This is a genomic window from Agromyces capsici (genome assembly GCF_058349965.1).
In genome coordinates this window covers 274,615-329,872 of record NZ_JBYRET010000001.1, presented here as the reverse complement: position 1 = coordinate 329,872, position 55,258 = coordinate 274,615, and the positions used below count along the sequence as shown (strand labels likewise).

Below are 55,258 nucleotides of genomic sequence, written 5' to 3'. Positions count from 1 at the left end.
CCATCTCGTCTCGCTCGCCGAGACCCGCCGGGCGGGGCTGTGAGCGCGACCCAGCCGCCGCCGCAGTCGCAGCCGGTCCCGCCGCCCGCGACTCGCGACCTCGCCGACGGTGAGTGGCACCGACTGCACCCCGCGAGCCCGCTGCTGCGCGGCGGCCTCGTGTTCCTCGCGGTACTCGGCTTCGTGCTCGCGAACCTGCGCGAGCGACTCGTCGAGGTGTTCCTGCTCCTGTTCGCGCCGAGCGAGTTCGAGCGCGACTTCGCGCCGTCCGACTGGGAGGGCGACTGGGCCGAGGACCCCATCACCGGGATCGTCGCGAACGGCCTCATCGGGTGGGCGCTCATCGGCCTCGCGGTCGTCATCGTGCTCGTCGTGCTCGGCTTCTGGCTCGCGTGGCGCATGCACACGTTCCGCGTGACGCACGAGGCGCTCGAGGTGCGCAGCGGCATCCTGTTCCGTTCGCACCGCAGCGCCCGGCTCGATCGCATCCAGGGCATCAACCTGGCCCGGCCGGTGTTCGCCCGGCTGTTCGGCACCGCGAAGCTCGACGTCTCCGTCGCCGGCCAGTCCGGCAACGTCGACCTCTCGTACCTCGGGTCGGCGCAGGCCGACCGCCTTCGCGCCGACCTGCTGCGGCTCGCGTCGGGTGCGCGACGGGCCGCGGCCGGGCCCGGCGAGCCCGCCGCCGCCGACGCTGGGGCGGGTGCCGGGGCCGTGATCCCGGATGGCACGGCGTCGCCGACCCTCGCCGCCCGCGCCGGCGGCCTCGTGAACCGGCGCGTCGACGAGTTCCTCGCACCCGAGCTCGACCCGTCGCTCGCCCCGCCCGAGTCGGTCGTGCGCCTGCCGCTGCCGCGCGTGATCGCGTCGTCGCTGCTCGGCGGTTCCATGGTCTGGTTCGTCGTGCTCGTCGTGGTGATCACGATCGGCATCACGACCGGGGCGACGTGGCTGCTGTTCACGTTCGTGCCCGCCGCGATCGGCCTGATCAGCTACCTGTGGTCGCGCATCACCAAGTCGCTGCGGTACTCGATCGCGGGCACGCCCGACGGCGTCCGCATCGGGTCGGGCCTGCTGTCCACCTCGAACCAGACGATCCCGCCCGGGCGCGTGCACGCGATCGAGGCGTCGCAGTGGCTCCTGTGGCGGCCGTTCGGCTGGTGGACGGTGCGGGTGAACATCGCCGGGCAGTCCGTCGTCGGCAACGGCGACGCGACCCAGCGCACGCTCGTGCTGCCCGTCGGCACCGCCGACGACGTCGAGCGCGTCATCGGCCTGCTCGCGCCCGAGGCGGCCGCAGAGATCGCGTCGGTGATCGACGCCGGGCTCACCGGCCGGGGCAGCAGCGCCGGCTACACCGCCGCCCCGCGTCGCGCCGCGTGGATCCGCCCGACCTCGTGGCGACGCGTCGGGCTCGCGATCGCCGGCGGCGTGGTGCTGCTCCGCCGCGGCTGGCTCCTGCGCAGCCTCGTGCTCGTGCCGCTCGCGCGCCTGCAGTCCGTCGCGCTCGCGCGCGGTCCGATCCGCCGCGGGCTCGGGCTCGCGTCGCTGCGCATCCACACGGTGGCCGGGCCGATCACGCCCGAGGTCCCCGCGCTCGACCGGGCCGATGCCGATGCCGCGTTCGAGGCGATCGCGGCCGAGGCGGTGGCACGCGCCATCCGGGACCGCAGCGACCATTGGGGGGTGGAGGCCGATGCGCGCTGATCAGCGAGCCGGACGCCTCGGCGTCGGCACGATCGGCGCCGGCCACGTCGGCGCGGTGCTCGCCTCGGCGCTCGGCGGCGCCGGCCACGCGCTCACGGGCATCGCCGCCGTCTCCGAGTCCAGCCTCGAGCGTGCGGCCGCGATGCTGCCCGGGGTTCCCGTGCTGCCGATCCCCGACGTCGTCGAGCGCAGCGAGCTCGTGCTGCTCGCCGTGCCCGCAGACGAGCTGCCCTCGCTCGTCGACGGCCTCGCCGCCGCCGGCGCCTGGCGGCCAGGGCAGCTCGTGGTGCACACCGCCGCCCGCTACGGCGTCTCGGTGCTCGAACCCGCCCTCCGCGCGGGCGCCATCCCGCTCGCCATCCACCCCGCGATGAGCTTCACCGGCACGAGCATCGACCTCGGTCGGCTCGCGGGCACCTGGTTCGCGGTCACCGCGCCGGCCCCCGTGCTGCCGATCGCGCAGGCCCTCGTGGTCGAGATGGGCGGCGAGCCGCTCGTGGTCGCCGAGGGCGATCGGGGCGCGTACGCCGAGGCGGTCGACACCGCGGTGTCGTTCTCGACCGCGATCGTCGACCAGGCCACCGGCATCCTCGAGCGGATCGGCGTCGACCGCGCCGGCTCGGTGCTCGCGCCGCTCGTGCGGAGCGCGGTCGAGAACGCGCTCGCGCGCCACGACCCCGGCCCGAGCATCGACGGGGCGGCTACGATCGACGGGGCCGACGACGGTTGGCCGTCGGGAGGTGCGGTGTGACGGAGCTGGTCGACACGATCGCGGGCATCCGCGCCGCGGTGCGCGCGCACCGCGCCGCCGGGCGCACGATCGCACTGGTTCCGACCATGGGCGCGCTGCACGAGGGTCACCTCGCGCTCGTGCGTCGCGCGCGCGAGGCCGCCGACGTCGTCGTGGTGTCGATCTTCGTGAACCCTCTGCAATTCGGGGCGGGGGAGGACCTCGACCGCTACCCGCGCACCCTCGAGACCGACCTCGCCGCCCTCGAGCGGGAGGGCGTCGAACTCGCGTTCGCGCCGACCGTCGCCGAGATGTACCCGTCGGGCGAGGTCGAGACCAGGGTCACCGCGGGGCACGTCGGCACGCTCTACGAGGGCGCGTCCCGCCCTGGCCACTTCGACGGCATGCTCACCGTCGTCGCCAAGCTCTTCCACATCGTCCTGCCCGACCGTGCGGTGTTCGGGCAGAAGGACGCCCAGCAGGTCTTCCTCGTGCAGCGGATGGTGCGTGAGCTCGACGCCCCGCTCGAGATCGAGGTCGTGCCGACGGTGCGCGAGCCCGACGGTCTCGCCATGTCGAGCCGCAACCGATTCCTCGACGCCGAGCAGCGGCGCATCGCGCTCGCGCTCTCCGAGTCGTTGGTCGCCGCCGACTCCGCGGCGTCCGAGGGCCTCGACGAGGTGCTGGCCGAGGCCGCCGGCGCATTCGGCGACCACGACGGCATCGAACTCGACTACCTCGTCGTGGTCGATCCCGCCACGTTCCTGCCCGTGATCGAGGGCGCGACCGGTCCCGCGACCGTGCTCGTCGCCGCACGCGTGGGCACGACGCGGCTCATCGACAACGCCGGCATCACGCTCGGCTGACGGCCCGCGGCATCCGGCTGCCCGTCAGGATCGCCGCGACGCGGCGGGCTACGCTGGTCCATGGCGTCCGAACGGATGCCGCGAATACGCACGCCCGCCGACCGATCCGGAGACCCCATGGCCGACGAGACCACGCACGAGCCGACCCCCGAGGAGATCTCGGAGCAGAAGGCCGTGCGGCTCGCCAAGCGCGAGCGGCTCATCGAGGCCGCCGACGACCTCGGTGCGGGCGCCTACCCGGTCTCGGTGCCGATCACCTCGACGATCCCCGAGGTGCGCTCGCGCTTCGTCGGGCTCGGCGTCGACGAGCGCAGCGGCGAGGCCGTCTCGCTCGCCGGCCGCATCGTGCACCTCCGCAACACCGGCAAGCTCTGCTTCGCGGCGCTGCAGTCGGGCGACGGCAGCCGCATCCAGGCGATGGTCTCGCTCGGCGAGGTCGGCGAGGAGTCGCTCGCGGCCTGGAAGGAACTCGTCGACCTCGGCGACCACGTCGCGGTCACGGGCGAGGTCATCACGAGCCGTCGCGGCGAGCTGTCGATCATGGCGACCGAGTGGCGCATGGCTTCGAAGGCGATCAATCCGCTGCCGAACCTGCACAACGAGCTCTCGGAAGAGACGCGCGTGCGCAGCCGCTACCTCGACCTCATCGCGCGCGACCAGGCCCGGCGCAACGTCGTCGACCGTGCGAAGGTCAATGCGAGCCTGCGTTCGACGTTCACGAGCCTCGGCTTCATCGAGGTCGAGACGCCGATGCTGCAGGTCATGCACGGCGGTGCCTCGGCGCGCCCGTTCGTGACGCGCTCGAACGCGTTCGACACCGAGCTCTTCCTGCGCATCGCGCCCGAGCTCTACCTGAAGCGCGCCGTCGTCGGCGGCATCGAGCGCGTCTTCGAGATCAACCGCAACTTCCGCAACGAGGGCGCGGACTCCACGCACAGTCCCGAGTTCGCGATGCTCGAGGCCTACCAGGCCTACACCGACTACCACGGCATCGCCGACCTCACGCAGCAGCTGGTGCAGGATGCGGCGTTCGCCGTCGCAGGCTCGCACGTCGTGACCTGGGCCGACGGCACCGAGTACGACCTCGGCGGCGACTGGGCGCGGCTGTCGATGTACGACTCGCTCTCCGAGGCGGTGGGCGAGCAGGTCACGCCCGAGACCCCCATGTCGCGGCTGAAGGAGCTCGCCGACGCGGTCGAGATCGAGGTCGACCACCCGCTTCCCGGCAAGTACGTCGAGGAGCTGTGGGAGCACCACGTGAAGCCGGGCCTCGAGCACCCGACGTTCGTCATGGACTTCCCGCTCGACACGTCGCCCCTGGTGCGCCACCACCGCAGCGTCCCGGGCGTCGTCGAGAAGTGGGACCTCTACGTCCGCGGCTTCGAGCTCGCGACGGGGTACTCCGAGCTCGTCGACCCGGTCGTGCAGCGCGAGCGGTTCGTCGAGCAGGCACGCCTGGCGGCGGGTGGCGACCCCGAGGCCATGCGCCTCGACGAGGAATTCCTGCGCGCGCTCGAATTCGGCATGCCGCCGACCGGCGGCATGGGCATGGGCATCGACCGGCTGCTCATGGCCATCACGGGCCTCGGCATCCGCGAGACCATCCTCTTCCCGCTCGTGAAGTGAAACGGACGACACGATGAACGACTACCTGCCCAAGAAGGAGCTCGAACCCGAGCGCGACCCGCGGAAGCCGTCGATGACGCGCCTCGCGATCTGGATCGTCGTCGGCGCGATCGGGCTCTACCTGCTGGGCTCCGGCATCTGGGGCATCGTCACCGCCGGCTGACCCGCCTGTGCGGGTTGAGGAGGCCCGCCAGGGCCGTCTCGAAACCCACCCCCGAACCGGGGCGGACCGCGCCCAGCGAACCCGAGGAAACCCCCGTACTCTGGAGGGGATATGGACGACTTCTGGCTCAACGCGATCTGGTCGGTCGCGCCGACCGTGCTGATCGGTCTCACGTTCTGGTTCGTGATGCGCGCGATCCTCCGCGCCGACCGCACCGAGCGCGACGCGTACAGCAAGATCGAGGCCGAGGAGCGAGCCAAGCACGCCGCCGAACGCCGGGCCGCGTAGCCCGGCATGACGGAGGCGCAGGCGACGGCGGTCTTCGCCGCCATCCTGGTGGCCATCGATCTCGCCGTGCGCATCGTCGCGATCATCGTGGTGCCGCGCAACCGCCGCCCGACCGCGGGCATGGCGTGGCTGCTCGCGATCTTCTTCATCCCCTACATCGGGATCCTGTTCTTCCTGCTCATCGGCAATCCCAAGCTGCCGAAGGCCCGGCGCGAGAAGCAGGAGGAGGTCGACCGATTCATCCGCGAGTCGACCCACGGCGTCGAGCGCACGAGCGACAGCACCGACTGGCCCAGCTGGTTCGACGGCGTCGTCCGGCTGAACCGCAACCTCGGCGCGATGCCGCTGATCGGCTCCAACAGCGCGCGCCTCATCGGCGACTACCAGGCCTCGATCGACGCGATGGCCGACGCGATCTCGCGAGCCGAGCGGTACGTCCACGCCGAGTTCTACATCTTCGCGTACGACTCGACGACGGCCCGCTTCGTCGACGCCCTCGGCGAGGCGGTGCAGCGCGGTGTCGAGGTGAAGGTGCTCCTCGACCACATCGCCTCCCGACGCGTGAAGGGGTACAGGCGCACCATCCGGCACCTCACCGAGATGGGCGTCGAGTGGCAGCTCATGCTCCCGGTGATGCCGCTCAAGGGCAAGTACCAACGGCCCGACCTGCGCAACCACCGCAAGATCCTCGTCGTCGACGGCGAGGTCGGCTACATGGGGTCGCAGAACATCGTCGACCGCAGCTACCACAAGCGCTCCAACATCCGTCGCGGCCTCAAGTGGCAGGAGCTCGTCGCCGAGGTCGAGGGCCCCATCGTGTCGGGCCTCGACGCGATCTTCGCGACCGACTGGTACCTCGAGACGGGTGAGGCGCCGTCGCGCGACGAGCTGATCCCGTTCACTCAGGAGCCGGCGCCGCAGGACCTGGACTGCCAGGTCGTGCCGAGCGGGCCGGGCTACGTGAACGAGAACAATCTCAAGCTCTTCCTCGCGCTGCTCTACGCGGCCGAGCGGCGCATCATCATCACCAGTCCCTACTTCGTGCCCGACGAGGCGATGCTCCGCGCCATCAGCGGCGCGACCCAGCGCGGCGTGCACGTCGAGCTCTTCGTCTCCGAGATCGGCGACCAGGCCCTCGTCTACCACGCGCAGCGTTCCTACTACGAGGCGCTGCTGCGCGCCGGCGTGCGCATCTACATGTACCGCGCGCCGTTCATCCTGCACTCGAAGCACTTCACGATCGACGACGACGTCGCCGTGATCGGCTCGAGCAACATGGACATCCGCTCGTTCGAGCTCAACATGGAGGTCTCGCTCCTCGTGCGCGGCGAATCGTTCGTGCGCGAGATGCGCGCGGTCGAAGACGGCTACCGCCGCGACAGCCGCGAACTGACCCTCGACGAGTGGTTGACGCAGCCGCTCCGGTCGACGGTCCTCGACAACCTCGCGCGGCTCACCTCGGCGCTGCAGTAGCGGGGGCGGATGGCGCGCCGCGCCGCCTCGCTCGGTCGACCATCGACTCACGCGAAAGCGCCCTAATCGGGGCCGATACGCGTGAGTCGCGTCCGCCGAGTGGGCCGGGTCATCTCCGACTCACGCGAAACAGCCCTCAATGGGGCAGTTTCGCGTGAGTCGGGAGTAGGGGAGCGGGAGGGCGGTGAGGACGCGACATCCGTTTGTGTGGGAATTTCTGCGGATTGCTTGCTTTGTGTGGGATTGGCGAGCTAAACTCACACAAACGCAGGTTGCAGTTCGACCCGGCAAGGAGGCCGCATGTACGCGATGGAGCGACACGAGCACATCCTCGACGCCCTTGCCCGCACGGGCCGCGTCTCGGTCGCCGACCTCGCCGCCGAGCTCGACGTCACGCCCGAGACCATCCGCCGCGACCTCGACGCGCTCGAGAAGGCCGGCCACGTGCGCCGCGTCCACGGCGGAGCGGTCAGCGCCTCCCGCGCGAGCCTCGCTGAGACCACGGTCCTCGAACGCGCCGAGCGCCGCACCGACGCCAAGCGCGCCATCGCCCAGGCCGCGCTCGCGCTCGTGCCGCCGACCTTCACCGGCTCGATCCTGCTCGACGCGGGCACCACGACGGGCGCCTTCGCCGACGTGCTCGCCGGGTGGCAGCCCGAGCCCGGCATCGCGCCGCTGACCGTCTACACGAACTCCGTGCCGATCGCGGCCCTGCTGCACGGCAACGCGAACCTCATCGTCCGCATCATCGGCGGCACCGTCCGCGGCGTCACGAGCGCCGCCGTCGGGCCGACCGCCGTCGCACAGCTCGCCGACATCCGCCCCGACATCGCGTTCCTCGGCACCAACGGCGTGAGCGCCGAGTTCGGCCTCTCGACGCCCGACGAGCTCGAGGCCCAGGTCAAGCGCACGATGGTCGACCGGTCGCGGCTCGCAGTCGTGCTCGTCGACGCGTCCAAGCACGACGACGAGGCGCTGCACCGGTTCGCGTGCCTCGACGAGGTCGACGTGCTCATCACCGACGCGCCGCCGGGGCCCGCCCTCGCCGACGCGCTCGACGAGGCCGAGGTGGAGGTGCGGGTCGCATGATCGTCACGTTGACCGTCAACCCGTCGCTCGACCGCACCGTCGAGCTCGAGCGCGAGCTGCAGCGCGGCGAGGTGCAGCGCGTGGCCCGCAGCGTCGAGGAGCCGGGGGGCAAGGGCGTCAACGTCACGCGCGCGCTCACCGCGTCGAGCGCCGCGTCGGTCGCGGTGCTCCCGGGCCGCGGCGACGACCCGCTCGTGGTCGCGCTCGCCTCGGCCGGCGTGCCGGTCGTCACGGTGCCGATCGGCGCGCGCCTGCGGTCGAACATCACGATCACCGAGCCCGACGGCGTCACGACCAAGCTCAACGAGCTCGGTCCCGTGCTCACCGAGTCCGAGCAGCAGGCGCTCGTCGCGGCCGTGGTCGCGCAGTCGGCGGATGCCTCGTGGCTCGTGCTCGCCGGATCGCTCCCGCCGTCGCTGCCCGCCGACTTCTACGTGCGGGTCGTGCGCGAGGTGCGCGCCGCGGGCGTCGCCGCCCGCATCGCGGTCGACACGTCCGGCGCGCCGCTGGAGGCGCTCGTCGCCGCGGGGGAGCCCGTCGACCTCATCAAGCCCAACGGCGAGGAGCTCGCCGAGCTCACCGGGGAGCCCGACGCCGACGCCCTCGAGGCCGACCCCGAGCGGGTCGCCGAGGTCGCCGCGACGCTCGTGCCCCGCGGCATCCGCTCGGCCCTCGTCACGCTCGGCTCGAAGGGGGCCGTGCTCGTCGGGGCCGACACGGCGTGGTTCGCCCCCGCACCGCGCATCGTGCCGCGCAGCACCGTCGGCGCGGGCGACAGCTCGCTCGCCGGCTTCCTGCTCGCCGTGACCGAGGGGGCGGCGCCCGATCGGGCGCTCGCCCAGGCGGTCGCGCACGGGGCGGCCGCCGCATCGCTCCCCGGATCGGCGGTGCCCTCGCGGGACCTCGCCGACGCCTCAGCCATCACCGTCACCCGCATCCGGGGCGCCGTCGCCCCGGTGATCCCATAGGAGGGAATCCCATGTCCGACGTCATCGACCAGGGGCTCGTGAGCCTCGATGCGCCGCTCGGCGCCGACAAGGCCGACGTGATCCGCGCGCTCGCCGAGCGCGTCGTCGCGGCCGGCCGCGCCACCGACGCCGAGGCGCTCTTCGCCGACGCGTGGGCCCGTGAGGAGAAGGACTCCACCGGCGTGCCCGGCGGCATCGCCATCCCGCACGCCAAGTCCGACGCGGTCACGCGGCCGACGCTCGCCGCGGCCCGGCTGCCCGAGGGCGTCGACTTCGGCTCGTTCGACGGGCCCGCCGACCTCGTGTTCCTCATCGCGGTGCCGACCGAGTCCACGCAGGACCACCTCGCGGTGCTCTCGACGCTCGCCCGATCGCTCATCCGCGACGAGTTCGTGGCGTCGCTGCGCTCGGCGCCCGACACCGCGACGTTCGTCCGGTACGTCGAGGAGGCGCTCGCGCCCGAGCCGGCTGCCGAGGCCGTGCCCGCGGGCGCCGGGGCCGCGGCGGCGGGTGCGGCCGGTGCCGCCGCGACGGCCGGGGCGACGGATGCCGCGGCATCAGCCTCGCACCACACCGGCGCGCCGGTGCTCATCGCAGTGACCGCCTGCCCCACCGGCATCGCCCACACCTACATGGCCGCCGACGCGCTCGCCAAGGCCGCCAAGGAGGAGGGCATCGAGCTGCACGTCGAGACGCAGGGCTCGTCGGGTTCGACGCCGCTCGCGCCCTCCGTCATCGAGCGGGCCGACGCGGTCGTGTTCGCGGTCGACGTCGACGTGCGCGACCAGTCGCGGTTCGCAGGCAAGCCCGTGGTCCGGGGCCCGGTCAAGCGCGGCATCGACCACCCCGTCGAGATGATCCGCGAAGCGGTCGCGGCGATCGACGACCCGTCGGCGCCGCGCGTCGCGGGCGACGTGACGGCGCAGACCGCGGCGGCCGCGGCGGCGCACGAGCACTTCGGCCAGAAGGTCAAGCGCGTGCTGCTCACCGGCGTCAGCTACATGATCCCGTTCGTCGCGGGCGGCGGCCTGCTCATCGCGCTGGGCTTCCTGCTCGGCGGGTACGACATCACCGAGACCGCGAGTGAGATCGTCACGACGAACAACCTGTTCAACCTGCCCGACGGCGGGCTCGGCATCTACCTCGGCGCGGTGTTCTTCACCATCGGTGCGATCTCGATGGGCTTCCTGGTGCCCGCGCTCGCCGGCTACATCGCCTATGCGATCGCCGACCGGCCCGGCATCGCTCCCGGCTTCGTCGCCGGCTCGGTCGCCGGCCTCATGGGCGCCGGCTTCATCGGCGGCCTCATCGGCGGCATCCTCGCCGGCTGGGTGGCGCTGATGTTCGCCCGCCTCGACGTGCCGCGCTGGCTCAGGGGCCTCATGCCCGTCGTGATCATCCCGCTCGTCGCCTCGATCGTGGCATCCGGTCTCATGATCGTCGTGCTCGGCGGACCGATCGCCGCCCTGTCGACCGCCCTCAACGACTGGCTGGCCGGGCTCTCGGGCGCCGCCGCGGTCGTGCTCGGGCTCATCCTCGGTGCGATGATGGGCTTCGACCTCGGCGGCCCGGTCAACAAGGTCGCGTACTCGTTCGCCGTCGCCGGGCTCGGCGCCGCGACGGTCGAGAACCAGGCGCCGCTCATGGTCATGGCCGCCGTCATGGCCGCGGGCATGGTGCCGCCGCTCGCGATGGCGCTGGCCACGGTGCTCGACCGGAAGCTGTTCACGCCGGTCGAGCGCGAGAACGGCAAGGCCGCGTGGCTCCTGGGCGCCGCCTTCATCTCCGAGGGCGCGATCCCGTTCGCCGCGGCCGACCTGTTCCGCGTCATCCCCGCGATGATCCTCGGCGGCGCCGTCGCCGGCGCGATCTGCATGGGCATGGGCGTGACCTCGCAAGCCCCGCACGGCGGCATCTTCGTGTTCTTCGCGATCGGCAACCTGCTGTGGTTCGTCCTCGCGATCGTGGCCGGCTCGGTCGTCGGCGCCCTCGTGGTCATCGCACTCAAGCGCTGGGCCCACCGGCGCTCGGTGCGGGAAGAGCAGGCGGTGGGTGCGCCTGAGGTGGCCGTGGCCTGACGGCTGCGCGATCACCCCGGCGGCCGGTGCTCCCTCCTGGGCACCGGCCGTCGGCATGTCCGGGGGTCTCGATACGCGCCTACGGTGCTACTCGACCCGCAGGTGGGCGAGCGGATGGCGCGCCTCGCGCCCGCGCGTCAGCGGCGCGGCTTCAGGCGCACCGTGGGCAGCTCGGGCGCGGGCAGCGGCCGGCCGTCGTATCCGGCGACCGTGCCGAACGGACCGTCGGGATCGTTCCGGTCGATCACGTCGGACTGCCAGCGCCGGCGGAACTCGACGACCTCGTCGTGCGAGCGGCCGATGAAGTTCCACCACATCACGAGCTCCTCGCCGAACGGCACGCCGCCGAGCAGCACGACGCGCACGGGGTCGGCGTCGGCACGCAGTCGCAGCAGTCGATGGCCGGGCTCGAGGTAGGCCAGCTGCGACCAGCCCACCTCGGTCGCGACATCCGTGCCGACCACCTCGACGTGCGCGGGGCCGGCGTCGACGAGCACGCCGTGCTCGAACGACGGGTCGAGGGGCAGGTCGACGGTCCCGCCCGCGGGCAGGTCGACCTGCCCGCCGAGGAGCGGGGAGAAGACCGTGACCGGCGCGGACGCGGCATCCGCCGTCTCGGCCGAGGCGTCACCGAGCGCCAGCTCGCCGACGAAGACCCGCACGGTCGCGTCGCCGAGCGCGAACGGCGTCGTGTCGGCGTGCTCGAAGAACGGCGCGACGTGCCGAGCGCCCTCGGGGAGGGCCACCCAGAGCTGCACGCCGTGCAGCCGCGTCGCGTTCGCCGTCGAGACCTCGGAGTGCGAGATGCCGCGCCCGGCGGTCATCAGGTTCACGCCGCCCGGGCGGACGAGTTCGTGGCTGCCGGCGGAGTCGCGGTGCTCGATCTCGCCCTCGAACAGCCAGCTCACGGTCTGCAGTCCGGTGTGGGGGTGCGGCGGCACGACCATGCCGCCCGTGACCGAGACGTCGTCGGGGCCGTAGTGGTCGGCGAAGCACCAGGCGCCGATCGTGGTGCGCCCGCGCTGCGGGAGTGTGCGGCGCACGGGCATCGCGCGCGGTCCGCCGAGCGGCACCTCGCGGTAGTCGAGCACCTGCACGGCCGGGCCGTGCGGTGCCTCGGGCGGGCAGAGCAGTTCGACGGGATCGCGCTCGAGGTTGCTCATGCCCGCATCCTACGCGCGGCGCGGGCCGTGACATCCTGCCGTGGACGGATGCCGCGGGCTAGCATGTCGCACATGGCCCCGCCCGTGGAAGTCCGCCGTCTGCTGCTCGCCTCCGTCGCCGTCGTGTCGGCGCTCCTGCTCTCGGGGTGCGCGCCCGGGTCCGGGCCGATCGAGGACTTCCCCGGGCTGCCCGTGCTCGACGAGGAGACCGAGGCCGAGAGCGAGGCCGAGGACACCGAGCTGGGCGGCGAGACCGAGGAGGAGGTCGAGGAGGGTTCCGCCGAGGAGGCGCCCGAGCCCACCGGCGACGTGCCCGTCGTGCAGTACCTGCAGGACGGCGGCCGGCTCGCCATCACGATCTGGGGCTCGTCGACCTGCCCGGTCGTGCCGACCGAACTGAACGTGACCGCCGAGGCGGGCGAGGGCAACGCGGTCGAGGCCGTGCTGCCCGAGCTCGAGGAGGGCCCCTGCACGATGGACTTCGTGCCGCACACGACCGTCTTCTCGACGCCCGCCGACGTGACCACGACCGAGGAGCTCGAGGTGACGATCGGCGATGCGGTCGTGACCGTCCCGATCAAGTAGCGACGCGATCCGCGGTCGGTCAGTCCTGCCCGACCGTGAGGTCGACGAACAACTCGCTCGCGACGCGCTCGAGGTCGTCGCGCACGTCGGCGGGGTCGCCGCCCGGCGGCACGCGCACCAGGATGTGCGCCTCGAACAGCTGGCCCCCCGACATGGGCGCGTCGCGCCGCTCGGTGGTGATCGTCTCGATGCTGAGGCCGTGCCGCGCGAGCACCGCCGAGACGTCGCGCACGATGCCGGGATGGTCGCTGCCCACGAGGTCGATGCGCAGGTGCCGCCAGCCGTCGGAGCCCGCCGGCTCCTCGGACCCGGGGTGCGCCGAGACGTCGAGGAGTCCCTCGAGCCCCGCGAGCGCCGCCCGCAGCTCCTCGGCCCGGTCGGCCGGTACCGTCACGACGACGATGCCCGCGAACTGGCCGGCGAGCTCGGCCATCTGGCTCTGCTCCCAGTTGCCGCCGTGGGCGCTCACGGCGTCGGCGAGCGCCTCGACGAGTCCGGCGCGGTCGTCTCCGATGACGGTCAGCACGAGTCTGGGCATGCGTGCATCCAATCACGCGCCGCGGCCGAGGTCGAGCGGTCAGCGCCCCGTGGCATCCGCTCGCCGGAGCACGAGCAGGTCGCCGATCTCGCAGTCGAGCGCTCGGCAGATCGCCTGCAGCGTCGAGAACCGGATGGCGCGGGCCCGGTCGTTCTTCAGCACGCTGAGGTTGACGACGCTCACGCCGACGAGCTCGGCCAGGCGGGTGAGCGTCAGGTCGCGCTCGGCGAGCAGCTCGTCGAGGCGGCAGTGGACATCGCCGGCGTCGTCGGCCTCGGCCGGCGCCATCAGACGAGCCCCTCGGTCTCGCGCTGCAGGCGCTCGCCGACCTGGAAGGCGGCGCCGACCGCCCCGATGACGAGGATCGCGAACGGGAAGGACCAGTTCGTGCTGAAGGTGATGCCGTCGTAGGTGTGCTCGCTCACCGCCGCGAGCGCGCCGTTGACCGTCATGTTGGTGAGGATGGTGCCGACCAGCCAGCCCGCCGCGAGGACTCCCGCGCCCCAGAGCACGAGCCGCACGTTCCGCCTCGCGAACGCGCGGCCGCGGGCGAGGTTCCAGCACAGCGCGGCGAGCAGCGCGATGCCGGCGATGATCGCGAGCGCGTGCACGATCGGCTCGGCCACGAGTGCGAACTGCGTGGCGGGTGCCGGCTGGGGCACGGTGACCACGGCCTGGGCGACCGCGACGTCGACCGCGGCGCCGTCGGGCCCGATCGGCAGGGTCGCCGCCTCGCCCGCGAACGGGACGAGCACGGGCACGTCGCGACCCGGCGCCACCTCGACGAGCCGGGCGACGGCGCCCCAGGCGGTGGCCGCGGCCGCGACGGCGGCGATGCCGACGGTGGCGTACATGCCGATGCGGTCGGCGCGGTCGAGGCGGGTGGATTCGGTCGTGGCGGTCATCGGGTCCTCCGGTGCGCGGTGCGTCATATCGAATATCGTTGTTATCGATGTTCGATATGGTACGGATGGCGCGGGGCGTCGTCAACACCCGGGCGGATGTCGCGGCGCCGGCCCCGCGACATCCGCCCGGCTCGTCGCCCTCGACGACGTCGTGCACCGGTGCGCCCACGGCGAACACGCGCCCACCGCCCGCGCGCGGTCGTTACCGTTGTTCTATCGACGCCCCTACCCGGCGCCGTGAGGAGTTGATGATGTTCGAGAGATTCACCGACCGCGCCCGACGTGTCGTCGTCCTGGCCCAAGAAGAGGCCAAGATGCTGAACCACAACTACATCGGAACCGAGCACATCCTGCTCGGCCTCATCCACGAGGGTGAGGGCGTGGCCGCCAAGGCGCTCGAGTCCCTCGGGATCTCGCTCGACGCCGTGCGCGAGCAGGTGCAGGACATCATCGGGCAGGGCCAGCAGCAGCCGACCGGGCACATCCCCTTCACGCCGCGCGCGAAGAAGGTGCTCGAGCTCTCACTGCGCGAGGCGCTGCAGCTCGGCCACAACTACATCGGCACCGAGCACATCCTCCTCGGCCTCATCCGCGAGGGCGAGGGCGTCGCCGCCCAGGTGCTCGTGAAGCTCGGCGCCGACCTCAACCGCGTGCGCCAGCAGGTCATCCAGCTCCTCTCCGGCTACCAGGGCAAGGAGCAGGTGCAGGTCGGCGCCAACGAGCAGCAGCAGCCGCAGGGCGGTTCGCAGATCCTCGACCAGTTCGGCCGCAACCTGACGCAGGCCGCGCGCGAGTCGAAGCTCGATCCGGTGATCGGCCGCGAGAAGGAGATCGAGCGGGTCATGCAGATCCTCTCGCGCCGCTCAAAGAACAACCCCGTGCTCATCGGCGAGCCCGGCGTCGGCAAGACCGCCGTCGTCGAGGGCCTCGCGCAGGCGATCGTCAAGGGCGAGGTGCCCGAGACGCTGAAGGACAAGCAGCTCTACTCGCTCGACCTCGGCTCGCTCATCGCCGGCTCGCGCTACCGCGGCGACTTCGAGGAACGCCTCAAGAAGGTCACGAAGGAGATCCGCACGCGCGGCGACATCATCGTCTTCATCGACGAGATCCACACCCTCGTGGGTGCGGGCGCCGCCGAGGGCGCGATCGACGCCGCGTCGATCCTGAAGCCGCTGCTCGCCCGCGGCGAGCTGCAGACCATCGGCGCGACCACGCTCGACGAGTACCGCAAGCACTTCGAGAAGGATGCCGCGCTCGAGCGACGCTTCCAGCCGATCCAGGTCGCCGAGCCGTCGCTGCCCCACGCGATCAACATCCTCAAGGGGCTGCGCGACCGCTACGAGGCGCACCACAAGGTGTCGATCACCGATGGCGCGATCGTCGCGGCCGCGAACCTCGCCGACCGCTACATCAGCGACCGGTTCCTGCCCGACAAGGCCATCGACCTGATCGACGAGGCCGGCGCACGCCTGCGCCTGTCGATCCTGTCGTCGCCGCCCGAGCTGCGCGAGTTCGACGAGAAGATCGCCGTGGTCCGCGCCGCGAAGGAGACCGCGATCGAGGAGCAGGACTTCGAGAAGGCCGCGTCGCTGCGCGACGAGGAGAAGAACCTGCTCGGCGAGCGCCTCCGCCTCGAGAAGCAGTGGAAGTCGGGCGAGGTCAAGACGACCGCGGTCGTCGACGAGGGCCTGATCGCCGAGGTGCTCGCTCAGGCCACCGGCATCCCCGTCTTCAAGCTGACGGAGGAGGAGTCGTCGCGACTCGTCTTCATGGAGAAGGCGCTGCACGAGCGCGTCATCGGCCAAGAGGAGGCGATCGCCGCCCTCTCGAAGACGATCCGCCGCACGCGTGCGGGCCTCAAGGACCCGAAGCGCCCCTCGGGCTCGTTCATCTTCGCCGGCCCCACCGGTGTCGGCAAGACCGAGCTCGCCAAGGCGCTCGCCGAGTTCCTGTTCGACGACGAGTCGGCGATGATCTCGCTCGACATGTCGGAGTACGGCGAGAAGCACACGGTCTCGCGCCTGTTCGGCGCCCCTCCGGGCTTCGTCGGTTTCGAGGAGGGCGGCCAGCTCACCGAGAAGGTGCGCCGCAAGCCGTTCTCGGTCGTGCTGTTCGACGAGATCGAGAAGGCCCACCCCGACATCTTCAACTCGCTCCTCCAGATCCTGGAGGAGGGCCGGCTCACCGACGGCCAGGGTCGCGTGGTGGACTTCAAGAACACCGTGATCATCATGACCACGAACCTCGGCACGAAGGACATCTCGGGCGGGCCCGTCGGCTTCCAGGTCGAGGGCGACACCCGCACCGGCTACGACCTCATGCGCGCGAAGGTGAACGAGGAGCTGAAGAAGCACTTCAAGCCCGAGTTCCTCAACCGCGTCGACGAGATCATCGTCTTCCCGCAGCTGACCAAGCCCGAGCTCCTGCAGATCGTCGACCTGTTCATCAAGCGGCTCGGCGAGCGCATGCTCGACCGCGACATGACCGTCGAGCTCACCGTACCGGCGAAGGAGCGGCTCATCGAGGTCGGGTTCGACCCGGCGCTCGGCGCCCGCCCGCTGCGCCGCGCGGTGCAGCACGAGGTCGAGGACCGGCTCTCCGAGAAGATCCTGCACGGCGAGCTCAACTCGGGCGACCATGTGCACGTCGACTTCAAGGACGGCGAGTTCGTCTTCACGACGACCCAGCGGGCACTGCCCGTGGGCGTGGGCGTGAACACCAGCGCCGCGATCGGCACCGGCCCGGCCACGCCCGATCTGGCGGCGGGCCAGTAACCGGCCGACCCGGTACGACGATTCGACCCGAGGGGGCGGATGCCGCGGCATCCGCCCCCTCGCCGTCGTCATACGATGAGCGGATGACGCAGCCCTTCCTCGTGCGCAAGGCGCGCACGCACGACGTGCCGAAGATCATCGAGCTCGTGGAACCGCTCGTCGCCCGACGCATCCTGCTCGGCAAGGAGCGGGTCGACCTCTACGGCGCCGTGCAGGAGTTCCGCGTCGCCGAGTCGGCCGACGGCGAGGTCATCGGCTGCGGAGCGCTGCACGTCATGTGGGAGGACCTCGGCGAAGTGCGCACGCTCGCCGTCCGCGACGAGTGGCTCGGCCATGGCGTCGGCCGCGCGCTGCTCGCCGCCCTCGAGGCCGAGGCGCGCGAGCTCGGCCTCAGCCGGCTGTTCTGCCTGACCTTCGAGGTCGGGTTCTTCGGACGCAACGGGTTCGAGGACATGGGCGCCGAGACCGTCGACCCGCAGCTCTACGCCGAACTCGTGCGCTCGCACGACGAGGGCGTCGCCGAGTTCCTCGACCTCGCGCGCGTGAAGCAGAACACGCTCGGCAACACCCGGATGCTGAAGATCCTCTGAGCGTTCCTCAGCGGACGGATGGCGCGCCGCGGCGCCATCCGGGGAGTTCCCTCCGCCGGCCGTAGCCTGAGGCCATGACGTCGAACCGCCCATCGTCCGGGCGACTGCCCGCCTCCGTGTACCGGCGTCGCCGGCTCATGGTGCTGCTCGGGCTGGTCGCCGTCATCGTCGCGATCGTCCTCGTGATCGTTCGACCCGGCGCGAGCCAGGGCGACGAGGTGTCGCAGACCTCGCCGTCGACGCCCACCGCAAGCGCCCCGGCGACCGACGCGCCCGCCACCGACGCGCCCGCGACGGATGCTCCCGCCGAGTCGCCCGCCGCTGAGGCGCCCGCCGAGCCGGACCCGTCCGAGCCGCCCGCGGAGGCGGCCGCCGATGGGGCGCCCTGCGCCGAACGACAGATCGTCGTCGAGGCGAACACCGACAAGCAGGTCTACGCCGCCGGTGAGCAGCCCAACCTCTCGGTCACGATCACGAACACCGGGCCGAACGCGTGCTCGCTCAACGTCGGCACCGCGGCCCAGGTGTTCACCGTCACGAGCGGGAACGACGCGTACTGGGCCTCGACCGACTGCCAGGTCGACGCCGTCGACGCGCAGGTCACGCTCGAGCCGAACACGCCGGTGTCCTCGAGCCAGCCGATCGTGTGGGACCGCACGCGGTCGAACGCCGACACGTGCGGCGGGGAGCGCACGCCGGTGCCGGCCGGCGGCGCGTGGTACCACCTCGCGGTGAGCGTGTCGGGCTTCGAGTCGGCCGTGACGAAGCAGTTCCTGCTCTACTGACGCGCGCGGGCCGCGCTGCTGCCTGCGTCGAGTCCCGGGTTCGGCGGAGGAGGCGTGGTCGCGAGGTCGGCGCGGATTCGCGAGTCCCGGGTTCTGGCGGGTGCACCCGCACGAACGCGGGATTCGGGAGGGGGTGTGGTGCCTGGCGTCGGCGCGGGTGTGCGCGAGTCCCGTGTTCTGGCGGGTGTACCCGCGTGAACCCGGGATTCGGGGAGGGGGAGATGGGGAGGGGCGAGGCGAGCCGGCCGCCGACGCTCGGTAGGCTGGCACGATGGCCGGAGCGAAGCGTTCGAAGGGCAAGCCGCCGCTGGAGTTCCGTTCGCAGGCGCTCGCCGAGGCGCTCGAGCGGCAGGACATCGCCGCGGTCGCCCTCGCCCTGCGCCACGGCAACACGGTGGTGCCGCTCATCAAGCCCGGCCCGCGCGACAAACCCCTCGACGGCGGCGAGGTGTGGACCTACCGCGACCCGAACACGGGCGAGGTGGCGCTGCTGCTGTTCAGCGACGCCGCGAACAAGCCCGCGAACCTGCCGCCCGCGGTCGGGTTGCAGAGCCCGGCCTGGCTGAAGTCCTTCCTCACGCGGTACGAGTCGACCATCACGACGGTGTTCCTCGACATCGCCGGGCCGCACCCCATGCAGGCGTCGCCGGCCGAGCTGCGGAAGGCGCTCGACGCGTAGGAGTCCGCGGGCGCCCGTGCGCCGCGCGCCGCGCGCGGCGCTCGTCGGCCCCGAGCGGGACTAGAAGGCGGCGTCGAGCTCGCGCTCGCGCGCGCCCGTGGCGGCCATCATCGCGCGCTCGACCGCGGCGCGCACGCTGCCGAGCTCGTCGTCGAGCAGCGCCGAGTAGCCGAGCCGTCTCGCCTCGGCGGCGCGCTGGCGGGCCGAGGTCACGGGCCGCACCTCGCCGGCGAGGCTGATCTCGCCGACCGCCGCCAGCTCGTGCGGGACCGCGCGATCGCGCATGGCGCTCGCGATGGCGACGGCGATCGCGAGGTCGGCCGCGGGCTCGGCGAGCCGGACGCCGCCGACGGTGGACACGTAGACGTCGTGCTCGCCGAGCTGCCGGAGCCCGGCGCGGCGTTCGAGCACCGCGATGATCATCGCCACGCGCGACGGATCGACGCCGTTGACCACGCGACGCGGCTGCGGGGCCTTGGTGCTCACGACGAGCGCCTGCACCTCGACGGGCAACGCCCGACGGCCCTCGAGGGCGACGGTGACGCACGTGCCGCTCACCGCGTTCCGCGAGCGGCTGAGGAACAACCCGGAGGGATCGGGCACCTCGGCGATGCCGTCGCCGGTCATTTCGAAGCAGCCCACCTCGTCGGTGGGGCCGAAGCGGTTCTTGAGCGCGCGCACGAAGCGCAGCGCCGTCTGCCGGTCGCCCTCGAACTGGCACACCACGTCGACGAGGTGCTCGAGCAGGCGCGGACCGGCGATCGTGCCGTCCTTCGTGACGTGGCCGACGAGCAGCACGGGCAGCTGCCGTTCCTTCGCGACGCGGATGAGCGTGGAGGCGACCTCGCGCACCTGGCTCGGCTGGCCCGGCAGCCCGTCGGAGAGCGAGCTCGACACGGTCTGCACGGAGTCGACGACGAGCAGGTCGGGGGCGACCTCGTCGACCTGGCCGAGGATGGTCGCGAGGTCGGTCTCGGCGGCGAGGTACAGCTCGTCGTGCAGCGCGCCCGTGCGGCCCGCGCGGAGCCGCACCTGCGCCGCCGACTCCTCGGCACTCACGTACAGCACGCGACGCCCGGTGGCGGCGACGCGCGCCGCGACCTCGAGCAGCAGCGTCGACTTGCCGACGCCCGGCTCGCCCGAGAGCAGGATGGCCGCGCCCGCGACGATGCCGCCGCCGAGCACCCGGTCGAACTCGCCGATGCCGCTCGGCCGGTGCGCGGCGGTGAGCTCGGCGTCGATCTGCGCGATCGGGCGGGCGGCGCGCGCCGCCGACGGCGCGACGGGCTGCAGGCTGCGCACGATGCCGGACTCTGTGCCCGACTCGGCGACGGTGCCCCACTGCTGGCATTCGGCGCATCGGCCGACCCACTTGACGGTGCTCCAGCCGCATTCGGTGCATCGGTACGCGGTGGAGGGCTTCGCCATGCCCAGAGCCTACGGCCGGCCGGCGACATCCTCCGTGACCGACTCCGGCGTCGCCGCGACGTCCGCCTCGGACACTGTCGCGACCTCCGCCTCGGTCACCGTCGCGACCGCGTTCGACGCATCCTCCGCGACATCCGGCTCGAGTGGGAACCGCTCGAGCAGTGACGCGGTGAGCGCGGGCCGGAACGCGTCGGCCCACACGCGGTAGCCGTGGTCGTTCGGGTGGAACATGTCGTTCGCGAAGTGCGTGAACATGCGCCGGAACCCGCGCAGGCGCGTCTCGCGGTGCAGGCGCACGACGGTCAGGCCGCGCTCGGCCGCGAGCCGGCGCAGGATCTCGTTCGCGACGGCGACCTTGCGCTCGTTCTGCGGGAAGTAGAAGAACGGCAGGTCGGCGACGAGGGTGTGCGTCGGCACGGCGTCGAGGATGGTGCGGAGTCCGCGCTCGAACGCGACCGGGTCCCACTTCGCGATGTCGTTCGCGCCGATCGCGACGGTCATGACGTCGGGCCGGTACTTCGCGAGCTTCGGCAGCTGGTCCTGCACGGCCAGGCCCACCGTCGCGCCTGAGACGCTCAGGTTGACGACGCGGACGGAGCGGGCGGTCGTGTCGCGGATGAGGCGCGCGAGCACGCCCACGTAGCTGTGGTCGGGCCGGCTCGCACCGATGCCCTGCGCGGCGCTGTCGCCGAGCGCGACGTAGAGGAGCTCGCCGCGCACCTTCGCGTGGTCGCGCCACCATTTCGAGTGCACGGGAAGCGTCTCGTTCAGGATCAGGCTGTTCTCGGTGAGCCGCGCGCGGAACCGCCGCCACACGGCACGCGCGGCGAGCACCAGTCCGGTGAGCAGTGCGATCGGCACGAGCGCGGAGACGACCGATTCGAGGGCGGGGCGTTCCTCGGGCATGTCCACGAGGCTACGACGCCGAGCCATCCGTCGCCCAGGGGTTGCGTGGCCCCGGATGTCGCGGCAACCGGGACCACGGACCCTTCCCCTGCACGGGGCGCCGGGAATACGCTGGCGCCATGCTCGCGGACACCGACGTGCTCGTCGTCGGGGCAGGTCAGGCCGGACTCTCGGTCAGCCACGAACTCGCGCTCGCCGGCGTCGACCACGTCGTCGTCGATCGCGAGCGTGCCGGGGCCGCATGGTACGTGCGGTGGGACAGCTTCTGCCTCGTCACGCCGAACCACACCATCCGCCTGCCGGGCGGCGAGTACGACGGCAGTGATCCCCAGGGCTACCTGCCGCGCGACGAGATCATCCTGCACCTGCGCCGGTACGCCGGGTCGATCGGTGCGCCGGTCATCGAGCATGCCGGCGTCACCGAGCTCCGCGTCGCCGACGGCGGGTTCATCGCGCAGACCGAGGGCGGGCCGGTGCGCGCGCGGCGCGTGGTCGCCTGCACCGGCGCGTTCCAGCGGGAGCGTCGCCCGGCGTTCGCCGACGAGCTGGCCGACCACATGCCGGTCATCGGCTCGACGTCGTACCGGTCGCCCGACTCGCTGCCCGACGGGCGGGTCCTCGTGATCGGCGGCGGCCAGACCGCCGGGCAGATCACGGAGGAACTGCTGCTCGCCGGCCGCGAGGTCGTGCTCTCGGCCGGGCGCGCTCCCGCAATGCCCCGGCGGGTCGCCGGACGTGACACCGTCGACTGGCTGCTCGACGCGGGCTTCTTCGACCAGACCCCCGACGACCTGCCCTCGCTCGAGGCGAGGCTCTCACCCAACCCGCTGGTGACCGGGCGACGTGGCGGCCACGACCTCAACCTCCGCACCCTCGCGCAGGCCGGCGCACAGCTCATCGGGCACGTGCGCGGCGTCGACGGCGGCCGGCTCGTCGTCGAGGACGACCTCGCGGAATCCGTGGCGACCGGCGACGAGGGATGGAACCTCATCTGCGATCTCATCGCGCAGACGGCCGCACGACTCGGCCTGCCCGAGCCAGAGCTTCCCGCCATGCCGGGCGCGAGCCTCGCCGTGGCCTCCGCGCCACGCGTCGACGACATCGACGCGGTGGTCGTCGCGTGCGGGTTCCGCCCCGACTACCGGTGGATCACGATCCCCGGCGTCGTCGACGAGATCGGGTTCCCGTTGCAGCACGAGGGGGCGAGCACTCGCGTGCCCGGCCTGTACTTCGTCGGGGTGCCGTGGCTCCGCACGCGCAAGTCGCCCCTGCTCCTCGGTGTCGGTGAGGATGCCGCGGTGGTCGCGGCGCAGCTCGTGGCGTGATCGGGTGGCCCGCGCCATCCGTCGTTTTGGCCCTCGCCGATCCGTCGTCTAAGATCGTCCTCGGTACCGTGTCCGAGCGGCCGAAGGTGCAACTCTCGAAAAGTTGTGTGCGTGAAAGCGCACCGTGGGTTCAAATCCCACCGGTACCGCCAGGTGAAACGCCCCGTTTCCGTGCGAGAGCACGGAGACGGGGCGTTTCGTCGTCAGGCCTGCAACACGATCGAGTGGTTGATGCTCGATGCCGGCACGATGAGCATCCGGAGCCCGAGGATCCGGCTGTCGGTGCTGCCGGTGCGCCAGCACCAGTCGAACGCACGGCTCGGCAGGTGGGTGGTGAACGGGCCAGCCCACTGGAGTCCGGCGTCGTTCTCGGCGTACCAGAAGTACTTGGCGCCGTTCGAGGCGCCGCCGCGGACCGTGGCGCGGCCGCCCGGGGCGATGCTCCACCAGCCCTTCTTCGCCCAGTTGTCGCCGTCGCAGCCGGGGGAGTGGTACGCCAGTGCGACGTACATCGTCGAGGCCGTGCCGTTGTGGAAGTAGAGCGCCATCTCACTGCTCCTCGATGCTGGTCGGGTTCGGCTCTCCGCCGTACCCCGCCTCCGGGAGATCGCTCTCGCGGAGGAGGCCGGGCCGGTGCGCCTCGGCCGTGGATTCGCCGCCCTGATCGGAGCGGGCGGTCGTCGGGCTCTCCTCGTCGGAGGCGGGCAGCGGCGCGAGCGCCGCGGACTCTTCGGCGCTGAGCGTGCGGACGAGTTCGGATGGATCAGTCATGCGAGACCTCGGTTCGTCGGTTCGATCGCCGACCCTGCGGGCGCGCGCGTCGTGTGCGCGGCCGTGACGGCATCGGCACGGGTGTCGCGCCTGCGTCGTCGTGGAGACCCCCCTTCGACGGCATTCGTGGCGATCCCCCGATGCGCCCCGGCCGTTCGCAGCCCCGACACCGCGGAATATAGTCCTGGTCCGGGATGGGCGTCAACGCTCGCCCGATCCGGCCGGCCCGGGACGCCCTCACCACCCGCTGCGCGTCGGCGTGTGCCCTTCGCGCGCGTCGTCCGGCATAGGCATCTCGGCGCGCAGTCCGAGGAGGCGGATGGCGCGGCCAGGCTCGATGCGGTCGGCCGCGAGTCCGAGCACCCGCTCGGTCACGTCGGCGCGGTCGGAGGTCTCGGGGATCTTCCGCTGGTACGTCTTCGTGAAGAAGGGGGCGTAGCGGACCTTGAGGGTGAGGCCGATGACAGGACGGCCCTCGGCCGCGACGTCGTCGAGCACCCGCGCGACGAGGTCCCGCAGCGCAGCCTCGACCTCGGCTGCGTCGGCGAGGTCGCGCTGGAACGTCGTCTCGCGGCTGTGCCCGCGCGCGACCCACGGCGTATCGTCGACGACGCGTGCCCCCTCGCCGCGTCCGAGCTGCCCGTACCAGGGACCCATCCGCGGCCCGAACTCGGCGGCGAGCACGGCCGGGTCGGCGGCGGCGAGCTCGGCGACGGTGGCGATGCCGAGTGTCGCGAGCCGGCGCGACACCTTGCTCCCGACGCCCCACAGCTCGATGACGGGCCGGCGGCCCATGACCTCGGGCCAGTTCGAGGCGGTGAGCCGGAACACCCCGGCCGGCTTGCCGAACCCGGTGGCGACCTTCGCGCGCACGAGCGTGTCGCCGATTCCGACGCTGCAGTGCAGCCCGGTGCGCTCGAGCACCGCCTGCTGCACCGCGCGCGCGTACGCCTCGGGGTCGTCCGTCACGACGCCGACGAACGCCTCGTCCCAGCCGAGCACCTGCACGACGGCCCCCGGCTGTGCGCGCAGCGTCGACATGACCTCCTCGGATGCCGCGGTGTAGGCCGCCGCGTCGACGGGCAGGATGATGGCCTCGGGCGCCTTCCGCGCGGCGATGCGCAGCGGCATCCCCGAACCGACCCCGAACTCGCGCGCCTCGTACGACGCGGTCGAGACCACTGCCCGCTCGGTCGGGTCGCCCCGGCCGCCCACGATCAGGGGCCGGCCGGCGAGCTCGGGGCGCCGCAGCACCTCGACCGCGGCGATGAACTGGTCGAGGTCGACATGGAGCACCCAGGGGGCCGGTGCACGGCTCACGGGCCCTGACTAGCGCGTTTCGACACGCCAGCGCAACCACTTGCCCGCATTTCGCCCGGAGAGCACAGTTGGACCACCACGGAAGGAGAACCCCCATGAGTTTCCTCGCATTCCTCCTCCTCGGCCTGATCGCCGGGGCCATCGCCAAGCTGATCCTGCCCGGCAAGCAGGGCGGCGGCTGGCTCATCACCCTCCTGCTGGGCGTCGTCGGCGCCCTGCTCGGCGGGTGGCTCGGCAGCGTGCTCTTCGGAGTCGGCCTCGAGGAGTTCTGGGACCTCAGCACCTGGCTGCTCGCCATCGGCGGCGCCATCGTCGTGCTGCTGATCTACGGTCTCATCGTCAACCGCCGTCGCACCGCCTGACCCAGGCGGTCCGAGACCGCGAAGGCCCGTCCGACACCGCGTCGGGCGGGCCTTCGCGGCGTCACGGCCCCGCGGTCGCGCGCGACTCGGCCAGTTGGACGAAGCGTCGCAGCATCCGCTGCGGTTCGGTGACGGATGCCGCGCGCACGCGCTCGCCGAGCGCGTCGAGTTCGTGCGCGGGGAAGTAGCCATGGTGCCGGTAGACCTGCGCACGCATGATGAAGTCGGCCGTCGACACCTCGGGGTGGAACTGCGTGGCGTACACGCTGCGGCCGGCGCGGTACACCTGCACGGGGCAGCCCGCCGACCGGGCCAGCAGCACGGCCTCGTCGGGCAGTCGCCCGGTGGCCTCCTTGTGGCCGACGAGGGCGTCGAAGCGGGCGGGCAGCACGCCGACGAGCGGATCGGCCCGGCCCTCCTCGGTGAGCGTGATCTCGACGGCGGCGGCCTCCTCGCCGAACCGCGTGTCGACCTCGCCGCCGAGCACGCGCGTGAGCACGCCGATGCCGTAGCAGGTGAACAGCACCGGATGGTCGGTCGCGAGGGCCTGCTCGGCCAGGCGCGCGAGGTCGCGCTCGACGCGGCGCTGCACGTCGGGCTTGTCGGCCTCGGCCGTCGTGACGTTGTACGGGCTGCCGCCGACGATCACGCCCGAGTACCGCTGCGGCGCGAGGGTGCCGAGCGGCTCGACGTCGAGGCGCAGGTGCTCGAGCCGCTCGGCGGGGAGTCCCGTGGCTCGCAGCACCGACGCGTACTCGGGGCCGACCGCGTCGACCTCCGGCCGCGCCGAGATGAACAGGAAGCCGCCGGTCATCGTCCGCGTCGCTTCCGCTTCGGCGCGGGGGACCTGCCGCGCTGCGGCCGCTTCGGCGGCGGCGTGCTCTTGGCGGCCTTCCCCGGGCGCGGTTCGGGCTCGGGCGCCGCGCCGCTGCGAGAGCTCCGCGCCGTGCGTCCGCGCACGACCCCGACGAACTCCTGGATGTCGTCGTCGTCGCGTTCGACGCGCCACACGAGTGCGATGCGCGTGGGCGCGGCATCCGTCACCGGGATCGCGACCACGTCACGACGATGGTGCAGGCGGGCGAGGCTGTGCGGCAGGACGGCCCAGCCCGTGCCGGCGGCGACGAGCTCCACGCTCATCGCCGCGTCGTCCTGCTCGGGCGCGCGGGGCTCGTGCGCGAGGTCGGCGAGCGCGAGGGCCTCGGCGTCGGCGAGGGGGTGCTCCTTCGGGAGCACGGCGACGGCGACCTCCTCCCACAGCGGGATGACGTGCAGGCCCTCGCCGTCGACCGGCAGGCGGACGAACGCGAGGTCGGCCTCACCGGAGGTGACGGCGTCGAGCTGCTGCGGCGGCTCGACGCGCTCGGCCTCGAGCGGCAGGTCGGGCCGACGCTCCGCCCAGGCGCGCAGCCACTTCGCGGGGCTGACGCCCGCGACGTATCGGAGCCGCAACGACACCTCCGCCCCCTTCCGCCGCGCCGCGCGGCCCTCTCAGGCTAGCGTCGCCGCGCGCCCGCGCGGGTGGCCGTGACGCCCCGCGGCCGCACGGCGAGGGAGGCGGACGGCGCGCGTGCCGACTACCGTGGAGGGGTGAACGACGACAAGCCCCGCCAGTCCCAGTCGATGAAGCCCGAGACGGCGGCGAAGAAGCTCGGCATCCTGCTCGAGGCCGCGCCCGACGAGTTCCAGCAGTCCGACGTGACGCGCGCCGAGCTCGCGTCGCTGCAGGCCGACCCGCCCGAGTGGCTCGCGACCCTCCGGCGCGAGGGGCCGCACCCGAAGACCGTGGTCGCGGCCAAGCTCGGGGTCTCCAACTCCGGGCTCGCGCGCGCCGGCGTCGTCGACCCGCTGACCACGGCCGAGATCAAGGCCCTGCTCGCCGACCCGCCCGCGTGGCTGGTCGAGGAGCGCGCGCGTCAGGCCGGCGTGCGCGCCGAGAAGCGCCGCGTCGCCGAGCGCGACGCCGAGCGGGCGGTGCGCCGTGCCGCCGACGAGCGCGGCGGGGGAGGCGGCGGCGCCGGCGTCTGACCCGCCCCGGCGTTCTCAGGCGGCCGCGTACTGCGCCCGCAGGAACGCCGTGACGTCGCCGAGCTCGCGGTCGGAGACCGCGTGGCCGAGGCCCTCGTAGACGCGCTGGTCGAGGTCGGAATGCGCGGGCAGCCAGTCCTGCGTGTGCGCGACGGCCGCCGACGGGATCACGTCGTCGTCGGTGCCGCGGCCCCAGAAGACGGGGAGCGCGAGTCGCGACATCCGCTCGTCGCCCTCGCGCTCGCCGGGCAGCGAGAACCCGGCGAGGCTCACCGCGAACGCGAACCGCTCGGGCGCGCGGCGCAGGAGCTCGATCGCCATGGCGCCGCCCTGCGAGAACCCGAGCAGGCCCACGGATGGCGCGTCGGGCGCCGCACGGTCGAGCCACTCGAGCACGGCCGTCGTGGCCTGCGCGGCATCGGCCGACGAGACCTGCTCGACCCGTTGCGGCAGCGGGAACCAGGCGTGACCGTAGCCCGTCTCGATCGGCGCGCGGAGCGACGCGATCGCGGGCCGCAGCGGGAGGTACGGGCTCAGGCCGAACAGGTCGCCCTCGTGCGAGTTGTAGCCGTGCAGCAGCACGAGCAGGGGCCGTCCGGCCCGGTCGGCCGGCGACGCCGACCACAGCACCGCCTCGTCGTCGATCCGCATCGGGAGATCGTACCCCGGCCCGTCGTGGGGCAGAATCGAGTCATGGCCGTGCGCACACCCGACCCGCACCCCGACTGGGAGCCCGGAGACGAGCCCGTGGTGCAGCCGCCCGCGAATCCGGGGTGGCTCACCGACCTCGAGCTCGCGGAGGTGCGCGGCCGCCTGCCGCTGCTCTACGTCGAGGCGGTGCCCGTGCGGGTCGACGGCGTCGGCCAGGTCACCGAGGTCGGCATGCTGCTGCGGGCGAACGCGGTCGGCGAGATGACCCGCACGCTCGTGTCGGGCCGCGTGATGTACGGCGAGACCATCCGCGACGCGCTGTTCCGCCACCTCGAGAAGGACCTCGGGCCGATGGCGTTCCCACTCCTCCCGGCGAGTCCGGTGCCGGTCGCGGTCGCGGAGTACTTCCCGCTGCCCGGCATCACGCCGTTCACCGACGAACGCCAGCACGCCGTCTCGCTCGCGTACGTCGTGCCCGTCACGGGCACGTGCGAGCCGCGCCAGGACGCGCTCGAGGTCACGTGGATGTCGCCCGCCGAGGCCTGCAGCGACGCGCTCTCCGCCGAGATGGAGGGCGGCCGAGGGGTGCTCCTGCGGCGTGCGCTCGCGGCGGTCGGCGCGCTGCCCTAACGCGAGGCGGCCCCGTGCCGAGCGGCCCCGGTCGGGTCGCGTCAGCGCACCATCCGGATCTCGTGGATCGTCTCGCCGAGGAACGGCTCGTCGTGCGACGCGCCGTCGGCCACGAAGCCGTTGCGCGCGTAGAAGGCCAGCGCGCGCTCGTTCGACGAGGGCACCCACAGGTAGACCGACGCGTCGCCGACGGCGGCGTCGAAGAGCTTCTGGCCGATGCCCTTGCCGTGGTGCGCGTCGAGCATGTGGATGAAGAACAGCTCGCGCTCGCGCGGCGCATCGTCGTCGCGGGCGGGCCCGGCTCCGGCGAAGCCGACGATCTCGCCCTCGACGAGCGCGGCGACGTGCGTGAAGTCGTCGCCCTGGCCCATCCAGTGGGTCCAGAGCTCAGCCATGCGGCGCGGTGAGAGGTTCGCGAGGGTCGCGGCGCTCACGAGCGTGTCGTAGTCCTCGTGCCAGCACTGCGCGTGCACGCGACCGAGCGCCTCCGCGTCGGAGTCGCGGACGGGACGGATGACGACATCGGCAACGACCTCGGTGCTCATGTGGTCAGGCTAACCCGGGCCCCCACCCGGGGCGAAATCGGCGACCGGCGTCTCAGTGCTCTCCCGGTCCCGGGTTCAGGGATGCCGTCGCCAACATGAGGGTCTCCACGGTCCCGCGACCGTGGCCCCGCTCCATACCGTCGGAGGCATGACTTCGAACACCACCAGGATCAGTGCTGCCGTCGCCGCGACGGCCGTCGTCGCCGGCCTCGCCGGCTGCGTCCCCACCGCGTCCGGACCGACGCCCGTCGGCTTCGACGGCGTCCAGTCCGCCACCATCCAGCTCGAGGCCGTCGGCACGTTCGTCTCGCCCGAGGAGGGCGGCTACGAGGCCGCCGGCCGCGGGTCGGGCTTCATCATCACCCCCGACGGGCTCGCGGTGACCAACAACCACGTCGTCACCGGCGCCGGCACCATCAAGGTGTGGCGCGGCGGCGACACCACGAAGGAGCTCAGCGCCAAGGTGCTCGGCAGCTCCGAGTGCCTCGACCTCGCGGTCGTGCAGCTCGAGGGCGACGGTTACCCGTTCCTCGACTGGCGCAAGGGCGAGATCGAGACCGCGCTCGACGTGTACGCCGCGGGTTTCCCGCTCGGCGACCCGACGTTCACCGAGACCAAGGGCATCGTCTCGAAGGCGATCACGAGCGGCGAGACGCCGTGGGCCTCCATCGACGGGGTCATCGAGCACGATGCGCGCATCCGCGGCGGCAACTCGGGCGGGCCGCTCATCGACGCCCAGGGCGCCCTCGTCGGCGTCAACTACGCCGGCAACGACGCGCTCGACTACAACTACGCCATCCACCGCGACGAGGTGCTCGAGGTCATCAGCGACCTCGTCGACGGCACCGACGTGCTGAGCCTCGGCATCAACGGCGAGGCGCTCGTCGGCGAGGACGGCACCGGCCTCGGCATCTGGGTGAACTCGGTCAAGTCGGGGTCGGCCGCCGACGAGGCGGGCGTCGAGCCGGGCGACCTGCTCACGCGCATGGAGGGCGTTTCGCTCGGCGCCGAGGGCACCATGACGGAGTACTGCGACGTGCTGCGCACGCACGGCCAGGACGCGACGCTCTCGGTCGAGCTCTACCGCCCCGCCGACGGCCTGAGCTACCGCGGACAGTTCAACGGCGAGGCGATCACCGCCGTGCCCGTCGTGGCCGGCACCGGCACCGAGGATCCGGCCTCCGGCGAATTCGTGTCGGTGACCGATGACTCCGGCGTCATCGGCGTCGAGGTGCCCGCGACGTGGACCGACGTCGACGGCGCGGCCGTCACCGACGCGAACGGCACGACGTGGGAGTCCGTCTCCGCGGCGCCCGACCTCGCCGGCTACACCGGCTCATGGGGCACGCCGGGCATGACCGTCTACGCGTCGCAGGCAGCGGCGGGCATGTCGCCGGATGACGCGGCGAACCTGCTCACGACCGGGCTCGCCGAGCAGGGCTGCACCTCGACCGGGCGTCAGCCGTACGACGACGGCCTGCACACCGGCGTCTGGGAGATCTTCACCGGATGCGGCGGCAGCGCGACGTTCGTGGTCGTCGGCGCGAACGACATCACCGGCTCCTACACCGTGGTCGTCGCCGCACAGGCCATCGGCGACGCCGACCTCGAGGCGGCCGACCGCGTGCTCGGCACCTTCTACGCCGCGTACTGATCGATCGACGCGGACGGCCCCGCACCCATCCCGGGTGCGGGGCCGTTCGTCATGCGGTGCGGCGCGCACCGCACATGCATCGAGTGGGCGATCTTGGCGCGATTCGGGCGGACGCGCGCGCCAAGATCGCCCACTCGGGAACTGCGGGGGTCAGCCCTGCGCGCGGCGGTTGGTGCGCGAGTTCCGGTTCGGCGAGACGAGGCTGCCGACGCGCAGCGGCGACTTCTGGCCGCCCTGGCGGGCGGAGGCCCCGCGCTGCGCGCCCGAGGTCTGCGCCCCGCGCGACTGCCCGCCGCCCTGCTTGGGCGCGTTCGCCTTCGCCTCGGACGGACGGCCCGAGCGATCCCGGCGCGGCGTCGACGGAGCGACATCCGACTGCCCGCCGCGACCACGGCCACGGCTGCGACGGCCCTGGCCGGGCTCGGAGGCCGTGCCGGCGCCGGCACCCGCCGCCTCGCGCGCGGCGCGCTTGCGCTGCGCGTTCGCGCCCTGCGAGCGGCCGCCGCCCTGCTGCGGCGCGGCCGCGCGGGGCAGGGGCTTCACGTACGGTGCGACCTCGCCGACGAGCGTGGCCACGGCCGGCGACGTCGCCGTCACCTGCTGCGGCACGACCCGGATGTCGGCCTTGCGCAAGAGCGTCTTCAGGTCCTGCTTCTGTGCGGGCAGGCAGATCGTGACGACGTCGCCCTCGCTGCCGGCGCGGGCGGTGCGGCCCGAACGGTGCAGGTACGCCTTGTGCTCCATGGGCGGGTCGACGTGGATGACGAGCTCGATGTCGTCGACGTGCACGCCGCGCGCCGCGACATCCGTGGCCACCATGACCTTGACCGAGCCGTCGCCGAACGCGGCGAGGTTGCGGTCGCGCTGCGGCTGCGACAGGTTGCCGTGCAGGTCGACCGCGGGGATGCCCTGCTCGGTGAGCTTCTTGGCGAGCTTCTTGGCGTGGTGCTTGGTGCGCATGAAGAGGATGCGGCGGCCCGTGCCCGAGGCGAGGGTCTTCACGAGCTCGTTCTTGGCGTCGACGTCGTCGATCTCGAAGACGTGGTGGGTCATCTGCGCAACGGGCGAGTTCGCCTCGTCGACCGAGTGCAGCACCTCGTTCTGCAGGTAGCGCCTCACCAGCTTGTCCACGCCGTTGTCGAGCGTCGCCGAGAACAGCAGGCGCTGCCCGCCCTGGGGGGTCTTGTCCATGATGCGGGTCACGACCGGCAGGAAGCCGAGGTCGGCCATGTGGTCGGCCTCGTCGAGCACGGTGATCTCGATCGCGTCGAGGTGCAGGAAGCCCTGCTTCATGAGGTCCTCGAGGCGGCCGGGGGTGGCCACGACGATGTCGACGCCGGCGCGGAGCGCGGCGACCTGCCGGGTCTGGTTGATACCGCCGAAGATCGTGGTGACCGTCAGGTCGTAGGCGGCCGCGAGCGGCTCGATCGTCCGGGTGATCTGGGTCGCGAGCTCGCGCGTCGGGGCGAGCACGAGGCCGAGCGGGCGACCCGCGCGGCGGCGGCCGCCGGCGAGCGACGTGCCGAGGCGCGCCACCATGGGCAGCGCGAACGCGATGGTCTTGCCCGAGCCGGTCTTGCCGCGGCCGAGCACGTCGCGCCCGGCGAGCGTGTCGGGCAGCGTGTCGGCCTGGATCGGGAAGGGAGTGGTCTTGCCGTCGGCCGCGAGGGCGGCGACGAGGGGTGCGGGCACGCCGAGCGCGCCGAAGGTGAGATCGGTCAAGGGGTGGAATCCGTTTCGGGACGGCACCCATGCGCGGATCGAGCGGCCGCGCGGCGGCGACTCGAGACCCGGCGATGGGCGGAGGATGGCGAAGACGCCGGTCGGCGAATCCGTTCGCCGTATGAAGTCGACGGGCGCGTGGCCCGGAAGCGTGTCTACGACGCAGGCGGCGCGATCGTCGCGCTCGCCGGGGTCCACCATAGCGGATGACGCTGCGCGGGTGCTGTGCGGCGGTTCAGCGAGGCATCCGCTCGCCCACCGGGATCTCGTCGCGCACGGTGTTGCCGGCCGGTGCGAGCGGGCACGACCACGACGGGTCGTAGACGCACGACGGGTTGTAGGCGAAGTTGAAGTCGACGACCAGCGAGTCGTCGTCGGCGCCCGAGCCGAGGTCGGCGCCCTTGACGGTGTCGAGCAGGTAGCGGCCGCCGCCGTAGGTGCCGCCGGGCTGGCCCGCGAGGCCGTCCTTGATCGGCAGGAACAGCCCGCCGCCGTACGTGCGCAGCCGCCACACGTCGAGGGTGCCGAGGTAGGGGATCCGCACGGTGCCGACGAGCGAGAACGGGATCGGCCCGTCGCTCGAGTCGTCGACCAGCATCCGGGCCGGCTCCTCGGGGCGGCGCACCTCGAGCTCGAACCGCCAGTCGGGGTCGTAGCGCGAGACCGTCAGGCCCGTGAACCGGGCGCGGTCGTCGGGCAGCAGCGGTGACTGCGGATGCCCGGCGAACAGCTCGTCGCGACCCGACTTCCACAGCTCGTGCCCCTCGGCGGGATCGTGCACGCTGAGGTGCCGGACGCCCGCGTAGAGGCCGAACATCCGGCGGCGCCAGTCCTGCAGCTGCAGCGCGCCGAGGGTGGCGCTCACGCGCCGGCCCTCGCGGCGGAGGCCCTCGCGGTGCCGGCCCGTTCCGCGTCGGCGGTGCCGGGCGGGTCGTACGCCCAGGTCGGTGCGAGCTGCCTGAGCCGGAGGCCGCGCCACTGCCAGAACGCCCAGGTCGGGTACCACAGCGCCACGTCGAGCGCGGGGCCCGCGCTCGCGATCAGGCGGTCGCGGTAGAGGGTGCGCCCGTCGGGCAGCGGCGAGACCGCCATCCGGTGGTCCCAGTGGCGGAACGCCGAGAGCGGGCCGGTGATCGCGCCGCCGCCGTCGCGCAGCATGCGCACGCCCGGCGGCAGGCCGCCGGGGTACGAGACGTCGACGACCTCGTCGCCGGCGGGCGTGATCCCGAAGGCGAGCGCGCGCAACCGGTGCGGGCCCTCCGGCCACGTGGCGGGGAAGCCGTCGGCCTCGAGCGACTCGAAGTCGAGCCACGGGGCGACGACCTCGCGCAGCACGGCTGGGCTGCGGATGGCGCGCCACGCGGCATCCGCATCGCAATCCAGGGTCAGCTTCAGCAGCACCCGCATGGATCGACCCTAGGGGCGCGGCACGCGTGGGCAAAGCGCCTCGCCGGACTCGATGCCACGACGCAGGCGTTGGGGCTAGGCTCGCGCCATGCCCGACGGTCTGGAGTGGCTGCCCTCGCTCGTCGTGTTCGGCACGACGGCGGTGGCGCTCGTCCTGGGCGTGGTCGGCGTCCGTCGACTCGGCGTGCGCCGGGAGGCCCGCGACGACGACGCGGCACACGCGCTGCAGACCTCCGCGAAGGCGCGGCTCGTCCACGCCGACGAGGCCGTGCGCGACGCCGAGCTCGAGGTGCGCTACGTCGAGGCGCAGTTCGGCGCCGCGGCCGCGCGCGAGCTCGCGGCGACGGTCGACCAGGCGAAGGGATGGCTCCGCGAGGCGTTCCTGCTGCAGCAGCGGCTCGACGACGCCGAGCCCGTCACCGCGGCGGAGCGCCGGAGCCGGAGCTCGCGCATCGGGTCGCTGTGCGACTCGGTCGAGCGGGCGCTCGCCGAGGCCGCCGCGGGAGTCGCGGGCCGACGCGCGGTCGAGCGGGGCGCCGCCGCCGACGCGCCCGCCCAGCGCGAGCGCGCCGCCCGGCTCGCAGTGCGTCGAGCGGATGCCACGGCGAGCCTCGAACGCCTCGGCACGAGGTTCTCGCCGGCGGCGCTCGCCAGTGCGTCCGGGGCACTCACGCGGGCCGATCGCGACCTCGCCGCCGCCGACGCGGCGCTCGACGAGGCCGATGCGCGGCTGGCGGACGGCGCCGGCCGCCCGGTGGCCGACGTGCTCGGCCGCGCCGCGGACGCGCTCGATCGCGCGGAGGCCGAGCTCTCGTCGGTCGAGCACGTCGAGTTCGACCTCGCGGCCGCCGCGCACGAGGCGGCGTCCGAGGCGGCCGCCCTCGACGGCGAGCTCGTCGACGCGCGGCGCGAGCGCGACGACGCGACCGACCCCGACGCGGGCTCGGCGCTCGCCGTCGTGATCGGCGAGCTGTCGCCGTTGCTCGTGGGCCGCGAGGATCGCGCCGACGACCCGTTCGCCGAGCGCGACCGGCTGCGCGCCGGGCGCGACCGGCTCCAGGTCGCCCGTGCGACGACCCGGCGGGCCGTGGAGCGCCTCGACGGCGCGCGGGGCGCGCTGCCCGGCGCGATCGCCATCGCCGAGAGCCAGATCGGGGTGGCGCACTCCGCGATCGAGCGGGCGCGCGCCTTCGTGGGGGCCGACGCGCGGACCCGCCTGGCCGAGGCCGAGCGGCAGCTCGGCATCGCCCGCCGCGAGCCCGACCCGGTCGCCGCGCTCGACGCGGCGCGTCGTGCGGCGGCGCGGGCGAGCGACGCCGAGGCGCTCGCGCACTACGCGGCGCTGCACCGCTGAGGCGGCGCCGCGCGACTCGCCCCGGCTACTTGCCGCCGGCGACCCGGATGTCGGCGCCCGAGGTGTACGACGCGTCGGGCGAGAGCAGCCAGGCCACGGCGCCCGCGACCTCGTGCGGCCGGCCCGCACGGCGCATCGGGATGCCGGCCGCGCGCTCCTCCGGTGCGTTCGGGCGCCCGGCGGTGGCGTGGATCTCGGTGTGCGTCGTGCCGGGCGAGACCGTGTTGACCCGCACGCCGACCGGCCCGAACTCCTTGGCCAGCCCCACGGTCATGATGTTCACCGCCGCCTTGCTCGCCGCGTAGGGGATGTACGTCTCGGGTGCGCCGTGCGTGGCCGCGCCCGAGGAGATGTTCACGATCGACCCGCCCGCGCCGCCGAGGTCGGTCGCCATGTGCGCGATCGCCGAGCGGCAGAGCACCATCGGTGCGAGCACGTTCACGCGGAACACGAGGTCGGACTCCTCGATCGAGCCCTCGAGGAACGGACCGATGCGCCCCGTGATGCCCGCGTTGTTCACGAGTCCGGTGACCCGCCCGAAGCGCCGGACCGCCTCGGGCACGACCTCGGCGGCCGCGTCGAGGTCGGCGAGGTCGACCTGCAGCAGCTCGACGCGTGCGCCCGCGGCGCGGCATCCGTCGGCCACCCGCTCGGCCTCCTCGGCGCGCTCGCGAAAGGTCAGCAGCAGGTCGTGGCCATCGGCGGCGAGACGCTCGGCGATCGCGGCGCCGATGCCGCGGCCGCCGCCGGTGATGATCGTCACGGGCCGTGGGTCGACATTCGTGGTCATGCGACCACCCTACGAGTGCCCCGCACCGCCGCGATCGCGTAGCCTGTCGCGGTGAGCGAGTGGACCCCCGCCGCCGATCCAGCGGCGCAGGCGAAGTACCAGGTGCGATTCGACCAGGGCGTCGAGGGCGCCGCACGCATCGGCGCCGTCGCCGACGTGCTCGTCTGGGTCGACCAGGTGGTGGATGCCGCGACCTCCACGTCGAGCGCGACCGCGTCCGTCCCCGCCGAGGCGCTCGAGGCGGCACCCGGGGCCGCCGTGGTCGTCGCCGGCCTGCACGACGCGGCTGCCGTGGCCGCGTGGATCCTCGCGGAGCAGGAGCGGCTCGGGCGGCGCGCCTACCTCGCGATCGTGGCCGCCGGGCGCGCCGACGGCGGGTTCGCCGCCGACGACGTGCTCGCCGCGGGCGCGGTCGTCGACGCGCTCACCGAGCTCGGCATCGACGACACCTCACCCGAGGCGGCGGTCGCGTCGTTCGCGTTCACCGGCCTGCGCCGTGCCGTGGCGCACCTTGCCACCGCCTCGGTGTCGGGTCGTTCGGCGATCGCGGCGGGCGTCGACCCCGCGGTGCTGCGCCGGGGTGCGACGCGCGACCCCGCCGCGGCGGTGCGCGTCGTCCGCGGGAGCTGAGCGCCCGCCTCGTTGGCGATCAGGCCGCGCTGAGCGCGACCTTGCCGGACTTGCGGGCGCGGTGCGCGCGGACCTTGGCCCGGTTGCCGCAGCGCTGCATGGAACACCACCGCCGGCTCGCGGCGCGCGAGGTGTCGAGGTAGACGATCCCGCAGTCGCCCGCGCAGACGCGCACGCGACCCTCATTGGCGGGTCCGAAGCAGTCGACGGCGTCGCGGGCGATCGTCGAGAGCGCCTGGCCCACGGTCTGCACCGACCGGCCGGCCTGCCGGGACCCGCCCGCGAGCGTCGGCGGGACGTCGGGCGTGGCGGCGTACAGGTTCACGAGGTCGATGTCGGCGGCGCGCAGCGCCTCGCCGCGCCCCGACGCGAGCGCGAGCCGGCCGATGGCGTCGCGCAGTGCGACCGCGTCGAAGAGGTCGCGCGAGCGGGCGGCGCTCACGGCCATGGGGAAGCGCTCCCGCATCCACGCCGTCAGGTCGTCGGGCGCGTGCAGGCGCTCGGGCGCGACCGCCACCGGGATGGCGCCGGTGTACGCGAAGTCGAGCGCGAACGAACCGGAGTCGAACCACCACCGGCCGCTGTCATCGGTGAACCACTGGCCGACGGGGATCGAGACGGTCGAGACGGGCACCGTATGAACCTACCGGCTCTCCGCACCGGGTGACGCCGGGTCGGCGGCGGCGCTCGCGGCGGCGCGGCGCATCGCGCCGGTGATCTCGCGACGGTGCCACACGATGAGGTTGGAGCGGTCGAAGCCGCGCCGGCAGAGCCCGCAGCTGAGCGCCCGGATGGGTGCGCGGTAGCGGAAGTGCTCGTGCCCGGCGGGGCAGCGGCCGACCCAGGGTGCGAGCTCGTCGGCGACGGCGCCGTCGTGCGTGCGGCGGCCGATGTAGCCGATCTCGGCCGCGATGCGCGCCCATTTCGGGCCGTGCCCGGCGCGGGGACCCGCCATGGCGTGCGCGACCTCGTGCAGCAGGATCTGGTGGATCTCGTCGTCCTCGTAGCGGAGGGCGAGGTACCGGGAGACCGAGATGCGCTTCGCGGTGTAGTTGCAGAGCCCCGCGCGCTTCTTGGCGTTGTCGAAGCCGAACGACCAGACGGACGCGTCGAGGTGCAGGACGATGAGCGCCTCAGCCCAGATCCGAACCCGTTCGAGTTCCGCCATGGGTCGAGGATATCCCCGCCCGCACCCCGTGGCACCGGTTCGGGTGTGCCGCGATCGGGGGGACCGGGCCGGCGGACCGACTCGGTTCAGCCGGCGTCCTCGACCGGGATCCGCAGCAGCCGGTCGTCGCCGTCGCGCGGCGAGCCGCGGCCGTCGGTGTTGTTCGTGATCGCCCACACCTCGCCGTCGGGCCCCGGCACCACGTCGCGGAAGCGGCCGAACTCGCCGTCGAACGCGTCGACCACGTCGGTCGGCGACGTCGTGGCCGGGGACGCCCACCACAGCCGCTCGCCGCGGAGCGCCGCGAGGACGATCGTGTCGCCGACCACGGCGATGCCGCTCGGGCTCGCCTCGGAGGTCGGCCACTGCACCGCGGGGTCGATGAACCGGGAGTCCCCGGCGATCCCCTCCACCACGGGCCATCCGTAGTTGGCGCCCGGCTCGATGCGATTGAGCTCGTCCCACGTGTTCTGGCCGAACTCCGCCGCCCACATGCCGCCCGCGGCATCCCATGCCAGGCCTTGGGGGTTGCGGTGCCCGAGCGACCAGACGAGCGTGCCGGAGGGGTTGCCGCGCGGCACCTCGCCGTCGGCGGTCATCCGCAGAATCTTGCCGCCGAGCGAGTCGGGATCCTGCGCGGAGTCGCGCGCGCCCGCGTCGCCGACGGTCGCGTAGAGGTAGCCGTCGGGACCGATCGCGAGGCGACCGCCGTTGTGGTTGCCGCCGCGCGGAAGGCCGTCGAGGATCACCTCGGGCCCGCCGAGCTCGAGCTCGCCCGGCTCGCCCGCGAGGGGCATCCGCACTATGCGGTTGTCGGAGTCGGTCGAGTGGTACGCGAACACGGCGGCCGGCCGGTCGCCGTCGCCGGGCAGGTGCGCGAGGCCCATCAGGCCCCCCTCGCCGCCGGGCACCACGTCGGGCACGACGGCGACCTCGCGGAGCCCGCCGTCGTCGAGCACCTCCACGATGCGGCCGGCGTCGCGTTCGCTGACGAGCACCCCGCCGTCGGGCAGCCGCAGGATCGACCAGGGCGCGGCCAGCCCCTCGGCGATCGTCTCCGGCGTGCCCGTCGGCGCGACCGGGGGCGGGACGGAGACGGCCGGCGTCGACGGCGACGGGACGCCGCTCGGCGAGGCCACCACCGGACCGGACTCCGGGCCCGCGGCGCACCCCGCCAGCAGGACGGCGACGCCCGCGAGGAGCGCCGCCCGAGCCGTGCACCATGCCGCGCCGTGCCGCATCCGACCACCTCCGACTCCAGTCTGCGCGAGCCGCCGGGAGACCGCGACCCCGGGGGGAGAATGGGAGCATGCCGCACTCGATCGACCTCAACGCCGACCTGGGGGAGTCGTACGGCGCCTGGCGGATGGGCGACGACGAGGCCATGTTCGCCCTGGTCTCGAGCGCGAACGTCGCGTGCGGCTTCCACGCCGGCGACCCGCTCACGATGCGGCGCAGCGCGCACCTCGCGGCGCGGCACGGCGTCGTGCTCGGCGCGCACCCGGGGTACCGCGACCGCGCCGGCTTCGGACGTCGCGCGCTCGCCGTCTCGGCCGAGGAGGTCGCCGCCGAGGTCGTCTACCAGGTCGGCGCGCTCGCCGCGACGGCACGCTCGGCCGGCGTCGAGGTGCGCTATGTCAAGGCGCACGGCGCGCTCTACCACCGGCTCGGCGCCGACCACGGGGCCGCGACCGAGGTCGCCGACGCGCTCGCGGCGTTCGACGTCGGACTGGTGCTGCTCGGCCCGCCCGGCGGCGAACTCGAGCGCGCGGCGGCCGCCGCCGGCCTCCGCTACGCGCGCGAGGCGTTCATCGACCGCGGCTACCTCGCCGACGGCACGCTCGTGCCCCGGCACGAGCCCGGCGCGCTCGTGCACGACCCCGGCGCCGCCGCCGATCGGGCCCTCGAACTCGTCGAGACGGGCGGGATCGCGGCCGACGACGGCGCGCGGGTCGAGCTCGGCCCCGACTCGCTCTGCCTGCACGGCGACACCCCCGGGTCGGTCGAGATCGCGCGCGCCGTGCGCGCCGCACTCGATGCCGCCGGCCACGGCGTGCGGCCGTTCGCATGAGCGCGGTCCGCCTGCTGCCGTCGGGCCGCGCCGCGCTGCTCGTCGAGTGCGACGCGCTCGCCGACGTGCTCGTGCTGCACGACGCGCTCGCCGCCACCGCGCCCGACGGGCTCGTCGAGCTCGTGCCGGCGGCGCGGACGCTCCTCGTGTCCATCGACCCCGAACGGCTGCCGCTCGAGTCGGCGGCCGCCTGGGTGCGCCGGGTCGCCGACGCGCCGCCCGCGACCACGCCGGCGGCCGGTCCGGCGGCGCCGCACCCCGACGCCGGAGGCGACGCCGTCGTCATCGAGGTCGACTACCGAGGCGACGACCTCGCCGAGACCGCGGCCCTGCTCGAGGTGTCGGCCGAGCACCTCGTCGCCCGTCACGTCGCCACGACCTGGCGCGTGGCGTTCATCGGCTTCGCACCCGGCTTCGGCTACCTCGTCGCCGAGGAGTGGCCGTTCGACGTGCCGCGCCTCGACGTCGCCCGCACGCGCGTGCCGGCCGGCGCGGTCGGCCTCGCGGGCGCCTTCTCCGGCGCCTACCCGCGGTCGAGCCCAGGGGGCTGGCGCCTGGTCGGGCGAACGGATGCCGCGCTGTGGGACCCGCACGCCGAGTCGCCCGCGCTGCTCGTCCCCGGCCGCACCGTGCGCTTCCGGGCGGTGGCGACGTGACCTCGCTCCTCGTCGAGGCCGTCGGCGGCTCCGTTCTCGTCGAGGACCTCGGCCGCCCGGGGCTCGCGCGCCTCGGCGTGGGTGCGGCGGGCGCGCTCGACCGCGGCGCCCTCGCGCTCGCGAACCGGCTCGTCGGCAACCCCGACGGGGCTGCGGGGCTCGAAGTCGTGCTCGGCGGGCTGCGGCTCGTGCCCGACGCCGACGTCTGGGTCGCGGCCGCCGGCGCGTGGGGCCCGGTGCTCGTCGCGGGACGCGACGCCGGCCCGTACCGCGCGGTGCGCGTGCGAGCCGGCGAGCCGCTCGAGCTCGGCCCGGCCCGGCGCGGGTTGCGCTACGCGCTGGCCGTGCGCGGCGGCATCGACGAGCCGCTCGTGCTCGGCTCGCGCAGCCGCGACACGCTCGCTGCGATCGGGCCCGAGCCGGTGAAGGCCGGCCGGGTGCTCGCCGTCGGCGCCGAGCCCGCGGCATCCGTGCCCCTGCTCGACGACGACGCCGCGTACGCGCCGCCGACGGGCGCCGTGACGCTCGGCCTGCTGCCCGGGCCGCGGGCCGACTGGCTGACGGATGCCGCGCTCGCGGAGCTGCACGAGTCGGACTGGCGCATCTCGGCGGCGTCCGACCGGGTCGGCGCGCGCCTCGAGGGCCGCGTGCTGGAGCGGCGGATCACGGGCGAGCTCCCCAGCGAGCCCACGGTCGCGGGCGGCATCCAGGTCACGGGCGCGGGCGTGCCCACCATCCTGCTCGCCGATCGCCCCGTGACGGGGGGCTACCCCGTCGTCGCGATCGTCGACCCGGGCTCGCTCGACCTCGTCGCACAGGTCCGACCTGGGCAGATCGTGCGGTTCCGGCACGCGCGCTGACGCCCCCACCCGCGACACCGACTCACGCGAATCGGCCCTCGGATGGCGCAGGAACGGGCCGTTTCGCGTGAGTCGGGTGCACGAGGAGCGTGCCCGGGGGTGCGAGGGCGGCTACGGCTTCGCGAGGAAGACCGAACGCGAGGGCGGCGGCGACGGCACCGCCGTGGCATCCGTCACGACCGGCGCGCCCGCGACGAAGCGCGCGAGCTCGTCGCCCTCGACGAGCTTCGCCGGGGCGGGGTCGCTCGCGAGCCGACGCGGCATCGACGCGAACGGCAACTCGCCGTCGGAGGCGTACATGACGACGTTGCCGAACCGGCGGCCCTTCAGCATCGACGTGTCGGCCGCGATGGCCACGTGCGCGAACACGTGCGCGAGCGTCGCCGCCTGCGACCTCGCGAACGCGAGGCCGGCCCCGTCGGCGACGTTCACGGCGAGGATGCCGCCGGGTGCGAGCAGCGGCGCGACCAGCCCGTAGAACTCGGCGCTCGTCACGTGCGCCGGCGTGCGCGCCCCCGAGAAGATGTCGACGACGGCGAGGTCGACGGCGCCGTGCAGCCCCGAAGGCAGCTTCGCCAGCACCTCGCGCGCGTCGCCGTGACGCACCCGCACCTGTGCGCCGCGCGGCAGCGGCAGGTGCTCGCGCACGAAGTCGACCAGCTCGGACTCGAGCTCGACGACCTGCTGGCGCGACCCCGGCCGCGTGGCGATCACGTAGCGCGGCAGCGTCAGCGCGCCGCCGCCGAGGTGCACCGCCGTGATGGGCGCGCCCGGCGGGCGCACGAGGTCGACGGCGTGGCCGATGCGGCGCACGTACTCGAAGCCGAGCCACTCCGGATCGTCGAGGTCGACGTGCGACTGCGGGGTGCCGTCGACGTACAGCGTCCAGGCGCCGGGGCGCGTGCGCGACTCCTCGAGGCGGGCGAGGTGGCCGCTCACGGCGAGACGGCGTTCCGGTTGGGGCACGGATGCCACGCTACCGCCGACGCCTCAGCAGGCGCCCCACAGCACCGTGTCGAGGCGCGCCCCCTCGAGCAGCTCGGCCGGGAACGGCCCGGCCGTGCCGAGCCGTTCGAGCACGCGCGGCGGGATCGGCGTGCCCGCCACGATCACCGCGTTGCCCTCCTCGGCGCCCGCGAGCACCGCCGGGGGGCCCGCGACGACCAGCCCGGCGCCCGGGTCGGCGCGCGCGACCGCGCGAGCGCCCGCGGCCAGCCGCGGCCCGCCCGCGGCGTCGGCGACGTTCACGAGGAGCACCCCGTCGGGTGCCAGTCGGCCCAGGCAGGCGCGCATGAACGACGGCTCGTCGACGAAGGCGGGTGCGTCGAGGCGCGTATAGAGGTCGACGATCACGACCTCGAAGCGGTCGGCCGCGGGGAGCCGCTCGAGCGCATCGCGGGCGTCGGCCACGATCACCCCGATGCGCGCGCCGGGCGGCAGCGGCAGCCGCTCGGTCACGAGCGCGACGAGCCGGGCGTCGGCGTCGACGACGACCTGCGTCGAGCCGGGGCGCGTCGCCTCGACGTAGCGCGCGAGGGTCATGGCGCCGCCGCCGAGGTGCAGCACGCGCACCGGTGCGCCCGGATCGGCCACGGCGTCGATCACGTGCCCGATGCGCCGCACGTACTCGAAGAACAGCCGCGTGGGGTCGTGAGGGTCGACGTGGGACTGCGCGGCCCCGTCGACGAGCAGCGTAAGCCCGGTCGACGAGAACACGTCGGCCTCGAACTCGATGCGCGGCCCCATGCGGGCATCGTCCCACGGCCCGGATGGCGCGGCCAACGGGGGAGTGAGCAATCGATGCTCAGGTGCCGGGGCCGCGTCATCCGGCACACTGGGAACCCTGGCGGAGGAGGCGAGATGACCGAGCTGTACGACGAGGTCGGCGGTCCCGACGGCGTGCGCACGGCCGTGGCCGTGTTCTACCAGCGGGTGCTGGCCGATGACGAGCTCGGCGCGTGGTTCGAGGGCGTCGACCTCGAGCGGCTGAAGTCGCACCAGCGCGCGTTCCTCGGATCGGCGTTCGGCGGACCGCAGGTCTTCTCGGGGCGTTCGCTGGCCGACGCCCACGCGGGGCTCGACATCACGGATGACGCCTTCGACCGGCTCGTGCGGACGCTGTGCACCAGCCTCGGCGACCTCGGCGTGCGCCAGGAGGCGGTCACACGCGTCGCCGAGCGGCTCGAGCTGGCGCGCGCCGACATCGTGACCGGCTGAGCCGAGGCTCACCGCGCGCGGAGGGCCCGGTCAGACGCTGAGCTCGTGCCGCCCGCGGATGCCGAGCTTGGCGTACGTCGACTGCAGGTGGTTGTTCACCGTGCGCGGCGACAGGAACAGGCGCGCCGCGATCTCGTTCGAGCGGAGCCCCTGCGCCGCGAGCGACGCGATCTCGCGCTCGCGCGGCGTGAGTGGCTCGGCGCCGGCCGAGAAGCGCAGCAGCGGGGTTCGCGCCCCCTCGCACGCCGCCGCGAGCGACGCGGCGCGCTGCAGGTCGGCGGTCGCCTCCCGGCCGCGGCCGGCGGTGCGGGCGGCCTGGCCCGCCGACGCGTGCGCCTCGGCGGCGTACAGCAGGCTGCCGGTGCGTTCCCACTCCGCGGCCGCTTCGCGGAGGCCGGTCGCGTCGGCGTCGGCCTCCGCGCGCGCGTGTGCATACCTCCTGGCGACATCCGGTGCCCCCGTCGTCTCGAGCAGCGACCGCAGCCGGGCCGCCGCCGTCGCGGCGTGCTCGCGGGAGCCGAACCGCACGACGTGGTGGAGCAGGCTCGACGCGACGCTCACCGACCCGCGGGCCGTGACCACGTCGACGCGGGCGAGCACGCGCTCGGCCGCGGCCTCCGCCGAGCCGTCCGCGGCGTCGATCCACGCGTCGGCGAGGACCGTGACCGAGCTGTCGCGCTCGAGCCCGTCGACGACGCGTGCGCGGAGCGCCCGTGCGGTCGCGGGGTCGCCCTGCTCGGCCGACACGATCGCCTGGAAGCACAGGGCGAACTCGCGCAGCGACCTGGGGCCGTGCAGCTCGGCGCCGCCGACGGTGTCGCGGAACCATCGCGCGGCCGTGTCGAGGCGGCCGGCCTGCCACCAGATGCGGCCCATCGTGAACTCGCCGAGGCGCGCCGAGAGCTCGTCATCGTCGCGGATCGCGTCGTGCAGCGACCCGATCACGGTGCGACGCGCGTCGTCGAGGCGGTCGGCCGCGATGAGCACGTGGGCGAGGACGATCTCGGCCCGTCGCCGAGGGATCGCCGCGTCCGGGGCGGCGGCGAACGCGACCGCGCGCTCGGCGGCGGCGACGGCCTCGTCGGGCCGGCCGACCAGCGAGAGCGGCAGCGCCGACGCCAGGTCGACCACCGCTCGGTCGAGGGGCTCGTCGCCGGATGCCGCGGCGCACGCCTCGACCGTCGTGAGCGCGTCGTCGCCGTACTCGAGGTTCACGAGCAGCACCGACCTGCCGAGCCCGATGGTCGCCGCCTGGCCGGGGAGCGCCGCCTCGAGCTCGGTGAGCAGTTGGAGTCCTCGCGACTGGCCGAGGGCGTCGCCACTGAGCACGTCGGCACGGGCGCGCCCGATCGCGGCGCGCAGGGCGTCGGGCGCTCCGGCCTCGCTCGCGCGGGCGTCCGCCCGGGCGAGCACGGCGAGCGCCTCCTCGCTGCGGCCGAGCGACCAGAGCACCTCGCCGTGCATGAGGAGCGTCGCCGGATCGTCGGCGCCGGCCTCGATCGCCGCGGCGGCGAGCCGCTCGGCCGTGCGGTGGTCGTGCGCCAGGCGAGCGAGCGCGGCGGACCGCGCGAGCTGCGTCGGATCGGACGGCCGTCCCGCGTCGAGCCGCCACATCGCGACGCGGAGCTCGTCGCCCCCGTCCATGGGTCGCGAGGCGACCAGGTCGGCCTGCTCGAGCAGCAGGGACATGGCGCGGATGCGGGGGATGCTGTCGCGGACCGCCGCCGCGTAGTGCGGATGCGCGAGCGCCACGCGCATGCGGGTACTCGACTCGTCGACCCTGATGAGGCCGCGCGTCTCGAGCGAGGCGAGCGCCTCGGCCGCGCCGGGCCGGGCGAACTCGTCGAAGGCGAGCGGCTCGCACATCGCCAGCCGTTCGACGGCGTCGCGCTCGTCGTCCGAGCGGGCGCGCAGCCGGGCGCGGATCAGGTCGCGCAGCGCGGGCGTTCCGACGGGCTCCCCGACGAGCTGCCAGAGCCCGTCGATCGACACGAGCGATCCGGTCTCGGCGGCGCCGATCGCGAGCTCGCGGAGGAACAGCGGATTGCCGTGCGCCGCGCGGTGCAGCTCGACGGCGTCGCGGTGCGTGATCGGCCCGCCGAGCACGCGCGTGAGCAGCTCCGACACCTCGTCGACGTCGAGCGGGCCGAGGTCGAGCCGGATCGCGTCGGCGGCGGCGACGACCTGCTGCAGTCCGTCGGGCACCGGGTCCGACTCCCGGACGGTCGCGGCGACCCGCAGGCGCCCGGACTGCACGAGTTGCGACACGAGGGTGACCGAGACCGGGTCGACGACCGACACGTCGTCGACGGTCAGGAGCACGCGCCGCCCGTCGGCCATGCGCTGCACAGCGGCGTCCGCAGCGGCGAACAGCGCGACGGGGTCGCTCGCGGACGAGGCCGCCGACCCGGGCTCGCGTGCGAGCAGCGGGGCGAGCGCGGCCAGCGGCACCGTGCTCAGCGCCGCGTTTCCGCTCGCCGCGAGGACGAGCCATCCGTCGTCGGCCAGTCGCTCGGCCAGTGCCTCCACGACCCGGCTCTTGCCGATGCCCGACGGTCCGTACGCGAACACCGACCGGGCGGAACCGGCGAGTCCCGCGAGGCCGCGCTCGATCGCCGCGTCGCGCCCGACGAGCGGCCAGCTCTCGTCCGGCGCGAGGGGCTGGTCGGCCGGGCCCCCGGGTACCAACGCCACCATCTCGGCCTTTCGGGTCTCCGGCGAGGCCGGTCGTCTCACTGTACGGCGGACCGCCGCACCGCGGCAGCGCGGCGCACGCCCCCCGAACAGGGGTTCCCCGGCGTCCGCGGGTCGCGGCCTGAGCAACGGCCGGCGGGCCCTGAGCAATCCGCCCGCGACACTGGGCAATCGGCCGGCGGCGTTGAGCAACGCGCGAGCGCGATCCGGGCATGTCGTACCCATCCGCGGTCGCCGCCGTCGCTTCCAGACTGGACCCCGACGACGCAGTCCGACCGACCGGACACCGCGACGACCGGACACCCCGACGAATCACGACGACCGATCCGCACCACGCGGGCATCAGAAGGAGCACTCAGATGAACCTCTTCACGCAGTTCGGCGACATGGCCAAGCTGGTCCAGGCCGCACCCGGCCTCATCGACCAGGCCGACGCCCTCGCTGCCCAGTCGCAGGCCTACCGGGCACAGATGGACGCGCAGGCCGTCCACGCCATGACCGCCCAGCCGCAGCCCGGCAACCTCGAGCCGATCGCGGGGGTCGACCTCGACCGCTACGCGCGGATCGTCAAGGGCATCGCCGCGTACCAGTACGACGAGACGAAGCTGCCCGTCGTGGCCGGGATGTTCGGCGTCGAGCCCGCCGCATGGGCCGAAGCCCAGTCCGGCTGGGGCGCCCGCATCCAGGCCGACCGCGGCGTCGGCCGTCGGTTCAACGAGCTCTACGCGGTGGTGTGAGATGCCCTTCCTCCGCGACCTCGCCACTCTGACCCTCCGGGCGAACGCCGCCTACGACCGCATGGACGTCGGCGCGAGCCTCGCCGACGCGCGGCGGTCGCTCGAGCGGGCCAACCGCGTGATGGCCGCGAGCGTCGTCGCGCACGATCCGGCACTGGAGGCGTCCCGCGTCCGCACGACTGCGTCGATCACGGCCGCCCGCCAGCTGCCGATGATGCTCGGCATGAACGCGGTCGTGGAGCTCGACCTGATCGTCTCGCTCCCCGGCGGGATCCCGCTGCCCTCGAGCCGGACCGAGCAGCTCGCCCCGCTGCATCTCGCGCGCGTCGCGCCCGGCGCGCAGGTCGAGGTGAGCCTGGTGCCGGGTCGTCCCGACACCGTCCGGGTCGAGTGGAGCGCCTGAGCCGCACCCAGCCCCGATTCCGCACGGCGGGCGCTCACGCCCGGCACCGGTCGTGCGATGGTCGCGACGTCCCCGCCGGTACTCGAACGGCGGGGGCGTCGCCCCGCGCGCGGACGATGCAACGAGGTCCGCCCGGTTCCGCTCGCGTGGTTATACCCGACATCCGCGAACAAATCAAGAATCGGACTGGACACGGCGAGTCATCCGGTCTATGCTTGACCTTTGCGCTCCCAGACCCACTATGCCTTCATATTGCGGTCGGCTTCTGCGTGTCGGGTCTCCCGGCATCCGCATCTCGTCTGAGGGGTCAACTCCACCACCACCGACAGTGAACCGGCCCCGAGACGGGGTCCATGGAGGTCATTTCCTTGGCTGCTGCGCGCAATGCGACCACGCCCACTCCCAAGAACGGACGCGGTGCAAGCCGCCTCTCGTTCGCAAAGGTCACCGACACCCTCACCGTACCGGATCTGCTCGCCCTGCAGACCGAGAGCTTCGACTGGCTCGTCGGCAACGACGCGTGGAAGGCGCGCGTCGCGGCGGCCGTCGAAGAGGGTCGCCAGGACCTGCCCGAGACCACCGGGCTGGAGGAGATCTTCGAGGAGATCTCCCCGATCGAGGACCTCGGCGAGACGATGCAGCTGGGGTTCACCAACCCCGAGCTCGAGCCGCCGAAGTACACCATCGACGAGTGCAAGGAGAAGGGCAAGACCTACTCCGCTCCGCTGTACGTCAACGCGGAGTTCATGAACCACCTCACCGGTGAGATCAAGACCCAGACGGTCTTCATGGGCGACTTCCCCCTGATGACCCCGAAGGGCACCTTCGTCATCAACGGCACCGAGCGCGTCGTCGTGTCGCAGCTCGTCCGCTCGCCCGGCGTGTACTTCGAGCGCACGCCCGACAAGACCTCCGACAAGGACATCTACTCCGCGCGCGTCATCCCGAGCCGCGGTGCCTGGCTCGAGTTCGAGATCGACAAGCGCGACCAGGTCGGCGTCCGCATCGACCGCAAGCGCAAGCAGTCCGTCACCGTCTTCCTCAAGGCCCTCGGCCTGACCACCGAGGAGATCCTCGAGGAGTTCGCCGGCTTCGAGTCCATCGCCCTCACCCTCGAGAAGGACAACATCCTCACGAAGGAAGAGGCGCTCAAGGACATCTACCGCAAGCTCCGTCCGGGCGAGCAGGTGGCCGCTGAGGCCGCGCGTGCGCTCCTCGACAACTTCTACTTCAACCCGAAGCGCTACGACCTCGCGAAGGTCGGCCGGTACAAGATCAACAACAAGCTCGGTCTCGAGGCACCGCTCACCGACTCGGTGCTCACGGTGCAGGACATCGTCGCCACGATCAAGTACCTCGTCGCACTGCACGAGGACCGCCCGACGCTGCCCGGCCGCCGCGGCGGCAAGGCGGTCGAGATCCGCCTCGACGTCGACGACATCGACAACTTCGGCAACCGTCGCATCCGCGCGGTGGGCGAGCTGATCCAGAACCAGGTCCGTACGGGCCTCTCCCGCATGGAGCGCGTGGTCCGCGAGCGCATGACCACGCAGGACATCGAGGCGATCACCCCGCAGACCCTGATCAACGTGCGACCCGTCGTCGCCGCGATCAAGGAGTTCTTCGGCACTTCGCAGCTCTCGCAGTTCATGGACCAGAACAACCCGCTGGCCGGCCTGACGCACAAGCGCCGCCTCTCGGCGCTCGGCCCCGGCGGCCTCTCGCGCGACCGTGCGGGCGTCGAGGTCCGCGACGTGCACCCCTCGCACTACGGCCGCATGTGCCCGATCGAGACGCCGGAAGGCCCGAACATCGGCCTCATCGGCTCGCTCGCATCGTTCGCGCGCATCAACTCGTTCGGCTTCATCGAGACGCCGTACCGCCGCGTGGTGAACGGCAAGGTCACCGAGCAGATCGACTACCTCACGGCGATGGAGGAGGACGACTACATCGTCGCCCAGGCCAACGCGCCGCTGAAGGCCGACGGCCACTTCCAGGAGGAGCGCGTCCTCGCCCGCAAGAAGGGCGGCGAGGTCGACCTGTTCCCGGCCGACGAGATCGGCTACATGGATGTCTCGCCGCGCCAGATGGTGTCGGTTGCGACCTCGCTCATCCCGTTCCTCGAGCACGACGACGCCAACCGCGCCCTCATGGGTGCGAACATGCAGCGTCAGGCGGTGCCGCTGCTGCGCAGCGACTCGCCGTTCGTCGGCACGGGCATGGAGGGCTACGCCGCCGTCGACGCCGGTGACGTGATCACCGCCGAGAAGGCCGGTGTCGTCTCCGAGGTGTCCGCCGACGCCGTCACGCTGCAGCTCGACGAGGGCGGCACGCAGACCTACTACCTGCGCAAGTTCGACCGCTCCAACCAGGGCACGTCGTACAACAACCGCGTCGTGGTGTCCGCCGGCGAGCGCGTGGAGGCCGGCGAGGTCATCGCCGACGGCCCCGCGACCGACAACGGCGAGCTCGCGCTCGGCAAGAACCTCCTCGTGGCGTTCATGCCGTGGGAAGGCCACAACTTCGAGGACGCGATCATCCTCAGCCAGAACCTGGTGAAGGACGACGTCCTCTCCTCGATCCACATCGAGGAGTACGAGGTCGACGCCCGCGACACCAAGCTCGGCAAGGAGGAGATCACCCGCGACCTCCCCAACGTGAGCCCCGACCTGCTCGCCGACCTCGACGAGCGCGGCATCATCCGCATCGGCGCCGAGGTCCGCCCCGGCGACATCCTCGTCGGCAAGGTCACGCCGAAGGGCGAGACCGAGCTCTCGGCCGAGGAGCGCCTGCTCCGCGCGATCTTCAACGAGAAGAGCCGCGAGGTGCGCGACACGTCGCTCAAGGTGCCCCACGGCGAGCAGGGCACGATCATCGGCGTCAAGGTGTTCGACGCGCAGGACGGCGACGACGAGCTCGGCTCGGGCGTCAACCAGCGCGTGGTCGTCTACATCGCCCAGAAGCGCAAGATCACCGAGGGCGACAAGCTCGCCGGCCGCCACGGCAACAAGGGCGTCATCTCGAAGATCCTGCCGGTCGAGGACATGCCGTTCCTCGCCGACGGCACGCCGGTCGACGTCATCCTCAACCCGCTCGGCATCCCCGGCCGCATGAACTTCGGCCAGGTCCTCGAGACCCACCTCGGCTGGGTCTCGAAGCAGGGCTGGAAGGTCGACGGCAACCCGGCGTGGGCCAAGCGCCTGCCGAAGGCCGCCCACGAGGCCGCCCCGGGCACCAAGGTCGCGACCCCGGTGTTCGACGGTGCGCTCGAGGAGGAGATCGCGGGCCTGCTCGACTCGACGCTGCCCAACCGCGACGGCGAGCGGCTCATCGACTCCACCGGCAAGACGCAGCTGTTCGACGGCCGTTCGGGCGAGCCCTTCCCGTACCCGGTCGCGGTCGGCTACATGTACATCCTGAAGCTGCACCACCTCGTCGACGACAAGATCCACGCGCGTTCGACGGGCCCGTACTCGATGATCACCCAGCAGCCGCTGGGTGGGAAGGCGCAGTTCGGCGGTCAGCGCTTCGGCGAGATGGAGGTGTGGGCCCTCGAGGCCTACGGCGCCGCCTACGCCCTGCAGGAGCTCCTCACGATCAAGTCCGACGACATCCTCGGCCGCGTCAAGGTGTACGAGGCCATCGTCAAGGGCGAGAACATCCAGGAGCCCGGCATCCCCGAGTCCTTCAAGGTGCTCATGAAGGAGATGCAGTCGCTGTGCCTGAACGTCGAGGTCCTCTCGGCCGACGGCACCGCGGTGAGCCTCCGCGACACCGATGACGAGGCCTTCCGCGCAGCGGAGGAGCTCGGCATCAACATCTCCGCGCGCTTCGAGTCGTCGAACATCGACGAGATCTGATCCGCCAGGTACGAGACGAAGACTTCAGGAATCTAGGAGAGAAATTGCTCGACGCAACGACGTTCGATGAGCTCCGCATCGGCCTGGCCACCGCTGACGACATCCGCAAGTGGTCGTACGGTGAGGTCAAGAAGCCCGAGACCATCAACTACCGCACGCTGAAGCCCGAGAAGGACGGGCTCTTCGGCGAGCAGATCTTCGGACCCAGCCGTGACTGGGAGTGCGCCTGCGGCAAGTACAAGCGCGTGCGCTTCAAGGGCATCGTGTGCGAGCGATGCGGTGTCGAGGTCACCAAGTCCTCGGTCCGCCGCGAGCGCATGGGCCACATCGAGCTCGCCGCCCCGGTGACGCACATCTGGTACTTCAAGGGCGTGCCCTCGCGCCTCGGGTACCTGCTCGACATGGCGCCGAAGGACCTCGAGAAGGTCATCTACTTCGCCGCGTACATGGTCATCGACGTGGACGAGGACGGTCGCCACCAGGATCTCCCCGGCCTCGAGAACGAGCTGCGGCTCGAGATCAAGACCATCGGCGACCAGCGCGACGCGCGCATCGCCGAGCTCATGAAGCGCAAGGAGGACGAGCTCGCGGCCCTGGAGGCCGAGGGCGCCAAGTCCGACCAGAAGAAGCGCGCCGAGGCCGCCGCCGACAAGGAGATGGCCGGCGTCCGCAAGTCCGGTGACGAGCAGATCGCGCACCTCGAGCGCGTGTGGGAGGACTTCCGTACGCTGAAGGTCGGCGACCTGAAGCCCGAGGACTCGGTCTTCCAGGAGCTCCAGGACCGCTTCGGCATGTACTTCGAGGCCTACATGGGCGCCGAGGCCATCAAGAAGCGCCTCCTGGCGTTCGACCTCGCGGCCGAGGCGGAGGACCTCCACCTGCAGATCGCCGAGGGCAAGGGCCAGAAGAAGATCCGCGCGATCAAGCGGCTCAAGGTCGTCAACTCGTTCCTGCAGACCGGCAACTCGCCGGCCGCGATGGTGCTCGACGTGGTCCCCGTGATCCCGCCCGAGCTCCGCCCGATGGTTCAGCTCGACGGCGGCCGCTTCGCGACCTCCGACCTCAACGACCTGTACCGCCGCGTGATCAACCGCAACAACCGCCTCCGTCGCCTGCTCGACCTCGGCGCGCCCGAGATCATCGTGAACAACGAGAAGCGGATGCTGCAGGAGGCCGTCGACGCGCTGTTCGACAACGGCCGCCGCGGCCGTCCCGTCACGGGCACCGGCAACCGCGCCCTGAAGTCCCTGAGCGACATGCTCAAGGGAAAGCAGGGACGCTTCCGCCAGAACCTGCTCGGCAAGCGCGTGGACTACTCGGGCCGTTCGGTCATCGTGGTCGGTCCGCAGCTGAAGCTCCACCAGTGCGGCCTGCCCAAGCAGATGGCGCTCGAGCTGTTCAAGCCGTTCGTCATCAAGCGCCTGATCGACCTCAGCCACGCGCAGAACATCAAGGCCGCCAAGCGCATGGTGGAGCGTTCGCGCCCGCAGGTGTGGGACGTGCTCGAGGAGATCATCCGCGAGCGCCCCGTGCTGCTGAACCGTGCGCCCACGCTGCACCGCCTCGGCATCCAGGCGTTCGAGCCGCAGCTCGTCGAGGGCAAGGCCATCCAGCTCCACCCGCTCGTCTGCGCCGCGTTCAACGCGGACTTCGACGGCGACCAGATGGCCGTGCACCTGCCGCTGTCGGTCGAGGCCCAGGCCGAGGCCCGCATCCTGATGCTGGCGTCGAACAACATCCTCAAGCCGTCCGACGGTCGACCGGTGACCCTGCCCTCGCAGGACATGATCATCGGCCTGCACCACCTGACGACCGAGAAGCCGGGCGCCGCCGGCGAGGGCCGTGCGTTCTCGTCGATCGCCGAGGCGATCCTCGCGTTCGACCAGAACCGTCCGGGCGAGCTCGCGCTCGACCTCGGCGCGAAGGTGAAGATCCGCCTCGACGGGCTCCACTTCCGCGAGGGCGACGAGCCCGAGGGCTTCGTGCAGGGACAGCCGTTCCTGCTCGAGACCACGCTCGGTCGTGCGCTCTTCAACGAGGCGCTGCCCGAGGACTACCCGTACTTCAACGCGCAGGCCGGCAAGGGCCAGATCTCCTCGATCGTCAACGACCTCGCCGAGCGCTACCCGAAGACCGAGGTCGCCGCGACCCTCGACCGGATCAAGGACGCCGGCTTCCGCTGGGCGACCCGTTCCGGCGTGACCGTCGCGCTGTCCGACATCATCACGCCCCCGAGCAAGGGCGAGATCGTCTCGAAGTACGAGAAGCAGGCCGCCAAGGTGCAGTCGCAGTTCGAGAAGGGCCTCACGACCGACCTCGAGCGTCGCCAGGAGCTCATCCAGATCTGGACCAAGGCCACCGACGAGGTCGCCAAGGCCATGCAGGAGAACTTCCCGACCGACAACACCATCAACCGCATGGTGACCTCGGGCGCTCGTGGTAACTGGCTGCAGGTGCGCAACATCGCCGGCATGCGAGGCCTCGTGAACAACCCGAAGGGCGAGATCATCCCGCGCCCGATCATCTCCTCGTACCGCGAGGGGCTGTCGGTGGCGGAGTACTTCATCGCAACGCACGGTGCCCGCAAGGGCCTCGCCGACACGGCCCTCCGTACCGCGGACTCGGGCTACCTGACCCGTCGACTCGTCGACGTCTCGCAGGACGTCATCATCCGCGAGGACGACTGCGGCACCGGCAAGGGCCTCGAGCTCCCGATCGCCGCGGTCGACTCGACGGGCGAGCTCGTGCGCGACGCGAACGTCGAGAACTCGGTGTTCGCCCGGTCGCTCGCCGCCGACGCGGTCGACGCCAAGGGCGAGGTCGTGGCGGAGGCCGGCGACGACGTGGGCGACGTGCTCATCGACAAGCTGGTCGCCGCGGGCGTCGAGTCGATCAAGGTCCGCTCGGTGCTCACGTGCGAGTCCGCGGTCGGCGTCTGCGCCAAGTGCTACGGCCGTTCGCTCGCGACCGGCAAGCTCGTGGACATCGGCGAGGCGGTCGGCATCATCGCCGCCCAGTCGATCGGCGAGCCCGGCACGCAGCTGACGATGCGTACCTTCCACACCGGTGGCTCGGCCTCGGCCGACGACATCACGCAGGGTCTTCCCCGCGTGCAGGAGCTCTTCGAGGCCCGTACCCCCAAGGGCGCGTCGCCGATCGTCGAGGCCCCCGGCCGCATCACGATCGACGAGACCGAGCGCCAGCGCAAGGTCATCCTCACGCCCGACAACGGCGACGAGCCGATCGCGTACAACGTGCTCAAGCGTTCGACGCTGCTCGTCGAGGACGGCCAGCACGTCGACCTCGGCCAGCAGATCATCGTCGGCACGGTCGACCCGAAGGAGGTCCTCCGGGTCAAGGGCGTGCGCGAGGTGCAGAAGCACCTGGTCAACGGCGTGCAGGACGTGTACCGCTCGCAGGGCGTGCCGATCCACGACAAGCACATCGAGGTCATCGTGCGCCAGATGCTCCGCAAGGTCACCGTCGTCGACCACGGCGACACCGACCTGCTCCCGGGCGAGCTCGTGGACCGTTCGCGGTACAACGAGATCAACCGTGCGACGCTCACCGAGGGCAAGCGGACCGCGTCGGCCCGCCAGGAGGTCATGGGCATCACCAAGGCCTCGCTCGCGACCGAGTCGTGGCTGTCGGCCGCGTCCTTCCAGGAGACGACCCGCGTGCTCACGCAGGCCGCCATGGAAGGCAAGTCCGACCCGCTCGTCGGCCTCAAGGAGAACGTGATCATCGGAAAGCTGATCCCGGCCGGTACGGGCCTCGCCAAGTACCGGAACGTGACGGTGGAGGCGACCGAGGAGGCGAAGGCGGAGCGCTACCCGAACCGCATCTTCGCCGACGACGCGTCGTTCACCGAGGGCGACCTCAGCTTCGTCGACTTCGACTCGTTCTCGAGCGACGACTTCACGCCCGGCAACTACAGCTGATCCACGGCGTGGGGGGGGTCCAGCGCCGACCCACCACCCCCCCAACGGCCCCAGGAGTTCCCGGGGCCCTCGGCGTATCCCCCCCTTCCCCCCCCCACCCCCCAGAAGAAAGGGTTCTCGG

At 72.8% G+C, this 55,258-nt stretch carries 54 protein-coding genes and 1 tRNA gene (1 of these 55 cut by a window edge); 32 read left to right on the top strand and 23 right to left on the bottom strand.

Features of this window, described 5'->3' with window-relative positions; genetic code table 11:
* From AC3RKB_RS01650 to AC3RKB_RS01600, 11 genes are all read left to right on the top strand, one after another.
* Positions 1–43: the 3' portion of a PH domain-containing protein gene (locus AC3RKB_RS01650; protein ID WP_491434234.1), read on the top strand. The gene continues 566 nt to the left of window position 1, outside the view; the window shows 43 of its 609 coding nt (coding positions 567–609); its start codon lies off the left edge, out of view; the stop codon is at positions 41–43.
* The gene (locus AC3RKB_RS01645; RefSeq protein WP_491434233.1) at positions 40–1,707 is read left to right on the top strand and encodes a PH domain-containing protein; all 1,668 of its coding nucleotides are present in this window, start codon (positions 40–42) and stop codon (positions 1,705–1,707) included. The genes AC3RKB_RS01650 and AC3RKB_RS01645 overlap by 4 nt, the downstream gene beginning before the upstream one ends.
* Positions 1,697–2,458 carry a Rossmann-like and DUF2520 domain-containing protein gene (locus tag AC3RKB_RS01640; protein ID WP_491434232.1) on the top strand — a complete coding sequence of 254 codons (762 nt, stop codon included), beginning with the start codon at positions 1,697–1,699 and terminating at the stop codon, positions 2,456–2,458. The genes AC3RKB_RS01645 and AC3RKB_RS01640 overlap by 11 nt, the downstream gene beginning before the upstream one ends.
* Entirely contained in the window at positions 2,455–3,303 is an 849-nt protein-coding gene (panC, locus tag AC3RKB_RS01635; protein ID WP_491434231.1) for a pantoate--beta-alanine ligase, read from the top strand. Before AC3RKB_RS01640 ends, panC begins: the two co-directional genes overlap by 4 nt.
* Positions 3,304–3,420: 117 nt before the next feature.
* On the top strand, positions 3,421–4,929 hold the full coding sequence (gene lysS / locus AC3RKB_RS01630; RefSeq protein ID WP_491434230.1) for a lysine--tRNA ligase: 1,509 nt from the start codon (positions 3,421–3,423) through the stop codon (positions 4,927–4,929).
* Positions 4,930–4,942: 13 nt separating this feature from the next.
* The gene (locus tag AC3RKB_RS01625; protein WP_491434229.1) at positions 4,943–5,092 is read left to right on the top strand and encodes a hypothetical protein; all 150 of its coding nucleotides are present in this window, start codon (positions 4,943–4,945) and stop codon (positions 5,090–5,092) included.
* 111 nt (positions 5,093–5,203) lie between these two features.
* Positions 5,204–5,380, top strand: coding sequence for a hypothetical protein (locus AC3RKB_RS01620; protein WP_491434228.1), 177 nt, complete (start codon positions 5,204–5,206; stop codon positions 5,378–5,380).
* 6 nt (positions 5,381–5,386) lie between these two features.
* A complete protein-coding gene (cls, locus tag AC3RKB_RS01615; protein ID WP_491434227.1) occupies positions 5,387–6,853 on the top strand; it encodes a cardiolipin synthase in 1,467 nt (488 codons plus the stop codon).
* Positions 6,854–7,153: 300 nt separating this feature from the next.
* Positions 7,154–7,942, top strand: a complete 789-nt coding sequence (locus AC3RKB_RS01610; protein WP_491434226.1) for a DeoR/GlpR family DNA-binding transcription regulator — start codon at positions 7,154–7,156, stop codon at positions 7,940–7,942.
* Positions 7,939–8,910 (top strand): 1-phosphofructokinase family hexose kinase, encoded by a 972-nt coding sequence (locus AC3RKB_RS01605; protein WP_491434225.1) that lies wholly within the window; start codon positions 7,939–7,941, stop codon positions 8,908–8,910. Before AC3RKB_RS01610 ends, AC3RKB_RS01605 begins: the two co-directional genes overlap by 4 nt.
* A gap of 11 nt (positions 8,911–8,921) precedes the next feature.
* The gene (locus tag AC3RKB_RS01600; protein ID WP_491434224.1) at positions 8,922–10,988 is read left to right on the top strand and encodes a PTS fructose transporter subunit IIABC; all 2,067 of its coding nucleotides are present in this window, start codon (positions 8,922–8,924) and stop codon (positions 10,986–10,988) included.
* 137 nt (positions 10,989–11,125) lie between these two features.
* On the opposite strand, the gene AC3RKB_RS01595 is transcribed toward AC3RKB_RS01600, so the two are convergent.
* Positions 11,126–12,151, bottom strand: a complete 1,026-nt coding sequence (locus AC3RKB_RS01595) for a pirin family protein (protein ID WP_491434223.1) — start codon at positions 12,149–12,151, stop codon at positions 11,126–11,128.
* A 72-nt stretch (positions 12,152–12,223) separates the two neighbouring features.
* Here AC3RKB_RS01595 and AC3RKB_RS01590 point away from each other — a divergent pair, with 72 nt between their 5' ends.
* Positions 12,224–12,736: a hypothetical protein gene (locus AC3RKB_RS01590; RefSeq protein WP_491434222.1), complete on the top strand. Its 513-nt coding sequence runs from the start codon at positions 12,224–12,226 to the stop codon at positions 12,734–12,736.
* 19 nt (positions 12,737–12,755) lie between these two features.
* On the opposite strand, the gene AC3RKB_RS01585 is transcribed toward AC3RKB_RS01590, so the two are convergent.
* From AC3RKB_RS01585 to AC3RKB_RS01575, 3 genes are read right to left on the bottom strand one after another with little or no spacing between them, the layout of a single operon-like run.
* Positions 12,756–13,274 carry a glycine cleavage system transcriptional repressor gene (locus AC3RKB_RS01585; RefSeq protein WP_491434221.1) on the bottom strand — a complete coding sequence of 173 codons (519 nt, stop codon included), beginning with the start codon at positions 13,272–13,274 and terminating at the stop codon, positions 12,756–12,758.
* A gap of 39 nt (positions 13,275–13,313) precedes the next feature.
* A complete protein-coding gene (locus AC3RKB_RS01580; RefSeq protein WP_491434220.1) occupies positions 13,314–13,562 on the bottom strand; it encodes a helix-turn-helix domain-containing protein in 249 nt (82 codons plus the stop codon).
* On the bottom strand, positions 13,562–14,179 hold the full coding sequence (locus tag AC3RKB_RS01575; protein WP_491434219.1) for a hypothetical protein: 618 nt from the start codon (positions 14,177–14,179) through the stop codon (positions 13,562–13,564). Before AC3RKB_RS01575 ends, AC3RKB_RS01580 begins: the two co-directional genes overlap by 1 nt.
* 251 nt (positions 14,180–14,430) lie before the next feature.
* Between AC3RKB_RS01575 and AC3RKB_RS01570 the strand changes: the two genes are divergently transcribed.
* From AC3RKB_RS01570 to AC3RKB_RS01555, 4 genes are all read left to right on the top strand, one after another.
* Positions 14,431–16,953, top strand: a complete 2,523-nt coding sequence (locus tag AC3RKB_RS01570) for an ATP-dependent Clp protease ATP-binding subunit (RefSeq protein WP_491434218.1) — start codon at positions 14,431–14,433, stop codon at positions 16,951–16,953.
* Positions 16,954–17,036: 83 nt separating this feature from the next.
* Positions 17,037–17,543: an amino-acid N-acetyltransferase gene (locus AC3RKB_RS01565; protein WP_491434217.1), complete on the top strand. Its 507-nt coding sequence runs from the start codon at positions 17,037–17,039 to the stop codon at positions 17,541–17,543.
* Between the two features lie 74 nt (positions 17,544–17,617).
* Complete coding sequence (locus AC3RKB_RS01560) at positions 17,618–18,328, top strand: hypothetical protein (RefSeq protein ID WP_491434216.1); 711 nt, start codon at positions 17,618–17,620, stop codon at positions 18,326–18,328.
* A 271-nt stretch (positions 18,329–18,599) separates the two neighbouring features.
* The gene (locus tag AC3RKB_RS01555) at positions 18,600–19,007 is read left to right on the top strand and encodes a dehydrogenase (RefSeq protein WP_491434215.1); all 408 of its coding nucleotides are present in this window, start codon (positions 18,600–18,602) and stop codon (positions 19,005–19,007) included.
* Between the two features lie 60 nt (positions 19,008–19,067).
* Here the strand turns inward: AC3RKB_RS01555 and radA are convergent, their stop codons facing one another.
* Positions 19,068–20,435: a DNA repair protein RadA gene (gene radA / locus AC3RKB_RS01550; protein WP_491434214.1), complete on the bottom strand. Its 1,368-nt coding sequence runs from the start codon at positions 20,433–20,435 to the stop codon at positions 19,068–19,070.
* A 9-nt stretch (positions 20,436–20,444) separates the two neighbouring features.
* Positions 20,445–21,341, bottom strand: coding sequence for an SGNH/GDSL hydrolase family protein (locus AC3RKB_RS01545; protein ID WP_491434213.1), 897 nt, complete (start codon positions 21,339–21,341; stop codon positions 20,445–20,447).
* A 119-nt stretch (positions 21,342–21,460) separates the two neighbouring features.
* Here AC3RKB_RS01545 and AC3RKB_RS01540 point away from each other — a divergent pair, with 119 nt between their 5' ends.
* Positions 21,461–22,666: a flavin-containing monooxygenase gene (locus AC3RKB_RS01540; RefSeq protein ID WP_491434212.1), complete on the top strand. Its 1,206-nt coding sequence runs from the start codon at positions 21,461–21,463 to the stop codon at positions 22,664–22,666.
* Between the two features lie 62 nt (positions 22,667–22,728).
* Positions 22,729–22,818, top strand: a tRNA-Ser gene (locus tag AC3RKB_RS01535).
* Positions 22,819–22,869: 51 nt separating this feature from the next.
* On the opposite strand, the gene AC3RKB_RS01530 is transcribed toward AC3RKB_RS01535, so the two are convergent.
* From AC3RKB_RS01530 to AC3RKB_RS01520, 3 genes are all read right to left on the bottom strand, one after another.
* Positions 22,870–23,214: a DUF1036 domain-containing protein gene (locus AC3RKB_RS01530; protein ID WP_491434211.1), complete on the bottom strand. Its 345-nt coding sequence runs from the start codon at positions 23,212–23,214 to the stop codon at positions 22,870–22,872.
* A gap of 1 nt (position 23,215) precedes the next feature.
* Positions 23,216–23,437, bottom strand: coding sequence for a hypothetical protein (locus AC3RKB_RS01525; protein WP_491434210.1), 222 nt, complete (start codon positions 23,435–23,437; stop codon positions 23,216–23,218).
* 237 nt (positions 23,438–23,674) lie between these two features.
* Positions 23,675–24,757, bottom strand: a complete 1,083-nt coding sequence (locus AC3RKB_RS01520; RefSeq protein ID WP_491434209.1) for a DNA polymerase IV — start codon at positions 24,755–24,757, stop codon at positions 23,675–23,677.
* Positions 24,758–24,852: 95 nt separating this feature from the next.
* On the opposite strand from AC3RKB_RS01520, the gene AC3RKB_RS01515 reads away from it, so the two are divergent.
* Complete coding sequence (locus AC3RKB_RS01515; RefSeq protein WP_336571874.1) at positions 24,853–25,119, top strand: GlsB/YeaQ/YmgE family stress response membrane protein; 267 nt, start codon at positions 24,853–24,855, stop codon at positions 25,117–25,119.
* A gap of 61 nt (positions 25,120–25,180) precedes the next feature.
* On the opposite strand, the gene AC3RKB_RS01510 is transcribed toward AC3RKB_RS01515, so the two are convergent.
* Together AC3RKB_RS01510 and AC3RKB_RS01505 are read right to left on the bottom strand one after the other, a co-directional pair.
* Positions 25,181–25,933: a glutamine amidotransferase gene (locus tag AC3RKB_RS01510; protein ID WP_491434208.1), complete on the bottom strand. Its 753-nt coding sequence runs from the start codon at positions 25,931–25,933 to the stop codon at positions 25,181–25,183.
* Positions 25,930–26,577 carry a LysR substrate-binding domain-containing protein gene (locus tag AC3RKB_RS01505; RefSeq protein WP_491434207.1) on the bottom strand — a complete coding sequence of 216 codons (648 nt, stop codon included), beginning with the start codon at positions 26,575–26,577 and terminating at the stop codon, positions 25,930–25,932. Before AC3RKB_RS01505 ends, AC3RKB_RS01510 begins: the two co-directional genes overlap by 4 nt.
* Before the next feature lie 165 nt (positions 26,578–26,742).
* Here AC3RKB_RS01505 and AC3RKB_RS01500 point away from each other — a divergent pair, with 165 nt between their 5' ends.
* The gene (locus AC3RKB_RS01500) at positions 26,743–27,147 is read left to right on the top strand and encodes a DUF5997 family protein (protein WP_491436729.1); all 405 of its coding nucleotides are present in this window, start codon (positions 26,743–26,745) and stop codon (positions 27,145–27,147) included.
* 15 nt (positions 27,148–27,162) lie between these two features.
* On the opposite strand, the gene AC3RKB_RS01495 is transcribed toward AC3RKB_RS01500, so the two are convergent.
* A complete protein-coding gene (locus AC3RKB_RS01495; protein ID WP_491434206.1) occupies positions 27,163–27,798 on the bottom strand; it encodes an alpha/beta hydrolase in 636 nt (211 codons plus the stop codon).
* Between the two features lie 42 nt (positions 27,799–27,840).
* On the opposite strand from AC3RKB_RS01495, the gene AC3RKB_RS01490 reads away from it, so the two are divergent.
* A complete protein-coding gene (locus AC3RKB_RS01490) occupies positions 27,841–28,428 on the top strand; it encodes an NUDIX hydrolase family protein (RefSeq protein ID WP_491434205.1) in 588 nt (195 codons plus the stop codon).
* A gap of 41 nt (positions 28,429–28,469) precedes the next feature.
* Here AC3RKB_RS01490 and AC3RKB_RS01485 read toward each other — a convergent pair whose 3' ends face one another.
* Positions 28,470–28,973, bottom strand: a complete 504-nt coding sequence (locus AC3RKB_RS01485; RefSeq protein WP_491434204.1) for a GNAT family N-acetyltransferase — start codon at positions 28,971–28,973, stop codon at positions 28,470–28,472.
* A 148-nt stretch (positions 28,974–29,121) separates the two neighbouring features.
* On the opposite strand from AC3RKB_RS01485, the gene AC3RKB_RS01480 reads away from it, so the two are divergent.
* Complete coding sequence (locus AC3RKB_RS01480) at positions 29,122–30,627, top strand: S1C family serine protease (RefSeq protein ID WP_491434203.1); 1,506 nt, start codon at positions 29,122–29,124, stop codon at positions 30,625–30,627.
* A gap of 150 nt (positions 30,628–30,777) precedes the next feature.
* On the opposite strand, the gene AC3RKB_RS01475 is transcribed toward AC3RKB_RS01480, so the two are convergent.
* From AC3RKB_RS01475 to AC3RKB_RS01465, 3 genes are all read right to left on the bottom strand, one after another.
* Positions 30,778–32,349 (bottom strand): DEAD/DEAH box helicase, encoded by a 1,572-nt coding sequence (locus tag AC3RKB_RS01475; protein ID WP_491434202.1) that lies wholly within the window; start codon positions 32,347–32,349, stop codon positions 30,778–30,780.
* Positions 32,350–32,584: 235 nt separating this feature from the next.
* Positions 32,585–33,166, bottom strand: coding sequence for a DUF1684 domain-containing protein (locus tag AC3RKB_RS01470; RefSeq protein WP_491436728.1), 582 nt, complete (start codon positions 33,164–33,166; stop codon positions 32,585–32,587).
* A 44-nt stretch (positions 33,167–33,210) separates the two neighbouring features.
* Positions 33,211–33,756, bottom strand: a complete 546-nt coding sequence (locus AC3RKB_RS01465; protein ID WP_491434201.1) for a hypothetical protein — start codon at positions 33,754–33,756, stop codon at positions 33,211–33,213.
* An 88-nt stretch (positions 33,757–33,844) separates the two neighbouring features.
* On the opposite strand from AC3RKB_RS01465, the gene AC3RKB_RS01460 reads away from it, so the two are divergent.
* Positions 33,845–35,110, top strand: a complete 1,266-nt coding sequence (locus tag AC3RKB_RS01460; RefSeq protein ID WP_491434200.1) for a hypothetical protein — start codon at positions 33,845–33,847, stop codon at positions 35,108–35,110.
* 25 nt (positions 35,111–35,135) lie between these two features.
* Here AC3RKB_RS01460 and AC3RKB_RS01455 read toward each other — a convergent pair whose 3' ends face one another.
* Positions 35,136–35,900, bottom strand: coding sequence for an SDR family NAD(P)-dependent oxidoreductase (locus AC3RKB_RS01455; RefSeq protein ID WP_491434199.1), 765 nt, complete (start codon positions 35,898–35,900; stop codon positions 35,136–35,138).
* A 51-nt stretch (positions 35,901–35,951) separates the two neighbouring features.
* Between AC3RKB_RS01455 and AC3RKB_RS01450 the strand changes: the two genes are divergently transcribed.
* The gene (locus tag AC3RKB_RS01450) at positions 35,952–36,530 is read left to right on the top strand and encodes a 2-phosphosulfolactate phosphatase (RefSeq protein ID WP_491434198.1); all 579 of its coding nucleotides are present in this window, start codon (positions 35,952–35,954) and stop codon (positions 36,528–36,530) included.
* Positions 36,531–36,549: 19 nt separating this feature from the next.
* On the opposite strand, the gene AC3RKB_RS01445 is transcribed toward AC3RKB_RS01450, so the two are convergent.
* The 3 genes from AC3RKB_RS01445 to AC3RKB_RS01435 form a co-directional block, all read right to left on the bottom strand.
* The gene (locus AC3RKB_RS01445; RefSeq protein ID WP_491434197.1) at positions 36,550–37,164 is read right to left on the bottom strand and encodes a CGNR zinc finger domain-containing protein; all 615 of its coding nucleotides are present in this window, start codon (positions 37,162–37,164) and stop codon (positions 36,550–36,552) included.
* A gap of 9 nt (positions 37,165–37,173) precedes the next feature.
* A complete protein-coding gene (locus AC3RKB_RS01440; protein WP_491434196.1) occupies positions 37,174–37,698 on the bottom strand; it encodes a SprT-like domain-containing protein in 525 nt (174 codons plus the stop codon).
* A gap of 86 nt (positions 37,699–37,784) precedes the next feature.
* Positions 37,785–38,939, bottom strand: coding sequence for a PQQ-dependent sugar dehydrogenase (locus AC3RKB_RS01435; protein WP_491434195.1), 1,155 nt, complete (start codon positions 38,937–38,939; stop codon positions 37,785–37,787).
* Positions 38,940–39,007: 68 nt separating this feature from the next.
* Between AC3RKB_RS01435 and AC3RKB_RS01430 the strand changes: the two genes are divergently transcribed.
* From AC3RKB_RS01430 to AC3RKB_RS01420, 3 genes are read left to right on the top strand one after another with little or no spacing between them, the layout of a single operon-like run.
* Positions 39,008–39,769 carry a LamB/YcsF family protein gene (locus AC3RKB_RS01430; protein ID WP_491434194.1) on the top strand — a complete coding sequence of 254 codons (762 nt, stop codon included), beginning with the start codon at positions 39,008–39,010 and terminating at the stop codon, positions 39,767–39,769.
* Positions 39,766–40,425: a 5-oxoprolinase subunit B family protein gene (locus tag AC3RKB_RS01425; protein ID WP_491434193.1), complete on the top strand. Its 660-nt coding sequence runs from the start codon at positions 39,766–39,768 to the stop codon at positions 40,423–40,425. Before AC3RKB_RS01430 ends, AC3RKB_RS01425 begins: the two co-directional genes overlap by 4 nt.
* A complete protein-coding gene (locus AC3RKB_RS01420; protein WP_491434192.1) occupies positions 40,422–41,285 on the top strand; it encodes a 5-oxoprolinase subunit C family protein in 864 nt (287 codons plus the stop codon). Before AC3RKB_RS01425 ends, AC3RKB_RS01420 begins: the two co-directional genes overlap by 4 nt.
* A 111-nt stretch (positions 41,286–41,396) precedes the next feature.
* Here the strand turns inward: AC3RKB_RS01420 and AC3RKB_RS01415 are convergent, their stop codons facing one another.
* Together AC3RKB_RS01415 and AC3RKB_RS01410 are read right to left on the bottom strand one after the other, a co-directional pair.
* Positions 41,397–42,260 carry a spermidine synthase gene (locus tag AC3RKB_RS01415; RefSeq protein WP_491434191.1) on the bottom strand — a complete coding sequence of 288 codons (864 nt, stop codon included), beginning with the start codon at positions 42,258–42,260 and terminating at the stop codon, positions 41,397–41,399.
* 15 nt (positions 42,261–42,275) lie between these two features.
* The gene (locus AC3RKB_RS01410) at positions 42,276–43,031 is read right to left on the bottom strand and encodes a spermidine synthase (RefSeq protein WP_491434190.1); all 756 of its coding nucleotides are present in this window, start codon (positions 43,029–43,031) and stop codon (positions 42,276–42,278) included.
* Positions 43,032–43,145: 114 nt separating this feature from the next.
* On the opposite strand from AC3RKB_RS01410, the gene AC3RKB_RS01405 reads away from it, so the two are divergent.
* Positions 43,146–43,502 (top strand): group I truncated hemoglobin, encoded by a 357-nt coding sequence (locus AC3RKB_RS01405; RefSeq protein ID WP_491434189.1) that lies wholly within the window; start codon positions 43,146–43,148, stop codon positions 43,500–43,502.
* Positions 43,503–43,532: 30 nt separating this feature from the next.
* Here AC3RKB_RS01405 and AC3RKB_RS01400 read toward each other — a convergent pair whose 3' ends face one another.
* Complete coding sequence (locus tag AC3RKB_RS01400) at positions 43,533–46,196, bottom strand: LuxR C-terminal-related transcriptional regulator (RefSeq protein WP_491434188.1); 2,664 nt, start codon at positions 46,194–46,196, stop codon at positions 43,533–43,535.
* Between the two features lie 359 nt (positions 46,197–46,555).
* On the opposite strand from AC3RKB_RS01400, the gene AC3RKB_RS01395 reads away from it, so the two are divergent.
* The 4 genes from AC3RKB_RS01395 (at position 46,556) to rpoC (ending at position 55,137) form a co-directional block, all read left to right on the top strand.
* Positions 46,556–46,933 carry a hypothetical protein gene (locus tag AC3RKB_RS01395; RefSeq protein WP_491434187.1) on the top strand — a complete coding sequence of 126 codons (378 nt, stop codon included), beginning with the start codon at positions 46,556–46,558 and terminating at the stop codon, positions 46,931–46,933.
* A 1-nt stretch (position 46,934) separates the two neighbouring features.
* Positions 46,935–47,336 (top strand): hypothetical protein, encoded by a 402-nt coding sequence (locus AC3RKB_RS01390; protein WP_491434186.1) that lies wholly within the window; start codon positions 46,935–46,937, stop codon positions 47,334–47,336.
* 368 nt (positions 47,337–47,704) lie between these two features.
* On the top strand, positions 47,705–51,196 hold the full coding sequence (gene rpoB / locus AC3RKB_RS01385) for a DNA-directed RNA polymerase subunit beta (protein ID WP_491436727.1): 3,492 nt from the start codon (positions 47,705–47,707) through the stop codon (positions 51,194–51,196).
* 44 nt (positions 51,197–51,240) lie between these two features.
* Positions 51,241–55,137 carry a DNA-directed RNA polymerase subunit beta' gene (gene rpoC / locus AC3RKB_RS01380; RefSeq protein ID WP_491434185.1) on the top strand — a complete coding sequence of 1,299 codons (3,897 nt, stop codon included), beginning with the start codon at positions 51,241–51,243 and terminating at the stop codon, positions 55,135–55,137.
* Positions 55,138–55,258 lie beyond the last annotated feature (121 nt).

Bases quoted from the DNA above. Each gene is read 5' to 3' on its own strand.
- AC3RKB_RS01525 (WP_491434210.1), bottom strand. From the start codon at position 23,437: ATGACTGATCCATCCGAACTCGTCCGCACGCTCAGCGCCGAAGAGTCC.
- AC3RKB_RS01410 (WP_491434190.1), bottom strand. From the start codon at position 43,031: ATGGGGCCGCGCATCGAGTTCGAGGCCGACGTGTTCTCGTCGACCGGG.
- AC3RKB_RS01390 (WP_491434186.1), top strand. From the start codon at position 46,935: ATGCCCTTCCTCCGCGACCTCGCCACTCTGACCCTCCGGGCGAACGCC.
- AC3RKB_RS01395 (WP_491434187.1), top strand. From the start codon at position 46,556: ATGAACCTCTTCACGCAGTTCGGCGACATGGCCAAGCTGGTCCAGGCC.
- AC3RKB_RS01610 (WP_491434226.1), top strand. From the start codon at position 7,154: ATGTACGCGATGGAGCGACACGAGCACATCCTCGACGCCCTTGCCCGC.
- AC3RKB_RS01570 (WP_491434218.1), top strand. From the start codon at position 14,431: ATGTTCGAGAGATTCACCGACCGCGCCCGACGTGTCGTCGTCCTGGCC.
- AC3RKB_RS01560 (WP_491434216.1), top strand. From the start codon at position 17,618: ATGACGTCGAACCGCCCATCGTCCGGGCGACTGCCCGCCTCCGTGTAC.
- AC3RKB_RS01540 (WP_491434212.1), top strand. From the start codon at position 21,461: ATGCTCGCGGACACCGACGTGCTCGTCGTCGGGGCAGGTCAGGCCGGA.
- AC3RKB_RS01515 (WP_336571874.1), top strand. From the start codon at position 24,853: ATGAGTTTCCTCGCATTCCTCCTCCTCGGCCTGATCGCCGGGGCCATC.
- AC3RKB_RS01565 (WP_491434217.1), top strand. From the start codon at position 17,037: ATGACGCAGCCCTTCCTCGTGCGCAAGGCGCGCACGCACGACGTGCCG.
- AC3RKB_RS01465 (WP_491434201.1), bottom strand. From the start codon at position 33,756: ATGCGGGTGCTGCTGAAGCTGACCCTGGATTGCGATGCGGATGCCGCG.
- AC3RKB_RS01530 (WP_491434211.1), bottom strand. From the start codon at position 23,214: ATGGCGCTCTACTTCCACAACGGCACGGCCTCGACGATGTACGTCGCA.
- AC3RKB_RS01430 (WP_491434194.1), top strand. From the start codon at position 39,008: ATGCCGCACTCGATCGACCTCAACGCCGACCTGGGGGAGTCGTACGGC.
- cls (WP_491434227.1), top strand. From the start codon at position 5,387: ATGACGGAGGCGCAGGCGACGGCGGTCTTCGCCGCCATCCTGGTGGCC.
- AC3RKB_RS01600 (WP_491434224.1), top strand. From the start codon at position 8,922: ATGTCCGACGTCATCGACCAGGGGCTCGTGAGCCTCGATGCGCCGCTC.
- AC3RKB_RS01640 (WP_491434232.1), top strand. From the start codon at position 1,697: ATGCGCGCTGATCAGCGAGCCGGACGCCTCGGCGTCGGCACGATCGGC.
- AC3RKB_RS01595 (WP_491434223.1), bottom strand. From the start codon at position 12,151: ATGAGCAACCTCGAGCGCGATCCCGTCGAACTGCTCTGCCCGCCCGAG.
- AC3RKB_RS01455 (WP_491434199.1), bottom strand. From the start codon at position 35,900: ATGACCACGAATGTCGACCCACGGCCCGTGACGATCATCACCGGCGGC.
- AC3RKB_RS01545 (WP_491434213.1), bottom strand. From the start codon at position 21,341: ATGCCCGAGGAACGCCCCGCCCTCGAATCGGTCGTCTCCGCGCTCGTG.
- AC3RKB_RS01425 (WP_491434193.1), top strand. From the start codon at position 39,766: ATGAGCGCGGTCCGCCTGCTGCCGTCGGGCCGCGCCGCGCTGCTCGTC.
- AC3RKB_RS01470 (WP_491436728.1), bottom strand. From the start codon at position 33,166: ATGTTCGGCCTCTACGCGGGCGTCCGGCACCTCAGCGTGCACGATCCC.
- AC3RKB_RS01585 (WP_491434221.1), bottom strand. From the start codon at position 13,274: ATGCCCAGACTCGTGCTGACCGTCATCGGAGACGACCGCGCCGGACTC.
- AC3RKB_RS01510 (WP_491434208.1), bottom strand. From the start codon at position 25,933: ATGACCGGCGGCTTCCTGTTCATCTCGGCGCGGCCGGAGGTCGACGCG.
- AC3RKB_RS01460 (WP_491434200.1), top strand. From the start codon at position 33,845: ATGCCCGACGGTCTGGAGTGGCTGCCCTCGCTCGTCGTGTTCGGCACG.
- AC3RKB_RS01575 (WP_491434219.1), bottom strand. From the start codon at position 14,179: ATGACCGCCACGACCGAATCCACCCGCCTCGACCGCGCCGACCGCATC.
- AC3RKB_RS01620 (WP_491434228.1), top strand. From the start codon at position 5,204: ATGGACGACTTCTGGCTCAACGCGATCTGGTCGGTCGCGCCGACCGTG.
- AC3RKB_RS01500 (WP_491436729.1), top strand. From the start codon at position 26,743: ATGAAGCCCGAGACGGCGGCGAAGAAGCTCGGCATCCTGCTCGAGGCC.
- AC3RKB_RS01555 (WP_491434215.1), top strand. From the start codon at position 18,600: ATGGCCGGAGCGAAGCGTTCGAAGGGCAAGCCGCCGCTGGAGTTCCGT.
- AC3RKB_RS01405 (WP_491434189.1), top strand. From the start codon at position 43,146: ATGACCGAGCTGTACGACGAGGTCGGCGGTCCCGACGGCGTGCGCACG.
- AC3RKB_RS01480 (WP_491434203.1), top strand. From the start codon at position 29,122: ATGACTTCGAACACCACCAGGATCAGTGCTGCCGTCGCCGCGACGGCC.
- lysS (WP_491434230.1), top strand. From the start codon at position 3,421: ATGGCCGACGAGACCACGCACGAGCCGACCCCCGAGGAGATCTCGGAG.
- AC3RKB_RS01605 (WP_491434225.1), top strand. From the start codon at position 7,939: ATGATCGTCACGTTGACCGTCAACCCGTCGCTCGACCGCACCGTCGAG.
- AC3RKB_RS01625 (WP_491434229.1), top strand. From the start codon at position 4,943: ATGAACGACTACCTGCCCAAGAAGGAGCTCGAACCCGAGCGCGACCCG.
- AC3RKB_RS01580 (WP_491434220.1), bottom strand. From the start codon at position 13,562: ATGGCGCCGGCCGAGGCCGACGACGCCGGCGATGTCCACTGCCGCCTC.
- AC3RKB_RS01590 (WP_491434222.1), top strand. From the start codon at position 12,224: ATGGCCCCGCCCGTGGAAGTCCGCCGTCTGCTGCTCGCCTCCGTCGCC.
- AC3RKB_RS01435 (WP_491434195.1), bottom strand. From the start codon at position 38,939: ATGCGGCACGGCGCGGCATGGTGCACGGCTCGGGCGGCGCTCCTCGCG.
- radA (WP_491434214.1), bottom strand. From the start codon at position 20,435: ATGGCGAAGCCCTCCACCGCGTACCGATGCACCGAATGCGGCTGGAGC.
- AC3RKB_RS01485 (WP_491434204.1), bottom strand. From the start codon at position 28,973: ATGAGCACCGAGGTCGTTGCCGATGTCGTCATCCGTCCCGTCCGCGAC.
- AC3RKB_RS01495 (WP_491434206.1), bottom strand. From the start codon at position 27,798: ATGCGGATCGACGACGAGGCGGTGCTGTGGTCGGCGTCGCCGGCCGAC.
- AC3RKB_RS01440 (WP_491434196.1), bottom strand. From the start codon at position 37,698: ATGGCGGAACTCGAACGGGTTCGGATCTGGGCTGAGGCGCTCATCGTC.
- AC3RKB_RS01490 (WP_491434205.1), top strand. From the start codon at position 27,841: ATGGCCGTGCGCACACCCGACCCGCACCCCGACTGGGAGCCCGGAGAC.